Below are 56142 nucleotides of genomic sequence, written 5' to 3'. Positions count from 1 at the left end.
CTGCATGTCGGCGATTGCGAGGAGCACGGTGTCGATGCGCCCGAACGCCACCTCGTCGCGTAGCTCGCTGACGGAAAGGAACCCGGTGCTCGATCGCTCGCTCACTCTATCCCTGCTCCGATCTGGCCAGAAGCGCTTTCCCGTTGATTGGGCTAGTCTTAGACCATTGATGTGTATGGCGGGATCGGTTGTCAAGACCTGAGGACACGTTGGACGAGTCGGCGCGTTTGATGACGGTGTTGCGCCCGGTGCGGGCCGGCAACGCCTTCGAGGAGACCGTGGAACGGCTGCTCCAGGCGATCAAGCTCGGGGTGGTCCCGCCCGGCGACAAGCTTCCGCCGGAGCGGGAGCTGGCCGTGCAGCTCGGCATCAGCCGGGTCACCCTGCGCGAGGCGATCCGCGCGCTCTCGGACGCGGGCTACCTCGACGTGCGCAGGGGCCGCTATGGGGGGGCTTTCGTCACGTACGTCCCTCCCGAACCGGGTGCGGGTGACCTGCGGCAGGTCGTCGCGGAGATGGGCAGCGACGACCTGTCGGACGCGCTCACGTTCCGTCTGGCGGTGGAGTGCGGGGCGGCCCAGGTGCTGGCCGCGTCCGGCCTCGCGGAGGAGAGGCGGGCGGTGCTCCTGCGCCGGCTGTCGGAGCTGAACGAGGCCCCGCTGGAGGACTACCGCCGCCTCGACACGGCCTTCCACCTGTCCATCGCCGAGCTGACCGGCTCGCCCCTGCTCGCCACGGCGTGCGCGGACGCCCGCTCGCGGGTGAGCGACCTGCTGAACGCGATCCCCATGCTCCAGGTCAACCTGGACCACGCCGCCGTCCAGCACCGGGCCATCGTGGACGCCATCCTGTCCGGCGACCCCGACGGGGCCCGCCGGGCGGTCGCCGAGCACCTGGAGGGCACGGCCGCCCTTTTGCGGGCCTTCCTCGCCTGACGGCGTAGAAGGTGCATGAGCCCTCGTACCATCTCTTTCTAGAGTCATGGGGAACTGGTTCGAGCACAACATCGTCGCCACAGGACGGCTGCCGCTGTTCTGCTATTTCGTCACGCTCATCGTGGCCTTCATCGCCACACGCATCAACGTCCGCCTGATCAGGGCGAAGGTCGGCTGGTTCCGCAACCTGAACGTGGGCGAGATGCACATCCACCACGTCGTGTTCGGCGTGGTGCTGATGCTGGTCGGCGGGGTCAGCGGGCTCATCGTCTCCTCCGCCTCGCAGGTCGGCTACGCCGTCGCGGCCTGCGTCTTCGGCATCGGGTCGGCGCTCGTGCTGGACGAGTTCGCGCTGATCCTGCACCTGCACGACGTGTACTGGGAGGAGGAGGGGCGCACCTCGGTGGACGCGGTCTTCATCGCGATCGCCGTCACCGGCCTGCTCCTGATCGGCCTGCGCCCCCTGACCTGGGACTACGGCACCCCGGTCAACCCCGCCGCGCTCATCGTGGCCAACCTGGCGCTCGCCGTCGTCACCCTGCTCAAAGGCAAGATCTGGACGGGGATGGCGGGCCTGTTCGTGCCGCCGATGCTGGTGGTGGGCGCGGTACGGCTGGCCCGCCCCGGCTCCCCGTGGGCCCGCTGGTTCTTCGCCAAGCGGTCGCCGCGCAAGATGGCCCGGGCCATCCACCGGGAGGAACGGTGGCGGCGGCCGGCGATCAGGGCCAAGATCGCCTTCCAGGAGTTCCTCTCAGGGCGTCACGATCTCCCTTCCACGCGGCGCGGACGTCGGCATACTTGAGCCATGGCACTTCCTTCGATCCATGAGGGGCTCGAAGAGAAGGTCCCAGACTCCCTGGCCGACCTTCACGGGCCGGTCGACGGCGTGGCCGCCCTGCCGCCGCATCTGGCGTGGTCGGGGCTGACGGAGTTCGATCTGTCCAATGTCAAGCTGCGGCGGGTCGATGACGGCGACGCCGACTATGACGACCCGGATCTGCCGGACATCGACTGATTGCCGTCGATCACCGGCGTGAGCAGCGGGCGTTTGGCGGTGCGGCCGTCGCCGGAGGAGCGGCCGCGGAGGCGGCGGCCGATCCACGGGCCGGCGAAGCTGGCCAGCCAGCGCATCTCCGCCGAAGCCGCGCGCCAGGCGCCCGGGGCGGGCAGCGGCGGCAGGGGCGCCGTCCACGTGTCGTCGCTGCCGGGCAGCTCCAGGGCGTGGGCGACGCCGGCGGCGAAGCGGGCGTGCCCGGCAGGGCTCGCGTGCAGCCGGTCGGCGCTCCACATCCGGGCGTCGGTGAAGTCGAGCGGAAACGTGTCCACCAGCGTGACCCCCGGGCGAGCGGCGGCCACGCGGACGCGGGCGTTGAAGTCGATCAGCCTGGGCCGGAGCGGGCGGGCCATCGGCGCGATCATGGCGATGTCGGGGAAGGTCATGGTGACCACGTGCACGCCGGCGGCGGTCAGCCGGACGATCATGTCCTCCACAGCGCCCGCCACCGTGGCGGCGTCGAAGCCGGGGCGGATGATGTCGTTCATGCCCGCCATGACCGTGACCAGGTCGGGGCGCAGCGCCAGGGCGGCGGGCAGTTGCTCGGCCTGGATCTGGGCCGCCTGCCGGCCGCGGACCGCGAGGTTGGCGTAGAGCAGGTCCGGGTTGGCGGCGGCCAGGTGCTCGGCGAGGCGGTCGGCCCAGCCGCGGTGGCCGGTGACGTCGTCGCCGTCTCCGAGCCCCTCGGTCTGGCTGTCGCCGATCGCGACGTAACGCGCGTAGGTCATGAGGCGGTCCTTCCGGCTGGGACGCGGCGCGTGCGGGTGAGGGTTTCGTCCTCTCCGCGGGGGTGGCGTGCGCGGGTCATGGCTTTGTCGCCTCCGCGTGGGTGGCGCGTGCGGGTCACCGTTCAGTCCTCTTCGCGTGGGCGGTACGTGCGGCCAGCGTGCGGGCGGTCTCCCTGCACCAGTCGCGCATCTCGCGTTCCAGGCGGCAGCCGGCCAGGCAGGAGAGGTAGGGGCCGACGTGCTCACCCTGGCGCAGGAACGTCTCCTCGTCCAGGTCGCCGCGCATGCGCACGAGGGTCTGCTCGAAGAAGGCGAGCTTGACCGCGGCTTCCTCGGCGCGTTCGAGGAGCTGCTCGATCACCGGTGCCGGGTCGACCCGGTCCACGGCGTGCACCTTGACGGCCAGGTCGTCGCGGATGAGCAGGGGCTTGGACGGGGCCGCCGCGAAGGACGCCAGCTCGGCGGCGCCTGACTCGGTGACCGTGAACACCCGCTTGTTGGGGCGGCCCCGCTGGACGACCTCCCGGCCCGCGATCAGCCCGTCGGCCTCCAGCCTGGTCAGCTCGGCGTAGAGCTGCTGGGGGGCGGCGTACCAGAAGTTGGAGACGCCGACGTCGAAGATCTTGGTGAGCTGGTAGCCGCTGTACTCGCCGCCGAGCAGCGCCGCCAGCACGGCGTGTTTCAGGGCCACGAATAGTCATGTCCATGAGTAGTCATGGACATGACTATAGGGGGGTGGGCGTACCGGTGCTAGAGGGTGGCCACCGACCGGAGGGCCAGGCCCGCGCCGAGCAGCACCACCATCGCGGCCGTGCCGACCGGGGCCAGGCCCGAGAGCCTGGCGGCCAGGCGGCGGCCCGCCGAGGCGCGCTGTTCCAGCCGGTCCACCAGCTTGACCAGCAGGAGGCCGGTGATGGTGAGGGTGGCGGCCATGCCGATGCCGTACGCGGTCACCAGCGCCACGCCGAACCAGGTGCGGCCGAGCGCGATGGCGCCGAGGAGGACGACGAGGGCCGAGGGGCTGGGCACGAGCCCGCCCGCGATGCCGAGGCCCACCAGCCCCGTCCGTTTCGTCGCCCGCTCGCCGCCTTGCCCCTTATCGTGGCCCTTCTCGTGCTCTTGGTCGTCGCCGTGGTCGTCGCCGTGTCCATGCCCGTGCCCGTGCCCATGCCCGTGTCCGTGTCCATGTCCGTGTCCGTGTCCGTGGCCGTGTCCATGCCCGTGGCCGTGCAGGGAGGTGCCGCGGCGGGCGTTCATGAGGAGGCGGAGGCCGATGACGGCGATCATCGCGCCGCTGGCCACCCCCAGCCACGCCAGCACGGACTCGCCCGCCAGCGCCGTGAACGCGCTCAGCAGCAGCCCCACCACCAGCACCCCGACCGTGTGCGTGGCCGTCACGGTCGCGCCCACCACGAGCGCGTCGCGTGGGCGGCCGCGCCGCCCGGCCAGGTACGCGGCCATGATGGTCTTGCCGTGCCCGGGGATCAGCGCGTGCCCGGCGCCCAGCACCACGGCCAGCCCGACCGCCAGCAGCCCGAGCGGGAGCGTCAGCGAGTCCGAGCCGATCAGCGTGGTGAACGTCCGGTCCAGGGCGGCCAGCGCGTCCCCGATCGGCCCGCCGATGCCGATCCCGCCGGGCAGGGTGCCGCCGGGAGCGCCGGAGCCGCCCTGGCCGGGCAGGCCCGCGCCGGGCGTGACGGTCATCGTCGCCGTGCGCTGGTCGAGCGGATTGGCCAGCAGGTCCTCGGGGTACGCGTGCAGTTCCTTGCTCACGCTCACCGTCGGCACCGACGAGCGGACCAGGCGCACCCCGTCGCCCACCGCGGTGATCTCCCGCCAGCCGATCCTGTCCTGCTCGAACCTGTCGGTGAACTCCACGGCCCCCGAGGCACGGACTTCGGCGACGAGCCGGCAGGTCAGGCGGCTGGTCTGGAGGCCGCCTTGGCCGGGGGCGTAGGCGAAGGCGGAGGACGCCACCCGCCACGGCACCGCCCTGCCCGCCACCGTGAGCCGCTGGGCGGCGGCCAGCTCGCCGCAGCGGCGGCCCGCGTACGAGGCGTTCACCTGCGGCTTGGCCTGCAGCGTGGGCAGTTCGGCCGCGTCCACGACGGCGAGGTTGCGCACGTCGGAGGGCGAGATCCGCAGTCCGTTGTAGTGGTTGACGGTGAAGTTGCCCAGCGGGTGCATCACCACGGGCGCCGCGTAGGCCGCGGCGACCAGGACGACGCTCAGGCACAGCGACAGCACCAGGCCCATCGCGACGGACAGCAGGCCGAGCCGGACGACTCTCATGAGAACCTCGCCAATGCGGACAGTGTCGGGTCGAAGCCGGCGTCCACCTTGACGGACCGGCCCAGCGCCTGCTCGATCTTGGCGCGGTGATACTTCAGCAGCGGGTTCTGCCAGCCGGTCGCCGTGGCCTTCTTCGCGTACGGCAGCGCCTCGGCCGGTTTGCCCGCCTTGAACAGGGCCCAGGCGAGGGCGTCGGCGGCGACGAGGTTCGGGTTGCGGGCGTACTCGGCCCTGGCGTACTTGACCGCCAGCGCCGGGTCCCCGTGGTCGGCCTCGAACTCGGCCCAGGTCAGGTCGTCGCGCACGCCCGCGGCCTGGAACAGCTTGCGCTGCGCCTTCAGCAGGGTCCAGTCGGCGGGCCGGCCCGCCTTGAGCTGCGTCTCGCCCTGCTCGATCAGGTACTGGGGGAGCGGGAGGCGTTCGACGACGGTCCGGTAGAGGTCGAGGGCCTCGGTCAGCCGGCCGCTCAGCGCGGCGGTCCTGGCCTGGCCCGCGAGCGCCGGGGTGTAGCCGGGGTAGGCCTGCAGGGCCTTGGCGTACCAGTCGGCTGCCGTGGCCAGGTCGCCGGAGTGGAGGGCCAGCTCGCCCAGGTAGTAGCGGGCGTAGGCGAGGTCGGCCGGCTGCCACGCATCGTTCTGCGCCATTTCGAGGTACTTACGGGCTCCGGCCCTGTCGCCGCGCAGCTCGGCCGCGTACGAGGCGCGGGCGAAGGCCGCCACCCCCGGGCGCAGGTCCAGCATCTCGTCCACCGCCCGCCGCGCCCCGCTCAGGTCGCCGAGCTGCGTCTTGGCGTCGGCCAGCACGCCGTAGGCCGGGGCGCCGTACGGGTTGGCGTCGATGGCGCGCTCGGCCAGCCGCACCGCGTCGGCGAACTCGTGGCGGCCGGCGGCCAGCGCCGCCTGACCGGTGAGCACCGTGTCGTCCTCGGACTTCAGCTTGGCGGCCGTGGCGATGGCGCCCTCCGCCTTCGTGTAGTACGACGGGTCGCCGGTGACCCTGGCCTGGTCGACGTACTGGGAGGCGAGCTGGGCCCAGCCGCGGTAGTCGCCCGGCAGGCGCTTGAGCCGCTCCTGCAGCGTCTCGGTGAGCGGCTTGTCCGCCACCGGCTGCGACGCGGGCGGCGCCGAGAACGAGAAGATCGTGAAGGACATGGCCCCGAGGAGGGCAAGCCCGGCGAGGATCACGAAGGCACGCATTTCCAAAGCTCCAGGTGCTGGGAGTTGGCCGGCCGGCCGTGACGGGGGCACGGCCGGCCGGCCTCATATCGGCGGCAGACGGTGGGAGACGGGTAGTCTGCCGCCGGGGGCGGACCGGCCCGCTTGGAGAGGGGGCGGGCCGGTCAGGGAGTTATCGCTGGTTCACCGCGACGTTGCTGGGCAGCGGGATGTACGGGAACGACTGGAGCATCGGCTTGTCGTTCTTGTCCACCTTGTCCGTCAGCCCGGGCACGAGCTTGCCGGTCACCGCGGCGCCGGCCACGGCCTGCAGCTCGATGTCCACGACGTCGTCGACCAGGCGGCGGCCGTTCGGGAAGCCTTGCAGGTCACCGGCCAGCACGCCGAGGCGGTTCGGGTCCTTCGCGGGCGGGATCGACATGTTCAGCCGCAGCATCTCGGCGGGGCGCAGCTTGCCCGCGTCCTTGTTGAGCACCTGCGAGTTCAGGTCGGCCTTGATGGGGCCGTTCTGCTTGGCGATGCCGGTCAGGAAGATCTCGACCAGGTCGCCGCGCGGGGTCGCGGGGGCCTTGATGCCGTAGATGGCCTCCAGCAGCCTGGCCACCTCGGGGTCGGTGACCCGCTTGACCAGCGGGGCCACGTCCGCGTCCTTCTCCGGCGGCAGGGCGTTGAAGGCGTCCTTGAGCCCGGCGGGCGAGACGACCTCGTTGACCAGCGGGTTGCACAGGCGCGAGACCTGCACGTACCTGCTGCCGTTGAACTTGTCGGTGGTCGAGCAGATGCCGATCACGGGGTTGCGCTTGACGTCGCCCTTGAGCGCCAGCTCGGAGGAGGGCACCTGGATGGCCACGCTGTTCACGTTGTAGCCCCTGGTGGTGTCCTGGCCGACCTCGGACAGGTTGCCGCCGTAGAGCAGGTCGAACACGCGCAGGTCCAGGAAGAACGCCTCGTCCGCCTGGCCGGCGAACGTCTTGCCGCCGCCCGGCAGGCTCTTGATGGACTGGGTGCGCAGCGTGCCGTAGTCGGGCATCGAGGCCGGGCCGACGTTGCTCGGGGCGACGATGCCGTCGCTGACCAGCGTCCGGGTGCCGCTGGGAGTGATCTTCCTGAGCGTGTAGCGCTGGCGGAAGAGCAGGTTGGGGTCGTCGAGCGAGGTGACGGGGCCGTTGTTGTACAGGAACGTGGTGTTGCCGCGCTTGTCCTCGTTGCGGAACGTCCACTCGTACGTGATGTCGGGCCTGGCGTCCCCGTTGTTGTCGATCTTTATGTTGTAGCGGGACTTCGTGGCGAACGGGTAGAAGTTCGGGCCGCCGTTGGGCTCCTCGAACGGGATCCAGTTGGCCAGCAAGGTCACCGTGTCGGCCTTGTCAGGGCTCACGAACGCGTACACGTCCGTGTTGTCGTGCTGGGGGTCACCCGCGATCGTGGGAGCCTCGCGGTGCGAGGAAGCGATGCCGGAGTCGGTGCGGAGCACGGCCAACGACGACGCGGCGACTGCTGCGGCGAGGCCAAGTCCGACAAGAGCGCGCCGGTTGATCCGGAGCTCCATTTTCGGTCCTTTCGAAGGGCTGATCGTTTACTTCGAGGTTCCGGCCGGGTTCCTCGACGCCCTATTCGTCCGCCGGGCGGCTCCGGATGTCGTCTCCTCCTCAAGAATGAGGGTCAACGAAAGTTGACATACTTAAGTCGTCAATTTAGGTTGACCATGTCGAAGCGGTGTGGATCGCGCGGTCCCGTTCGTTGAGCACGTCGAGACATATCGAGACATGTCGTGGAAGGAGATGCGGTGGTCAAGGAGTTGCTCGCCTACGTCCGCCCGCACCGGAAGATTCTGCTTCTGGGCGGGCTGCTGGGCTTGATCGGCTCGGTGGCGGGCCTCGCGATGCCGTTGCTGGCCAAGTACGTCGTCGATGCGTTCGGCCAGGCAGGCTCGATGGCCGGGCCCTTGTTAGGACTCGCCGTGGCGGTGCTCGTCGGCGCGGTCGTGTCGGCCGCCGGAAGCTATCTGATGGAGCGGACGGGCGAAGGCATCGTGCTCGGCGCCCGGCGCAAGCTCGTCGACCGGATGCTGCGGCTCAAGGTCGCCGACGTGGACCGGCTCAAGCCCGGCGACCTGCTGTCGCGGGTGACCGGTGACACGACGCTGCTGCGGGCGGTGCTGACCAACGGGATCGTCGAGTCCGTCAGCGCCGCGTTCATGCTGGTCGGGGCCATCGTCATGATGGCGACCATGGATGGCGTGCTGCTGCTGGTCACGCTGCTCGTGGTGGTGGTGATCGGCGGGCTCGTCGCGCTGATCATGCCGAAGATCCAGCGCGCGCAGACCCATGCCCAGGAGGCCGTGGGCGAGATGGGGGCCGTGCTGGACCGGGCGCTGCAGGCGTACCGGACCGTCAAGGCCAGCGGCGCGGAGGAGCGCGAGATCGCCGTGGTGGGCGACGCGGCGGTGCGCGCCCGCGACCGGGGGCTGCAGGTCGCCGGGTGGACGTCGCTCGCGGGAGTGGCGACGTGGATGGCGGTGCAGATCGCGTTCCTCGCCGTGCTGGCCGTCGGCGGGGCCAGGGTCGCGTCGGGCACGCTCGAGGTGTCGTCGCTGATCGCGTTCCTGCTCTATCTGTTCTACCTGGTGCCGCCGATCGGGCAGCTCGTCCAGGGCGGCGTCCAGCTCCAGCAGGGGCTCGCCGCGATGAAGCGGATCAAGGAGATCGAGAACCTGCCCGCCGAGCCGGTCGGCCCCACCGAGCCGGTCGGCCTCGCCGTCGCGGGGGCCGCCGAGCCGGTCGGGGTGACGTTCCAGGACGTGGTCTTCCGGTACGGCGACGACCGGCCGATCGTGCACGACGGGGTCGGCTTCGAGGTGCCGCCCGGCGGGCTGACCGCGCTGGTGGGGCCGTCGGGCGCGGGCAAGTCGACGGTGTTCGCGCTGATCGAACGCTTCTACGACCACCAGAGGGGGCTGATCACCATCGGCGGGCGCGACATCCGCGACTGGCCGCTGGGCGAGTTGCGGGCCGCCCTCGGATACGTCGAGCAGGACGCGCCCGTGCTGGCCGGGACCCTCCGGGAGAACCTGCTCTTCGCCGCCCAGGACGCCACCGAGGACGAGTTGCGCCGGGCCGTCGCCCGTACCCGGCTCGACGACCTGGTGGACAGGCTGCCCGAAGGGCTGGAGACGCCGGTCGGGCACCGCGGCGTGCTGCTGTCGGGCGGCGAGCGCCAGCGCGTCGCCATCGCCAGAGCGCTGCTGCGCAAGCCCCGGCTGCTGCTGCTCGACGAGGCCACCTCCCAGCTCGACGCGGTCAACGAGCTGCGGCTGCGCGAGGTCATCGCCGAGGTGGCCACGGAGACGACCGTGCTGGTGATCGCCCACCGGCTGTCCACCGTCACGAACGCGGACCGGATCGTGGTCATGGAGGGAGGCGGCGTACGGGCGGTCGGGACGCACGACTCGCTGATCGGGGAGGACGAGCTCTACCGGGAACTGGCAGCCACCCAGTTCCTCGTCAGCTGACCTTCGTAGGTGCATATGCTGTAGTCCGTTGTACCCTGCGGGTGACAAAAGTGAATGTTTTCATTCAGGAGGGTCACGATGAGCCGCAGCGTGCGCGCGCCGAGAGGTACGACGATCACCGCCAAGGGGTGGCCGCAGGAGGCGGCGCTCCGCATGCTCCAGAACAACCTGGACCCGGAAGTCGCCGAGCACCCCGAGCAACTGGTCGTCTACGGCGGCTCGGGCAAGGCCGCGCGTGACTGGCCGTCGTTCGACGCGATGGTCAGGACGCTGACGACGCTCGAAGGCGACGAGACCCTCCTGGTCCAGTCGGGGCGCCCGGTGGGTGTGTTCCGCACCCACGAGTGGGCGCCCCGAGTGCTCATCGCCAACTCCAACCTCGTGCCCGACTGGGCCAACTGGGAGGAGTTCCGGCGGCTGGAGGCGGCCGGGCTCACCATGTACGGGCAGATGACCGCCGGGTCGTGGATCTACATCGGCACGCAGGGCATCCTGCAGGGGACGTACGAGACGTTCGCGGCCGTGGCCGCCAAGCGCTTCGGTGGGTCGCTGGCCGGGACGATCACGCTGACGGCCGGGCTCGGCGGGATGGGCGGCGCCCAGCCCCTGGCCGTCACCATGAACGGTGGGGTGGCCATCTGCATCGACTGCGACCCGCGCTCGGTCACCCGGCGGATCGAGCACCGCTACCTCGACGTGGAGGCGTCGTCGCTGGACGAGGCGCTGCGGCTGGCGTACGCGGCGCGGGACGAGCGCCGTCCCCTGTCCATCGGGGTCGTCGCGAACGCGGCGGAGGCCGTGCCCGCGCTGCTCGCCCGCGGGGCCGAGATCGACATCGTGACCGACCAGACCTCGGCGCACGATCCGCTGATGTACCTGCCGGTGGGGGTCGCGTTCGAGGACATGGCCTCGGAGCGGGACAAGGACCCGGCCGGCTTCACCGAGCGGGCCCGGACCTCGATGGCGCGGCACGTGGAGGCCATGGTCGGGTTCAAGGACGCCGGGGCGGAGGTGTTCGACTACGGCAACTCCATCCGGGGCGAGGCGCAGCTGGCCGGCTACGGGCGGGCCTTCGACTTCCCGGGGTTCGTGCCCGCGTACATCAGGCCGCTGTTCTGCGAGGGTAAGGGCCCGTTCCGGTGGGCGGCGCTGAGCGGGGACCCCGCCGACATCGCCGCGACCGACCGGGCCATCCTGGAGCTCTTCCCCGAGAACGAGCCACTCGCCCGCTGGATCAGGAAGGCCGGGGAGAAGGTCCACTTCCAGGGGCTGCCCGCGCGGATCTGCTGGCTCGGGTACGGCGAGCGCAACGTCGCGGGGGAGCGGTTCAACGACATGGTGGCGTCGGGCGAGCTGCGGGCGCCCATCGTCATCGGGCGCGACCACCTCGACAGCGGCTCCGTGGCCTCGCCCTATCGCGAGACGGAGGCCATGGCGGACGGGTCGGACGCGATCGCGGACTGGCCGCTGCTGAACGCCATGCTCAACACGGCCTCGGGGGCCGCCTGGGTGTCCATCCACCACGGGGGCGGGGTCGGGATCGGGCGGTCCATCCACGCGGGGCAGGTGACGGTGGCGGACGGGACGGCGCTGGCGGGGGAGAAGCTGAACCGCGTGCTGACCAACGACCCGGGGACGGGGGTGATGCGGCACGTGGACGCCGGCTACGAGGAGGCCGCCGAGGTGGCCGCCACCCGCGGGGTCCGCATCCCGATGCGCGAGTCCTGACCCTGCGCCGCACCTGCGCCTGCGCTTGCCCGTGCGCCTGCGTCGCGCGGGGCGTCGTCGGCTGGGCGCCGCGCGGTGCGCCGGGCTCCGCCGTACGTCGTCTCGCCGATGCGGCGGTGGAGGTGTGAGCGCGGCGGGGTGGTCGTGGGATGAGAATGCGGGGTGGGAAGCGTTGGAGGTGAAGTGGCGGACGGATATCACGGTGGGCTGAGTGTGCTGCTGGATGGCCGGAGGCTGTCGCCCGTGCAGCGGAGGATCGCGCTCTATCTCACCGAGCATCTCGATGAGGCGATCTTCCTGTCCAGCGTGGAGCTGGCCGAGCGGGCCGGGGTGAGTCAGCCGTCCGTGACCAGGTTCGCCATGGTGCTGGGGTTCGCCGGATACCCCGAGCTGCGGCAGGCGCTGCGTCCGCTCGTGCTGGGTGGCGCGGTGGTGGAGCAGCCGCAGGAGAGCCTGCTGCGCGGGGCCATCGACTGTGAGATCCGCAACCTCGCGATCGTCAGGGAGCGGCTGGCGGCCTTCCCGCTCAAGGAGCTCGGCGAGCAGTTGGCCGCCACCGAGCCGCTGCCCGTGGTGGGGTTGCGGGTCTCGTGCGGGCTGGCCACGACGTTCGCCTACTACGCCCGCCGCATCCACCCCGACGTGCGGTTGCTCACGCACGGCGGGTCGGAGCTGGTCGACGGGCTGCACGCGGCGCGCCGGGCGGGCGCGGAGTGGGTGGTGGCCGTGGTCCTGCCGAGGTATCCGGCGGAGGCCGTGCAGGCGCTGGAGTACGCGGAGAAGCTGGGGCTCCGGGTGGCGGCGATAACGGATAAGTCGGATTTCCCGGCGGAGATCGTGCTGGACGCCCCCGTCGGCGACCGGCTCGTGTTCGACTCGCACGCGGCGCCGCTGGCCCTGGCCATGGCCCTGGTCGAGGCCATGGCCGACGCGGCGCCGCTGCGCACCCAGGCCCGGCTGGAGGAGTACGAGCGGATGACCGACGAGACCGGTACGTTCCTACCCGGCGATCCTGCGTAGCGAGCGCATCGACCAGATCGTGGTCAGCACCGCCAGCACGATGAACACCGCGAACGCGATCGGGATCGACGAGTCCGACAACCGGCCGGCGAACAGCGCCCGTCCCGCCTCGACCGCGTGGTAGAGCGGGTTGATCGGGGCGAGCGTCTGCATCCAGCCGGGCGCGAACGAGATCGGGATGAACAGCCCGGCCAGCAGCATGATCGGCAGCAGGAAGAGGTTGAGCGTCTGCGACATGCCGTTCTCGTCGCGCACGGTCAGCGCCAGCCCCTGGGACAGCCCCGAGGCGAACAGCCCGGTGGCGGCCATGAGCAGCAGCACCAGCAGCAGCTCGACGGCCCCGATGCGCACGCCCATCGCGATGGCCACGACCAGCACGAGGACCGCCTGGCACACCAGCACGACCATGTCCTTGGCCACGCGCCCGAGCACGATGGCGGGCCGCCAGGCGAGGCTGACGGCGTACCGTTCGAGCGAGCCGTTACGCAGGTCGGCGATCATCCCGAACCCCGAGAACAGCGACCCGAAGACCGCGATCATCATCATCGACGCCGGGGTGAACATCCGCAGCGCGTCCACCGTCGAGCCGCCCGGCGTCAGCGATTTCAGCAGCGGCGCGAACATGAGCAGGTAGAGCACCGGCTGCATGATGCCGAACAGCGGCCAGACGGGGTTGCTGAACGACTTCTTCAGCTCGTATCCGGCGAACAGGACAGTATGGCGGATCATGAGGCGGCTCCGGCGTCGCGGAGGGAACGGCCGGTCTTGGCCAGGAAGACGTCGTCGAGGGTGGACCGGTCGAGCGCGATCGAGCTCAACCTCAGGCCCTGCTCCTCAAGGGCCCGCAGCAGCGCGGGCAGCATGTGCTCGCCGTCGTCGACGTAGACGCGCAGCAGGTCCTCGTCGACGCGGGTCTCGCGGGCGTACGGCTTGAGCGTGTCCGCGGCCCGCTCCGGGTCGTCGACCCTGAGCGAGATCACGTCGCCGGAGACCTCCCGTTTGAGCTCGCCGGGAGTGCCCTCGGCCACGACCTGGCCGTGGTCGACGATCATGAGGCGGTCGCACAGCGCGTCGGCCTCGTCGAGGTAGTGGGTGCTGAGCAGCACGCTCGTGCCGGCCTCGCGCAGCTGCCTGATGCGGTCCCAGAGGTTCGCGCGGTTCTGCGGGTCGAGGCCGGTGGTGGGTTCGTCGAGGAAGAGCAGCGGCGGGTTGTGCACCAGCCCGATCGCGATGGCCACGCGCCGCTTCTGCCCGCCCGACAGGGTACGGCCGGGGCGGTCGGCCATCTCGGTCAGGTCGAAGCGCTCCAGCACCTCGGCGGTGGCCTCCTTCGGGTCGGCCATGGCGTGGATCCTGGCGGCCATCATGATCTGGGCCCTGGCGCTCGTGGTGTCCTCCACGCCGCCGGCCTGGCTCACGTACCCGAGCTTGCGCCGGATGGCGGCGGGCTCCTTGAGCAGGTCGTGGCCGGCGATGGTGGCGGTGCCCGCGTCGGGGGCGATCAGCGTGGAGAGCATCCTGATCGTGGTGGTCTTGCCCGCGCCGTTGGGGCCGAGCACGCCGAAGATCTCGCCCTGCGCGACCTCGAGGTCCACGCCGCGGACGGCCTCGACCGTCTGCGTGCCCTTCCTGCTCCTGGTGGTGAACGTCTTTCGCAGGCGCTGCGCCTGAATGATCATTGAGGGGTTCAGCTCCTTAGGGCAATTCATCGGCCTCAACCCGTTCGATGGCTTTCTCGACGGCTCTGTTGAGACGGAGGTTCTCGTCCACGTGCTGGGGAGCGCCGAAGCGCCGAGGGCATGTCCAAGGATCTCGACGCTCAGTCTGAGCCGCTGCATCCTGTCATACAGAGCCCGCAGAATCTCCTGCTTTTCCGGCCGGTGCACGAACGCCGGCGCCACCGGGAACGGGCCGGCGACGGCCAGGAGTCCTTCGTCTTTGACCAGCCGTCAACGTCAATAAGCTGATCGCCATGAACGAACGACCGACGGCGCTGGTCACAGGCGCTTCGCGCGGGATCGGCGCGGCCGTGGCCAGGGTCCTGGGCCCCACGCATCACGTGATACTCAACGGCCGCGACGAGGACGCGCTGGACGCCGTGGCGGCCGGCCTGCCCGACGCGCGGGTCTGGCCGGCGGAGCTGACGGCTGTCACGGAGGCGGAGATCGCCGGGATCGAGCGGCTCGACGTGCTCGTGCACTCCGCCGGGATCAACCGGATGGGCCGGATCGCCGACCTGCCCGCCGCCGCGTGGCGCGAGACGCTGGAGGTGAACGTCGTCGCCGTCGCCGAGCTGACCAGGCTGCTGCTGCCCGCCCTGCGCGCGGCCGGAGGGCACGTGGTCTGCGTCAACTCGGGTTCGGGGCAGCGGGCCAACCCCGAGTGGGGCGCCTACGCGGCCAGCAAGTTCGCGCTGAAGGCGTTCGCCGACGCGCTGCGGCTGGAGGAGCCCCGGCTCAGGGTGACGACGGTCTACCCGGGCCGGACAGCCACCGACATGCAGCGCGAGCTGCGCCGCTACGAGGGCGGCGAGTTCGAGCCCGAGAAGTACCTCACGCCGGAGAGCGTGGCGCGGGCCGTGCTGGCCGCCGTCACCGCCGGCTCCGACGCCCACCTCACCGAGCTGACCCTCCGTCCCAGGGGCGGGCCTGTCAACTGAATGGATCCATTCACTACAGTGGGGACATGCTTGAACCACTCGCGCACATAGGACGGGATCCATCGACCGGAGGCTACGTCAGGGACTCCTGGTCGAACGCTGACATGGAGCTACGCGAGTGGTTCGCGGGCGAGGCCGGGCGCAGGGGGCTCGACCTGCGCGAAGACCGCAACGGCAACCTCTGGGCGTGGTGGGGCGACCCCTCGGGCCGCTCCGGCGTGGTGACCGGGAGCCACCTCGACTCCGTACGGCAGGGCGGCGCGTACGACGGGCCGCTCGGGGTCGTGTCGGCCTTCGCCGCCCTGGACCTGCTGAAGGAGCGCGGGATCACACCGGCCAGGCCGGTCGGCGTGGTCTGCTTCACCGACGAGGAGGGCGCCAGGTTCGGGGTGCCGTGCATGGGGTCGAGGCTGCTCACCGGCGCGCTGGAGCCCGGCAGGGCCCTAGCGCTCACCGACGACGCCGGCGACACGCTGGCCGACGTCGTGACGAAGGCAGGGCGGGCGCCGGCCACGATGGGGCGGGACGACGAGACGCTCGCCACGGTCGGCACGTTCGTGGAGCTCCATGTCGAGCAGGGCCAGGCGCTCGTCCACGAGGGGAGGCCGGTGGGCGTGGCCGCGGCGATCTGGCCGCACGGGCGCTGGCGCTTCGACTTCCACGGCCGGGCCGACCACGCGGGCACCACCCGGCTGGCCGACCGGGACGACCCGATGCTGCCGTTCGCCCGCATGGTGCTGGCCGCCCGCGCGGCCGCCGCGCGCCGCGACGTGGTGGCCACGGTCGGCAAGGTACGCGTCTCGCCGGGCAACGCGAACGCGATCCCCGGCCTGGTCTCGGCCTGGCTCGACGCCCGCGGAGCGGAGGAGGCCGCCGTCCGCGACCTCGTGGCCGAACTGACGGAAGAGGCGGGGGCCACGGTGCGGGAGGAGTCGTGGACCCCGATCGTCGACTTCGACGTGCCGCTCAGGGAGCGGCTGGCCCGGGTCGCGGGAGGCGGCACACCGGCGCCCGTCCTGCCCACGGGGGCGGGCCACGACGCGGGGATCCTGGCCACGGCGGGCGTTCCGAGCGCGATGTTGTTCGTCAGGAACCCCACCGGCGTGTCCCATTCCCCCGCCGAGCACGCCGAACGGGCAGACTGCGAGGCGGGAGTCGTCGCACTCGCGGACGTGCTGGAGGACCTGTGTCGCTGACCTACTGGTGCGAGCAGGCCTGGCTGCCCGACGGGCTCGCCGAGGGCGTGCTCATCGAGGTCGAGGGCACCAGGATCGCGAGCGTCGGCCAGGGCCCGCCGGGCTCGGCCGAGCGGCTGCCGGGCATCACCGTCCCCGGCCTGGCCAACGCCCACTCCCACGCCTTTCACCGCGCGCTGCGCGGCACCGTCCAGGAGGGCAAGGGCGACTTCTGGACCTGGCGCGAGCGGATGTACGAGGTGGCGGCGGCGCTGGAGCCCGACTCGTACCTCCGGCTGGCCAGGGCCGTCTACGCCGAGATGGCGCTGGCCGGGGTGACCTGCGTGGGCGAGTTCCACTACCTGCACCACGGGCCCGACGGCCGCCCGTACGGCGACGCCAACGAGATGGGCCACGCCCTCGTCCGCGCGGCCCGCGAGGCGGGCCTGCGCATCGCGCTGCTCGACACCTGCTACCTGACCGGCGGCATCGGCGCCCCGCTCACCGGCGCGCAGCTGCGCTTCACCGACGGTGACGCCGCGCGCTGGGCGGCCAGGGCCGACGAGCTGGCGGCGGCCTACGAGGGGCAGCCCGACGTGGAGATCGGCGCGGCCATCCACTCGGTACGCGCGGTGCCGCCGGAGCAGATGCCGATCGTGGCCGAGTTCTCCCACCGGCACGCGGCCCCCCTCCACATGCACGTGTCCGAGCAGCCGGCCGAGAACGCCGCCTGCGTGGAGATGTACGCGGCCACGCCGGTCCAGGTGCTGCACGAGCGGGGCGCCCTGGGGCCGCGCTCGACCGCCGTGCACGCCACCCACCTGACCGACGTGGACATCGAGCTGATCGCCCAGTCCGGCACCCACATCTGCATGTGCCCCACCACCGAACGCGACCTCGCCGACGGCATCGGCCCGGCCAGGGCGGCGGCCGACCGGGGCGCGCGGATCACGCTCGGCTCCGACAGCCACGCCGTGATCGACCTGTTCGAGGAGGCGCGGGCGGTCGAGCTGGACGAACGGCTGAGCAGCGGCAGGCGCGGCAACTGGAGCGCCGCCGACCTGTTCGCCGCCGCGACGGTCGCCGGCCACGCCTCGCTCGGCTTCCCCGACGCGGGCCTGCTGGTGCCCGGCGCGTGGGCCGACCTGGTCTCGGTACGGCTCGACTCCGTACGCACGGCGGGCGCCGGCGGTCTGGAGGCCGTCGTGTTCGCGGCCACGGCGGCGGACGTGCACTCGGTGGTCTCCGGCGGCCGCCGCGTGGTCACGGACGGGCGGCACCGGCTCGGCGACGTCGGATCCCTGCTGGCCGAGGCGATACGGAGGGTGAGATGAGCACGACGCTGATCGACGGGATCGGATCGCTGTACACCGGCGACCCCGAGCGCGAGGAGATCCCGGACGCGGCGCTGGTCCTGGAGGACGGCCTGGTCGCCTGGGCCGGGCCCGCCGACCGGGCGCCCGACGCCGACGAGCGGGTGGACGTCGGGGGCCGCGCCGTCATCCCCGGTTTCGTGGACAGCCACGCCCACCTGATCTTCGCCGGCGACCGGACGGCGGAGTTCCAGGCCCGCATGTCCGGCGAGCCGTACACCGGAGGCGGCATCAGGACCACGGTCGCCGCCACCCGGCGGGCCGGCGACGCCGAGCTGGCCGCCCACGCGCGTGCCCTGGTGAACGAGATGCTCGCCCAGGGCACCACGACCGTCGAGATCAAGAGCGGGTACGGCCTGACCGTCGAGGACGAGCGGCGCTCGCTGGAGATCGCCGCCGGGCTGACCGGCGAGACCACGTTCCTGGGGGCGCACGTCGTGCCCGCCGGCATGGACGCCGACTCCTACGTGCGGCTCGTCGCGGGGGAGATGCTCGACGCGTGCGCCCCGTACGCCAGGTGGGTCGACGTGTTCTGCGAGCGCGGGGCCTTCGACGGCGATCAGACGCGCGAGATCCTGGGCGCCGGGCTCAAGGCGGGGCTGGGGGTGCGGGTGCACGCCAACCAGCTCGGGGAGGGGCCGGGCGTACGCATCGCCTGCGAGCTGGGCGCCGCCTCGGCCGACCACTGCACCCACCTGACGCCGGCCGACGTGGACGCGCTGGCGTCGTCGGACACGGTGGCGACGCTGCTGCCGGGGGCCGAGTTCTCGACGCGGTCGCCGTACCCGGACGCCCGGAGGCTGATCGACGCGGGCGCGACCGTGGCGCTGGCGACCGACTGCAACCCGGGGTCGTCGTTCACGTCGTCGATGGCATTCTGCGTGGCGCTGGCCGTGCGCGAGATGCGGATGACGCCGCTGGAGGCGATCAGGGCGGCGACGTACGGCGGGGCACGCGCGCTACGCCGTGCGGACGTAGGCTGGCTGCGGCGCGGGGCCCGCGCGGACCTCGTCGTGCTCGATGCCCCCTCCTATGTACACCTTGCCTACCGGCCCGGCGTCCCCCTCGTTCACCAGGTATTTCATGGCGGTCTCCTCCTTTAGGAGGACATCCAGAACCATCCCAGCGACGTACTGCTTTAGGGAATCTTTGCATCTGGTCGGACGTTGGCCGGGTATAGAACGCAGCTGCGGAACGAGGTGCCTGGGGATGGCAAGGCCTACGGGGAGTCGCACGCAGGAGCAGCACATCGCGGAGCGCGATCTGCTGGGAACCTACCTGGCTGAGATCGGCCGGGTCCCGCTGCTCACGGCGGAGGAGGAGGTGGAGCTCGCCAAGCGGATAGAGGCGGGTCTCTTCGCCGAGCAGCTGCTCGACAGCGGGGGCTCGGAGCCGCGGATCGGGGACGCGGCCGACGAGGAGCTGGAGCGGCTGGCCGTCTCCGGTCAGCGTGCGAAGGACGAGTTCATCCAGGCCAACCTGCGCCTGGTGGTGGCGGTGGCCAGGAAATACTCGGGGCGCGGGATGCCCCTGATCGACCTGGTGCAGGAGGGGAACCTGGGGCTGGTCAGGGCGGTGGAGAAGTTCGACTACCGGCGGGGGTACAAGTTCTCCACGTACGCGACGTGGTGGATCCGGCAGTCGGTGGGGCGTGCCATCCACGAGCAGGCCCGCCCGGTGCGCCTGCCCACGCACGCGGGGGAGCAGATGACGCGGCTGATGCGGGTCCGCCGCGACCTGCTGGCGGAGTTCGACGCCGAGCCCACGGACGACGATCTCGCCGAGATCCTCGACCTGCCGATCGAGCGCGTACGCGAGCTGCGGCGCTGGGCCTCCGATCCGGTCTCGCTCCAGCTCGGGGTGGGCGACGAGGACGAGACGGAGCTCGGCGACATGATCGCCGACGAGACGTGGGCCGATCCCGAGCAGCAGGCCATCGACATCCTGGAGCGCGAGCGCCTGGACCAGTGGCTGACGGGGCTCGAAGGTGACACCAGCGAGATGCTGCGGTGGCGGTACGGCCTGGTGGACGGGCGCGAGCACACCCTGACGGAGGTCGGCGAACGCTACGGTATCGGCCGCGACCGCGCCCGCCGCATCGAACGCGACGCCCTGGCCCGCCTGCGCAAGATGGCCACAGCGGCCGCCTGACCCGGCCACCCCGGGCCGCGCTTCCCGCGCCGCCCGCGACAAGCGCCGCCCGCGACAAGCGCCGCGTCCCGCCGACGCGGCGCTTCGGCGTGTCGGGCTACGCCTGGAGGATGCGGCTGAGGAAGTCTTCGACGGCGGTTACGGCTGCGGCGTGGTCGCCGCCGCGCGCCACCATGAGGGCACTCTCGTTGATGGCCGCCAGCAGCATGTGCGCGTGCAGGTCCAGGAACTCCTCGGGCACCGCCCCCGTGGCCCCCAGCGCCGCCTTCAGCATCCCGAACGAGTAGCGCTCCTCCATGGCCCGCCACCGCTCCCAGCCCAGCACCGAAGGCGCGTCGATGAGGACGATGCGCTGGATGACCGGGTCCCCGGCGAGTGAGATCCAGGCCAGGACGCCGGTGCGGAGGGCCGCCGCCGGGTCGGTGATGCCTTGGACGGCCTCGACGATCTTGTCGCCGATGGCGGACTCCGTGGCCTCCAGGACCGCCTCGAAGAGGGCGTCCTTCCCGGCGTAATGGTGGTACAGCGCCCCCCGGCTCAGCCCCGACTCCTGCAGCACCGCCTCGATCGAGGTGTCGTCGTAGCCCCGGTCGGCGAACAGCCGCGTGGCGATCGTCAGGACCCTGTCGCGGGTTGCCGCGCCGCGTTCCGCCTTGAGGTTCATGCGACCACCATAGACAAACCGACCACCAGTCGGTAATTTTATAGACCGACAGTCGGTTTGTAATCCGCCAAGGAGGAAGCCCATGGAGGGCATCAGCTACGTCGACGTGGGGGAAGGGCCGGTCAGCCTGTTCGTGCACGGCGTCGGCACCAGCTCGCACCTGTGGCGCGAGGTCATCGCCGCGTTCCGCGACGAGCGTCGCTGCGTGGCCATCGACCTGCCGCTGCACGGCGGCAGCGCTCCGCGCGACGACCTGTCGATCCCCGCGCTCGCCGAGGCCGTCGAGGAGCTGTGCGAGGGGCTCGGGCTGACCGACGTGGATCTCGTCGCCAACGACACCGGCGGCGCCGTGGCCCAGGTCTTCGCCGTACGCCACCGCAAGCGCCTGCGTACGCTCACCCTCACCAACTGCGACGTCCACACCAACACCCCGCCCGAGGCGTTCAAGCCCACGGTCGACCTGGCCGCCAGGGGCGAGCTGGCCGCGCTCACGGCGCTCGTCCTGGACCAGCCGGAGCTCCTGACCCAGACCGCGTTCGGGGAGGGCTACGAGCGGATCGACGACCCGGCGGCGGTGGTGGACGCGTACCTGCGGCCGATCTTCACCAAGCCCGGCGGCGGGCGGGCCTTCGAGCGCCTGCTGACCTCGATCGACGCCAAGGACATGATCGCCATCGAGCCGCAGCTCACCGTGCTGACCGTGCCGACGCTCGTGGTCTGGGGCACGGGAGACGTGTTCTTCGACGTGAGCTGGGCCCGGTGGCTGCGGGACACGATCCCCGGCGTCAAGGAGATCGTCGAGATCGAGGGCGGGCGGCTGTTCTTCCCCGAGGAGCGGGCGGACGAGCTGGTGCCGCACCTGCGCCGCTTCTGGGCCCGTCGCTAGGCTCGGGCGCCGGCCGTAGGATCGCCCCCATGTACCTGGAGACGCTGCGGCGCTACCCCGTCAAGTCGATGCTGGGGGAGGAGCTCTCCGAGAGCGAGGTCACCGACCGGGGGCTGGCCGGGGACCGGGTGCGCGCGGTGCTCGACGTCGCGACCGGGAAGATCGCCAGCGCCAAGAACCCCCGCCTCTGGCGCGGCCTGCTGGCGATCGAGGGCACCGGGGTCCCCGGCGACGAAGAGCTGTCGACGCTGCTCGGGCGTGAGGTCCGGTTGATCGACGTGCCCCCGGAGGGCGCCGAGTTCGAGCGCTCGGTGCCGGAGCAGGTGCTGGCCGAGGGCGTCGAGGCGGAGGTGTCCCACACCGTCGGCACGCTCGGCGGCGCCTCACCCGGCGGGACGTTCTTCGACTTCGCCCCGATCCACCTCATCACGACCTCGTCGGTCGCGAGGATCGGCGCGCTCGGCCCGCGCGGCACCGTCGAGGCCCTCCGCTACCGGCCCAACCTGGTGATCGGGACGGAGGCGGAGGGGTTCGTGGAGAACGACTGGGTGGGGCGCGAGCTGCGCATCGGTGACGAGGTGGCGCTGTCGGTGATCGTGGCCAGCCCGCGCTGCGCGGTGCCGACGCTCGGGCACGGGAGCCTCGGGCGCGATCCGGACGCGCTCCGCACGGTGGCCAGGCACAACCGGGTGCCGGTGTTCGACATGGGGCCGCAGCCCTGCGCGGGGGTGTACGCGCGAGTGGTGCGGCCCGGTCGGATCAGGAAGGGCGACCGGGTACGCGTAGCCTGAGGCGGCAGGTCCGCGTGCCCGTCAGCGCGGCTTACGAGGCCAGCGGCGTGAGGTACTTGTCCAGGTCGTCGAGGATCTTGCCGGCGGCCGTGACGCCGATGCCGGTCATCCAGACCTCGTCGTCCACGCTGTGGGCGTTGCCCGACGTGACCGCCTTCAGGTTCTTCCACAGCGGACCGCCGGTCACCGCCGCCTGCGACTTGGCGGCCGCCGCGCCGTACGCCGTGTAGAAGATCGCGTTGGCGTCGGCCTTGGCGATGTTCTCCTGGCTCAGCTTGCCGAAGCGCTTGTCCGCCTGGTCGGCCAGTTGCTGCGCCTCGGGCCGCTGGATGCCCGCGTCACCCACCACGATGCCGCTGAAGGACTCGGGCCCGTACATGCGGATCTCGGTGGGCATGAACCGCACGATGCTCACCTGGAGCTTCGAGAACTTGGCCCCGACCTCCTTGGCCCGCTGCTCGTACGCCGACAACAGCTGCTGGGCCTGGTCCTTCTTGCCCAGCGCCTCGGCGTCGAGCAGGAAGTTCTCCTTCCAGGTGATGCCCACCTTCTCGGTGAACACGGTCGGCGCGATCTTGCTGAGCTTGTCGTAGAACGCCGCCTGCCGGAACTTGGTGCCCAGGATGAGGTCCGGCTTGAGCGCCATGATGGCCTCGATGTTGGGGGCCTGCAGGGTGCCGACCGCCTTGGTGGCCGACAGGGCCGAGCCGAGGTACGCGGGCCACTTCTGGTTCTCCTGGGCCTGCGCCGCGCCGACGGGCGCCAGGCCGAGCGAGACCATCGTGTCGAGCTTGTCCGTGTCGAGCACCACGACCCGCTTGGGGGTCATCGGCACCTTCGTCTCTCCCATGGCGTGCTTGACGGTCCGGGTCGGGCCCGCCTCCTGCGAGGAGGTGGAAGTGCCGCAGGCGGCGAGGGCGAGGACGGGGAGCATGGCGGCGACGGCCAGGCGAAGACGCATCGGCATTCCTTGATCGTAGGTTAGGCAAACCTAAGTGTCTCATGCCTGATATGGCTGAGCCCAAAAGGGAGGTGTGAGGACCCCGAAACCCGCTCGAAACACCAGTGTGGCGAGATTCACGAATGTGAAACATGCCTGGTCGAGTCATGAAACTCCGGCCGAACACGCTGTGGCCACACGTCACATGTAAGGAGGGTCGCGTCGTGAAGATCGATAGCGGCACCACAGCCTGGATGCTCGCGGCCACCGCGCTGGTGTTGCTGATGACTCCGGGTCTCGCTTTCTTCTATGGGGGCATGACCAGGGCCAAGAGCGTCCTGAACATGATGATGATGTCGTTCGGCGCCATCATCACGGTGACCATAGCCTGGGTGCTGTTCGGGCACTCCCTGGCGTTCACCGACAACCCCAGCTCGGCGATCAACAACGTGGTCGGCGGCTTCGACGCACTCGGCCTGCAGAGCCTGGTGGACACGGCCACCAAGGACGACGGCACCGGCATGCCGAGCCTGGTCTTCTCCGCCTTCCAGCTGACCTTCGCCATCATCACCGTCGCTCTGATCAGCGGCGCGATCGCGGACCGGGCGAAGTTCGGGGCGTGGCTCCTCTTCAGCGTCATCTGGGCGACGATCGTCTACTTCCCGGTCGCACACTGGGTGTGGGGCACCGGCTGGCTCAACACGATGGGCATCGAGGACTTCGCGGGCGGCACGGTCGTCCACATCAACGCCGGCGCCGCGGGCCTGGCACTGTGTCTCGTGCTCGGCAAGCGCCAGGGCTGGCGCAAGGAGCCGATGCGGCCGCACAACCTCCCGTTCGTCCTGCTCGGCGCGGGCCTGCTGTGGTTCGGCTGGTTCGGCTTCAACGCCGGCTCCGAGCTGGCCGTCGACGGCACGGCCGGCCTGGCGTTCATGAACACCCAGATCGCCACCGCGGTCGCCGCGGGCGCCTGGCTCGTCGTGGAGAAGCTGCGTGACGGGCACGCCACCAGCCTCGGCGTCGCCTCCGGCGCGGTCGCCGGTCTGGTCGCCATCACCCCCGCCTGTGGTTTCGTGGACCCGTGGGCGGCGATCCTCATCGGCCTGATCGCCGGCGCCGTCTGCGCCTACGCCGTGGGCCTGAAGTACAAGCTCAACTACGACGACTCCCTCGACGTGGTCGGCGTGCACCTGGTGGGTGGCGTCATCGGCGCCGTCTCGCTCGGCTTCCTGGCCGCCTACCCCTTCCTGGAGCAGCAGAGCAAGGGCCTGTTCTACGGCGGCGGCTTCGGCCAGCTGGGTCTGCAGGTGCTCGGCCCGGTCGCGGTCGGCGGCTACTCCTTCGTCGTCACCTGGGTCCTCGGGAAGATCATCGACAAGACGATGGGCTTCCGGATCACCACCGAGGAAGAAGTCACCGGCATCGACGTGACCACGCACGCCGAGACCGGGTACGACCTCGGCACGGTCTACGCCTCCGGCGTGACCTCCTCCAACGGGCCCTCCGCCCCGGCCGCTAAGAAGGTGGACGCATGAGGCTCATCACGGCGATCATCAAGCCCTTCAAGCTCGATGACGTGAAGGCCGCACTGGAGCAGTTCGGCATCAAGGGAATGACGGTCAGCGAGGCGAGCGGCTACGGCCGTCAGCGCGGCCACACCGAGGTCTACCGCGGCGCCGAGTACCAGGTCGACCTGGTGCCCAAGGTCCGCCTGGAGGTCCTCGCGGACGAGGATGACACCGAGGACGTGATCGACGTCATCGTCAAGGCGGCGCACACCGGCAAGATCGGCGACGGCAAGGTCTGGTCCGTCCCGGTGGACACCATCGTCCGTGTCCGCACGGGAGAACGGGGCCCAGAAGCCCTGTGACCTGCGACAGGGATTCCATGACGGATCCACGGCGACGCCCGGACGACGATGTCCGGGCGGAGCTCGGCAAGGGGGCACAGCATTGAGGGGAGAGGCCCGTTCGTACGCCGCGGCCCGCAAGGAGCGGGCCGCGGACACCGACCGCTGGCTCAAGGATCTCTTCCGCACGGCGAGCGACGGCGACCAGGTCTCACTGGTCGCCGTCGGTAGCCTCGGGAGGGGCGAACTGGCACCCGGCAGCGACCTCGACCTGGTCCTGCTGCACAACGGCCGGGCCGACGTGGCCAGGATCGCGGACCGGATCTGGTATCCGATCTGGGACTCCGCGGTCAACCTCGACCACTCCGTGCGGACGGTCGAGGAGGCGGTGACCGTCGCCAGGCAGGACCTGAAGGCGGTGCTCGGCCTCATCCAGGCCCGGCACGTGGCCGGCGACCCCGAGCTGACCAAGAAGGCCAGGGAGGCGGTGCTGGCCGAGTGGCGGGCCGACTCCCGGCGCAGGCTCAGCGAGCTGCGTGAGGCGGCCGACAAGCGCGCCCAGGTGAGCGGCGAGCTGTCCTTCCTGCTCGAACCCGATCTCAAGGACGGGCGCGGCGGGCTCCGCGACGTCCAGGCCATGCAGGCGGTGGCCGCCGCCTGGGTCGCCTCGGCGCCCGGTCCCAGGGCCCGCGAGGCGTACGAGTTCATCCTCGACGTGCGGCACGCGCTGCACGTCGTGACCGCCCGCGGCACCGACCGGCTGGTGCTGCAGGAGCAGGACGCCGTGGCGGGGCTGCTCGGCCTGCTCGACGCCGAGGCGCTCATGCGCCGGCTCGCCGAGGCGGGCCGGACCATCTCCCACGCCTTCGACGGCACCTGGCGCACCGTTGACAGACTCCTGTCAGGTCCCGCTCCCCGAGGCCGCCGCCCGCTGGCGGACGGCGTGGTCGAGCACGCCGGCGAAGTGGTGCTCGCGAGGGGGGTGGACCCCCGTAAGGACCCCGTGCTGGTGCTGCGCGCCGCCGCCGCGGCGGCCGACTCCGGGCTGCCGCTCGCTCCCGCGACGGTGTCCGTGCTCGCAGCTCAGTCGCCTCCCATGCCGGTGCCGTGGCCCGAGGAGGCACGCGACTCGCTGGTGTCGATCCTCGGCGCGGGCCGCGCCGCCGTGCCCGTGTGGGAGGAGCTCGACCAGGCGGGCATCCTTGTCAAGCTGCTTCCTGACTGGGAACGCGTACGCCACCGTCCCCAGCGCAACCCGATCCACCGCTTCACGGTCGACCGGCACCTGATCGAGGCCGCGGCGAACGCCGCCAGCCACACCCGCGAGGTCTCCCGCCCCGACCTCCTGCTGATCGGGGCGCTGCTGCACGACATCGGCAAGGGCTGGCCCGGGGACCACTCGGCCACCGGCGAGGTCGTGGTCCGCGACATCGCCACCCGCATCGGCCTGTCCGCGCAGGACGTCGAGACCCTCGCCACCGTCGTACGCCACCACCTGCTGCTGCCCGAGACCGCCACCCGCCGGGACCTCGACGACCCCGTCACGATCGAGAAAGTCGCCGCCACCGTCGGCACGCGGGAGGTCCTCGACCTGCTGGCCGCGCTCGCGGTCGCCGACGGCAACGCGACCGGGCCGGCCGCCTGGAACGGCTGGAAGGCAGGGCTCGTCGCCGACCTCGTGCGCCGCGTCAGGTCCGTGCTGGCCGGCTCGCCGCCGCCCAAGCCGCCGACCCTGTCGGCCGACCAGACCGCGCTCGCCAGGCACGGCGGCGGGGCCGTCCGCGTCAACGGGGGAGCCGTCACGGTCGTCGCCCCCGACCGGGTGGGGCTGCTCTGGAGCGCCGCCGGCGTGCTGTCCGCGCACCGGCTCATCGTCCGCTCCGCCTCGTCCGCCTCCGCGGGCTCCACCGCGGTGATCGAGTTCTCCGTCATCCCCGAGTACGGCTCCCCGCCCGACCCTGCGACACTGGAGTCCGATCTCCGTCTCGTCCTTGCTGGCCGTCTTGACATCGAGCAGCGGCTGGCCCGCCGCACCCGGGCCATGAGGCCGCCTCGGGTACCTGTGGCCCCACCTCGGGTAACACTGGTCGACGACGCCTCCGCGACCGCCACGGTGGTGGAAGTCAGGGCCCATGACAGGCCGGGGCTACTGTGGCGTATCGGACGGGCGTTCGGCGAGTGCGGTCTTGACGTGAGGGCCGCTCGCGTGGAGACTCTCGGCGCGGAGGCGGTGGACGTCTTCTATGTCGTGGATCGCGCCGGTCGCCCCCTCGGCGACGCCGGGCAGAGGGCACAAGTCCGCGATCAAGTCCTGGCCGCACTGCGATAACCAACTGCACACGGCTACCGGTCACATGTGTAACGATTGTGTCCGAAATGCCCGGTAAGTCAGAACCTGCGGATACCTTGTGGACGGCTTGAAGGCCCGTCGGTGACGGGACGATTGAGGGGTAGCGGAAGCAGTGACTACGGGGAACTCCGACAGCGGCCCAGCCGTGAAGCGGGACCGCGGAAGGCGGCCACTGCCACGCCTGGGCCTGAGAAACTGGCGTGTGCGGTGGCGGCTCACCGCCCTCATCCTGGTGCCCACGATGGCCGGCGTCGTGCTCGGGGGAGCACGAGTCGTCGGGTCGGTCCAGAGCATCGCCGCCTACGACCGCACGGCTGCCGGGGCGGAGCAGGCGGGGCGGATCCGCGACCTGCTGCAGGCGATCGGGCTGGAGCGTGACACGGGCGGCTGGATCGGCGCCAACCGCGCCATGCGCAAGAAGCTCGCCCAGCCGCTCGCGCAGCGTAAGGCCGCGGTGGACGCGTTGGTCAAGACCGTGAGCGCCGACCTCGACACGATGGACGACTCGTACGGCCCCCGCATCGTCAAGGCCGCCCAGCAGGCGAAGTACGACCTGGGCCGGCTGCCGAGGATCCGGGCCGAGGGCCAGACCGAGACCATCCGCTACGACTTCCTCACCGACACGCTGCTCAAGTTGCACGACGAGCTGAGCCTGCTGTCCGACGACTCGCAGATCATCGGCCAGTTCCGCGCCCTGAGCGCGCTCGCCGCGGCCAAGGAGGAGATCTCCCGGCAGCGCGTCCAGCTGCTCCAGGCCTCCTACGACTCCCAGCGCGTGGACGCCAAGGAGGTCGAGCAGTTCATCGCCTCCAACGCCCGCGAGCAGAGCGACATCACCGCCGTCGGCGCGGAGGCCGGCGCCGAGGTCGGGCTCAAGCTGTCCAAGGCGCTCACCTCCCAGCCCGAGTACGTCAACGTCCAGCTCACCAAGTCGCGCGCGGTCACGCTGGCCAGCGGCCGGGCGCCGGGCGCGCGGATCAGCGACAACCTGATCTCCGCCAACGGCAGCCGCGAGCAGTGGTTCAACGAGAACTCCGTGGCCATCGACGTGCTGCACGGCATCGAGCAGGAGCTGGCCGGCGAGGTGAGCCTGCGCAGCAAGGAGCTGCGCGAGTCCGAGATCCGCAGCGCGATCATCGCGGGGATCCTGATCCTGGCGCTGTTGCTGCTGGTCCTGCTGCTCACCGTGGCCATCGCCCGCTCCATGGTCACCCCGCTGCGCCGGCTGCGGACCGAGGCCCTGGAGGTGGCCGGCTTCCGGCTGCCCGACGTGGTGCACCGGCTGCGGGCCGGCGGCGACGCGTCCGCGGGCGAGGTACGGCCCATCGAGGTCGAGGGCAACGACGAGATCGGCGAGGTCGCCAGGGCCTTCGACCAGGTGCACCAGCAGGCTGTGCGGCTGGCGGGCGAGGAGGCCGACCTGCGCAGCAACATCAGCTCGATGTTCGTCAACCTCTCGCGCCGCACCCAGACGCTGGTCGAGCGGCAGATCTCGCTGATCGACGGTCTGGAGAAGGGCGAGCAGGACGGCACCCGGCTGGCCGACCTGTTCAAGCTCGACCACCTGGCCACCCGCATGCGCCGCAACTCCGAGAACCTCCTGGTCCTGGCCGGCCACGAGGCCACCCGCCGGCGCAGCCAGCCGGCCAAGCTGGTCGACGTCGTACGCGCCGCGCTGTCGGAGGTCGAGGGCTACGAGCGCGTCCAGGTCAAGGTGCACCGGGGCACCTCCGTGCTCGGCAGCGCCGCGAACGACCTGGTTCACCTGGTCGCCGAGCTGGTCGAGAACGCCATCCAGTTCTCCCCGAGCAACTCCCCGGTCGTCGTCACCAGCAGCCTCATCGAGGGCGGCGGCGCGCTGCTGTCGGTGAGCGACACCGGCATCAGCATGACCGAGGACGAGCTGGCCGAGGCCAACCGCCGCCTGGCCGAGCCGCCCGTCGTGGACGTGTCGGTCTCCCGGCGCATGGGCCTGTTCGTGGTCGGCCGCCTGGCGCTGCGCCACGGAATCCGGGTCCAGCTCAGGAGGGGCGAGGGCGCCGGTCTGATCGCCATGGTGCTGCTGCCGCCCACGCTGATCGCCGACGGCACGCAGCAGCAGCCGCTGCCGCAGCGGCCCGCGTTCGGCGGCGGAACCGTGCCGACCCCGGCGGGCCCGCCCGTGCAGAACGGGGCGCAGAACGGGACGTTCAGGTCGTTCGGCAGCTTCGACTCCTTCGACGGCGGACGGCGCCCCAACGGGCCCGCCCCCAGGCACGGTTTCCCGGCTCCAGAGAGCACCCCGGGACCGCGCTCGTACGACAGCACCTCCGGACCGCGCTCGTACGACAGCTCGCCGTTCCACTCGGACCCCGGCAGGGCGGGTGTGAACGGATTCACCGCCGACACCGACGGTGGCTCCTACCGCAGGCAGGCGCCGTCGTTCGACTCGGGCGTCTTCCCGTCGCTCCCGAACACGGGCTCCTACCCATCCGGAAATGGCGCGTTCCAGACGCCCCCGCCGCCTCCGCCGCTCCCGTCGTATCCCACGAACGACGTGCGCAGACCTGACCCGACGCCCTCGGTCGAGATGTCGCCCATGGAGCAGGAGCAGGAGGAGTTCCTGCCGATCTTCGCGGCCGTGGAGTCCGCCTGGTTCCGCAGGCCGCCGGAGGAGACGGCGGCGCAGGTGCCCGGAGATGGTGAGGACAAGCCCTCGCAAGCCGTACCCTCTGGGGAGGAAGCGTGGCGAACGGCGGCCGACGCCGGTTGGCGCGCGGCGGCCGCTGCCGCCGAGCCCAGCCTCGGCGGCATCACCGCCGCCGGGCTCCCGAAGCGCACCCCCAAGGCCAACCTGGTTCCCGGTACGGCGAGCCAGCAGGCGCAGCCGCAGCAGCCGCAGCGGCCCGCTCCGATGCCGCCCGTTTCGGCGGATCGGATGCGCAGCCGGATGGCCAGTTACCAGCAGGGTGTGCGACGGGGCCGCCAGGAAGTACGTGGACAGGAGGAACAGAGTGAGTGAGCGTCCCGCCGGGGAGGATGCGTGACAACCCTTAGCCACGAGGCGAACAGGTTCGACTGGCTGATCACGGATTTCGTGCGTAACACGCCCGGAGTCGCGCATGCAGTCGTCGTGTCGGCCGACGGCCTGTGCCTGGCCGCCTCTGAAGGCTTCCCGCCGGACCGGGCCGACCAGCTCGCCGCGGTCTCCGCGGGCCTGCTGAGCCTGACCGTGGGGGCGTCCAGGGTGTTCGAGGGCGGGTCTGTGACGCAGACCGTCGTCGAGATGCAGCGCGGGCTGCTGATCGTCATGGCGATCAGCGACGGCTCCGTCCTGACGGTGCTGGCAGGCCCCGACTGCGACATGGGCCTGGTGGCGTACCAGATGACGTTGCTGGTGGACAGGGCCGGACAGGCGCTCACGCCGGCTCTGCGTGCCGAACTCCAGGCCGCCAGGACCCGGTGATGTGATGGAACTGATGGGAGAGGGCCGTGTACGGCGTTGACGGAGCCGGGGACGAAGAGCCCCTGTTCCGTCCTTACGCGGTGACAGGTGGCCGGTCCGAGCCGCGCTACCACCTCGCGATGGAGACGTTGATCTCGTCGATGTCGATCCCGGACGACGAGATGGCCCTGCTCACCCCCGAGCAAGAGGCCATCATGCAGTTGTGCAGGTCGTTCCGGTCGGTCGCCGAGATCTCGGCCCTGCTCCGTGTCCCGCTGGGCGTGGCCAGGGTGCTTGTGGCGGACATGTCCGACGAAGGGCTTGTCCGCCTGCACCAGCCACACCTCAGCCAGGGACAGCCAGACCTCAACATGCTCGAAAGGGTGCTCAGTGGACTACGCAGGCTCTAGCCCCGGGCTGACGTCGACGAAGATCGTCGTCGCCGGTGGGTTCGGCGTCGGTAAGACGACGTTCGTGGGGGCGGTGTCCGAGATCCTTCCGCTCACCACAGAAGCGGTGATGACCGACGCGTCCGCGGGCATCGACGACCTCGGTCTCACCCCCAACAAGCAGACCACGACCGTGGCCATGGACTTCGGCCGTCTCTCGCTCGACCGCGACCTGATCCTCTACCTGTTCGGGACGCCCGGGCAGCACCGGTTCTGGTTCATGTGGGACGACCTCGTGCGTGGCGCCATCGGCGCGGTCGTGCTGCTCGACACCCGCCGGCTGGCCGACAGCTTCCCCGCGATCGACTACTTCGAAGAGGCGAAGCTGCCGTTCGTCATCGGCGTCAACGGCTGGGACGGGCAGTTCCCGCACGCCGAACAGGAGGTCAGGGAGGCGCTCGCGCTGTCGCCGCACGTGCCGATCGTCCGTACGGACGCCCGCAACCGCGAGTCGGTCAAGGCGACGCTGATCTCGCTGGTCGAGCACGTCGTGCGGCTGCGTGCCGCGCCCGTGCGCTAACCCCAGGGGACGCTCTCCAGCGAGTTGAGCACCGGCACCAACTGCTCCTCCTCGTAGGCGAAGTGGGCCTCCATCTCGCCGGCGATGCGCTCCAGCGTCGCCGGCTCGGTGGCCTCCCGCAGCTCCGCGACCAGCCCGGCGATCACCGCGTGCTCGGCGCGCAGTCGGTCGAGGGGCTCCTTCAGCTCGGGGAAGAGCTTCTCCAGATGCGGGAACGCCACCCGGTCCTCGCCGTTGTGGTGGAAGGTCATCGCGTCGCAGAAGGCCAGGCAGCGCGCCCGCAGGTCGAGGTGAGGAGCGGCCGCTCCTTGACGGACCTTGGCCAGCTCGCCCCTCAGGTGGTCGTGGATCCTGGCCAGCTCGTCCCCGAACGCCGCCAGCCGTTCGAGCTCGGGGTAGAGCGCGACGACCGGGATGGCCCGCTCGGTGTTCGCCTGGTAGGCGGCGAAGGCCGGGTCGATCGCGGCCTGCCGGGCGTACAGGCGGTCGCGCTCCTCGCCTTCGAGCGGCACGGCCCTGGCCGCGAACCTCTCGGTGCCCAGCTCGACGATCACCCTCGGGTTGGCGAGCACGTTGTGGTACCAGGCCGGGTTGGCGGCGCCGCCCGCGTTGGAGGCGAACACCAGGACCCGGTCGCCGTCCCGCAGGTAGACGGCCGGGTTGGTGCGCCGCCGGCCCGTCTTGGCGCCCGTGGTGGTGAGCAGCACGAGAGGCGCACCCTCGAACATGCCGCCCACCTTGCCGCCGTTCGCCCGGAACTCCTCGATCACCTGCTGATTGAAATCGGTCACGTCATATCCTTGGACGAGGCTTCGTATTTGCTTTGCAAGCAAAGCTAATTTGGACATCAAGGTGTTGGACATGTCAACAGACGGCTTGAGTGTGGACGACGGGATCAGGACGTTGCTGCTGCTGATGCCGCGCATGGTCGGGCGGGCCAAGCGGCTGGGGGTGCCCTCCGAGCTGCAGTCGCTCTCCCTGGCCCCCAGGCATCTGTCGCTGCTGGCCTACCTGCTGTTCGACGGGCCGATGACGGTGAACGAGCTGGCGGCCCGGCTGGAGGTGGCGCCCGCGACGGTCAGCCTGATGGTGGGGGATCTGAGCAGGAAGGGCGTCCTGGACCGGCGCGAGGACGACGCCGACCGGCGCCGCACGATCGTGAGCATCGCCGACCGGCACCACGAGTCGATCAACGAGTGGCTCGGCTACGGCGCCAAGGCCTGGCGCGAGGCTCTGGGGCCGCTCACGCCGGAGCAGCGGCGGATGTTCGTGGACACCCTCATGGCCTACGAGCGGGCCCTGTCAGGATGAACTGCCGGGCTGGACCGTCTCAGGCTGAGCGGCGGTTCACCAGGGCCTCGATGCCGTCGAGGACGCGCTGCAGGCCGAACTCGAAGGCGTGCTCCGGGCTGTAGGCGGCGTTGAGGGCCTCGCCCGCCGCCTGGCCCACGCGCGAGGCCGTGGGGTAGCGGGCGGCGTCGGAGATCCGGCTGAGGAAGGGCGCGTGCGCGGCCCACCACTGCTCGTCGGTCATGCCCGTCTGGCTCTCGGCCTGCGCCGCCTCCACCGCGCCGCGCGCGGTCCCGTGCACGAACCCGGCGACCAGTGTGATCACCGAGTCCATCTCCAGGTCCGTGAGCCCGATGCCGTCCACGGCACGCAGCTCGTAGTCGTACTTGGCCGTGACGTTCGGGCCGAGCACCGGGCGGCTGGCCGCCACTTGCAGCAGCCACGGATGGCGCAGGTAGAGGGCCCAGTTCTCCCTGGCGATCTGCTCCAGCCGGCCCCGCCAGCCCCCGGGCACGTCCTGCGGCCTGGCCGTCTCGCCGTAGACGGTGTCGAGCATGACGTCGAACAGCTCGGGTTTGCCCGGCACGTACGTGTAGAGCGACATCGTCCCGACGCCCAGCCGCTCGGCCACGCGGCGCATGGACAGCGCCTGCAGCCCCTCGGCGTCGGCCACCTCGATGGCGGCGCGCACGATGCGGTCGACGCCCAGCTCGGGCTTGCCCTTGCGGCTGGCGCGCTCGCTGGTGCGCCAGAGCAGCGCGAGGCTGCGCGCGGGGTCGCCCTTTCCCGAGTACTCAACGCTCACAAACGTACGGTACACCGTACGGTTGCCTGCATCGAACCGTATGGTGTACGGTACGCCGTACGGAACAAGGGAGGGGGCACGCATGCCAGCGGTGCTCGCGCAGGACCTGCGCAAGAAGTACGGCGAGAAGGCGGCGCTCGACGGGATCGACCTCGACGTGGGCCGGGGCACGGTCTGCGGACTGCTCGGCCCCAACGGCGCGGGCAAGACCACGGCCGTCCGCATCCTCACCACCCTCCTGCGCGCCTCGGGCGGGCGCGCGGAGGTGGCGGGGTTCGACGTGGCGGCCCAGCCCCGGCAGGTACGCCGCAGCATCGGCCTCGTCGGCCAGCACGCCGCCGTGGACGAGATCCTGACCGGGCGGCAGAACCTGGAGCTGTTCGGCCGCCTCTACCACCTCGGCCCGTCGAAGGCCCGCGCCAGGGCGGAGGAGCTGCTGGAGCGGTTCGGGCTGGACCACAAGGGGCCGGCCAAGGAGTATTCGGGCGGCATGCGGCGCAGGCTCGACCTCGCGGCCAGCCTGATCCTGGCGCCGCCGGTGCTGTTCCTCGACGAGCCGACGACGGGGCTGGACCCGCGCAGCCGCGCGGAGATCTGGCGCGCGGTGCGCGACCTCGTCGCGGACGGGACCACCGTGCTGCTGACCACGCAGTACCTGGAGGAGGCCGACCAGCTCGCGGACCGGATCTCGGTGATCGACGGCGGGCGCGTGGTGGCCGAGGGCACGCCGGACGAGCTCAAGTCCAAGCTCGGCGGCGACCGGCTCGACGTGGTGATCCACGACCCGGCCCGGGTCGACGAGGCCGCCGCGATCGTCGGCGGGGTGGCGTCGGGGCCGGCCGAGGTCGACCGGGACACCAGGCACGTGAGCGCGCCGGTGGGCGAGCGGGTGCGGGCGCTCACGCAGGCGCTCGCGGCCCTGGCGGCGGCCGGGATCGAGGCCGAGGACGTCGCGCTGCGCCGCCCCACGCTCGACGAAGTCTTCCTGAACCTCACCGACGCCGGAGGAGGCACGAGATGAGATGGGCTCTGGCCGACGGCTGGACCGTCGCCCGCCGCGACCTGATCCACTGGGCGAACCAGCCGATGACGGTGGTGTTCGGGGTGCTCTTCCCCGTGATCATCACGCTGGCCTTCGGCTACCTGTTCGGCGGCGCGGTCGAGGTGCCCGCGGGGGCCGACTACTTCGAGTTCCTCATGCCCGGCATGTACGGCATGACGATGCTCTTCGGTCTCAGCTCCACCATGATCGCCGTCGCCACCGACGTCTCCAAGGGCGTCACCGACCGCTTCCGCTCGATGCCCATGGCGCCCTCGGCCGTGCTGGTCGGCCGGGCCGTCGCGGATCTGCTCAACTCGGTCCTGATCCTGGCCGGGCTGCTGGCCTGCGGGCTGGCGGTGGGCTGGCGGCCGGCGTCCCTCCCGGGCGCGCTGGGCGCCGTGGGCCTGCTGCTCCTGCTGCGCTTCTCGCTGCTCTGGGCCGGCATGTACCTGGGGCTGCTGACCAGGGATCCGGGCGGGGTGGTGGCGATCCAGACGCTGGAGTTCCCGGTCGGCTTCCTGTCGAACGCCTTCGTCGCCCCCGGCTCGATGCCGGGCTGGCTGGGGGCGATCTCGGAGTGGAACCCGCTGTCGTCCACGGTCGCGGCGGCCAGGGAGCTCTTCGGGAACCCCGGCTGGGGCGGCGACTCGTGGGTGGCCCAGCACGCCGTCCTGATGGCGGTGGTCTGGCCGGTGGTGATCACCGTCGTCTTCTTCGCCCTGTCGGTACGCCTCTACCAGCGGCTCGACCGGTAGGCGTCACAGCACCCGCTCGGTGAGGAGGGCGACGGAGCGCCGGGCGCGTTCCTCGTCCTCCCCGCCCGGCCTCATCGCGGGATCCAGTCCTTCCACACGATCTTGTTGTCCCGCACCCACCGCTCGGCGGCCTGCTCGGCGCTCATCTTCTCGTTGATCATGTCGCTGGCCACGGCGTTCTGGTCGTCGTTGGTCCAGGTGAAGTTGCGGACCAGCTCGTACGCCTTGCCGCCGGTCTGCGCGAACCTCCTGCTGACGATCTTGTCGAGCAGGTACGGCGGGTAGTCGCAGGCGACCCTCTTGGCGTCGTCGTCGCAGCCGAGGGCGTAGGGCGGCAGTGCCACTTTGACCAGTTTGACCTTGGTGAACAGCCATTGCGGTTCGTAGAAATACATCAGCAGCGGCGTCCGGTTCTTGGTGGCGAACTCGGCCGCTTTGATCAGCGCCGCCTCGCTGCCCGAGTAGACGACCTTGTAATTGAGTCCGAGGTTCTTGATCAGAACCTCGTCATTCGTCACGAAGGTCGGATCTCCATCCAGAACCTGTCCGGCATTTCCGGTTTTGTCGGTACGGAATAGATGTGCGTACTTGTTGAGGTTTCGGTAGTCCGTAATGTCGGGGTATTTTTTGACCATCCACTCGGGGACATACCACCCGATGATGCCCTGGTTCCCGGTGAGCCCGGCCGACAGGGCCACCTGCTTCTGCTCGATGAACTTCTTTTTCAGGTCGTTGTGTCCCCAGTTCTCGACGATCACATCGACCTTGCCCTCCTCGAAATCCTCCCAGGAATCGCCCTCCTTCATGGGCCGCTTGCGCACCGTGTAGCCCAGCTCGTGTTCGAGCAGGTACGCCAGCACGGCGGCCTGGGCCTCGTACCCGACCCAGCCGTGGATGTCGATGTTGACGGTCCCCTTCGACCCCGCGGCGGAGCCGGGCTCCTCGCCGGAGCAGGCGGTCGTCAGCAGCAGGGCCGCGACCAGCGGCCCGACGAGCTTGTTCGTTCGCAACATGAGGTCTCCCGGCGACCGCGGCCCCCGCGCGGGGGCCGCGGTCAAGAGGGCGTCACTTGGGGATCCAGGCCTGCCACTTGGCGGTGTTGGCCTCGATCCACTTCTTCGCGGCCTGCTCGCCGGTCATGCCGTTGTTGGTCATGTCGTTGGCGACGGCGTTCTGGTCCTCGTTCGTCCAGCTGAAGTTCTTGACCAGCTCGTACGCCTTGCCGCCGGTGTCCGCGAACTTCTTGCTGACGATCTTGTCGAGGTCCATCTCCGGGTAGTCGCAGGCCACCTTCTTGGGGTCGGCGTCGCAGCCCTCGGTCCAGGCCGGCAGGTTGACGCGGACCAGGTCCACCTTGTCGAAGAGCCAGTGCGGCGTCCAGAAGTAGAACAGCAGCGCCTTCTGCTGCTCCTGCGCCTGCGTGGCGGACTTGAGCAGGGCCGCCTCGCTGCCGCCGGTCACGACCTTGTAGTCCAGCTTCAGGTTCTTGACCAGGGCCTCGTCATTGGTGACGTAGCTGGGGTCGCCGTCGAGGAGCTGGCCCTTGCCGCTGGACTCCGAGGTCTTGAACAGGGAGGCGTACTTGTTGAGGTTCTTGTAGTCGGTGATGTCCGGGTACTTGTCGGCCATCCACTTCGGCACGTACCAGCCGATGATGCCCTTGTTGCCGGTGGAGCCGGCCTCGGCCGCGACCTTCTTCTCCTCGATGAACTTCTTCTTCAGGTCCGGGTGGCCCCAGTTCTCGATGATGACGTCGACGTCACCGGTCTCGAAGCCCTCCCACGCGAGCTGCTCCTTGATCTCGGGCATCTCGACGGTGTACTGGAGCTCGTTCTTGAGCAGGTACGCGACGACGTTCGCGCTGGCCTCGTAGCCCACCCACGGGTTGATGGCGATCTTCACGGTCCCGGCGGGGGCGCTTGGGCCGGAGGCCTGCGGGGCGGCGGCGGTGGAGCTGGGAGAGGTCTCGACCTTGGCCCCGCCGCAACCGACAGCGGCGAGCCCGAGGGCGAGGAGGCCTGCGAGCAGGCGAATCTTCATGTGGATGTCCTTTTTCGGGGGGAGGGGCGCCTGTCGGCGCCCTGCGTGATGCGGTCGAGCATGACTCCGAGCAGCACGGTCGCGATGCCGGCCACGAAGCCCATGCCGAAATCGGGTCGCTGGGAGAATCCGACGACCACGTCGTAGCCGAGGGCCCCCGCCCCGACCAGACCGCCGACGACCACCATGGCCAGCGTCATCACGATGCCCTGGTTGGCCGCGAGCAGGATCGCCTGCCTGGCCATGGGCAGCTGCACCTTCCACAGGAGCTGGCCCGAGGTCGAGCCCGCCGAGGCGGCCGCCTCGACGACCGTGGCGGGCACGCCCTTGATGCCGTCCTCGACCAGCCGCACCACCGGCGGCACCGCGTAGATGACCGAGGCGAAGATCGCCGTGAAGCGGGTGGTCTCGAACAGGGCCAGCGCCGGCAGCAGGTAGACGAACGCCGGCATGGTCTGCGCGGCGTCGAGTATGGGCCGCTGCACGGCCGAATATCGCGGCGAGCGGGCCGCGGCCACGCCGAGCAGCAGGCCGGCGACCAGCGTGACGAACACCGCCACGACGACCGTGGTCAGCGTCTGCATGGTGTGCTCCCAGACGCCGAGCAGCGCGATGGCCAGCAGGCAGCCCAGCGCCGTCAGCGCCGGGCGTACCCCGCTCACCCGCCAGGCCACGGCCAGCACCGCCAGGGCGACCAGCCACCACGGGGCCGAGGTGAGCATCGTCTCCAGCGGGTTGAGCAGGGCGCTGGTCGTGAGGTCCTTGATGAGCGTGGTCACCCCGTACCAGCTGGTCTCGGCCCAGCGGACGGCGTCGTTCACCTCGGCCACGAAGTTGACCGTGAGGCTGTCCGGCCAGGTCTTGGGCAGCACGGGGATGAGCGCGAGCCCGGCCACGGCCAGCACGCCCGCGGCGACGAGATCGAGCCTGCGCGACCTGGCATGGGGCTCGCGGTGGGCGAGGGCCATCATGGTGCGGTCGAGCAGCACCGCCATGATGACGATGGCCACGCCCGCCGGGAGCATGATGCCGACCTGCGCCCGCGACAGGCCGCGGATGATGTCGCCGCCCAGGCCGGGGGCGGAGATCAGGTTCGCGATGACGACCATGGACAGGGCCATCATGATCGTCTGGTTGACGGCCAGCGCCATCGTGGACCTGGCCAGCGGCAGGTAGACCTTGAACAGCGTCTGCCGGCGCGTCGCGCCCAGCGAGCTGGACGCCTCGACGGCCGTGGGGGAGACCTCAGAGACGGCCAGCGCGGTGATGCGGATGGCCGGCGGGATCGAGTAGATCATCGTCGCGATGGCCCCGGCCGGGGCGCCGATGTGGAAGAACAGCGCGAGCGGCGCCAGGTACGCGAACGTCGGCATGATCTGCATGACGTCCAGCACCGGTGTGATCACCCGCCGGACGCGGCCCGAGAGCCCGGCCCAGACGCCCATCGGGACCCCGATGACCAGCGACAGCAGCACTGAGACCGCGACCAGGGCCAGCGTGTCGACGCTCGACTGCCAGAGCCCGAGGAAGCCGAACGCGCTCACGCCCGCCACCGCGGCCAGTCCGATCCGCCGGCCGCCCGCCAGCCAGGCCAGCGCGCCCATGACGCCGGTGATGCCGGGCCAGCCGAGCGCGTACAGGACGGACTGGAACAGGCCGTACAGCCAGCCCACGAAGAGCCGGATGTAGTTGAGGAAGTACAGGAAGAGCGGGTTGTCGTTGCGGTGGTCGTCGATCCACTCGCGCAGGTCGGTGACGGCCAGGAACTGCGGCGCCTCCTTGTCGTGCGGCAGCGTCGCGGTGCCGCGGAAGACCAGGTACGCCACCACGAAGAGGGCCGCGACCCCGGCGGGGACCACCCACTTCGGCAACCTCAGGCGGGAAGCGGTGCTGACAGCGGTGCTGCTCATGCCCCTGCCTTCATGGCGAGGTCCGCGCCGGAGAGGAAGGTCAGCAGGTCCACGCGGTCCACGACTCCCACGAGGTCGTCGCCGTCCACGACCCTGATGGGGCGGGAGGAGGCGGACGAGGCGCCGATGGCGTCCATGACGAGCGTGGTGACCGGCAGGACGGGCCCGTCCAGCGGCTCGCCGGGCTCGGGCTCGCGGCAGATCCAGCGCAGCGTCAGCACGTGGCTCCTGGGCACGTCGCGCACGAAGTCGGCCACGTAGTCGTCGGCGGGCGCGCCCACCAGCTCCTCCGCGGTGCCGAGCTGCACGATCGAGCCCGCCCGCATGATCGCGATCCGCTCGCCGAGCTTCAGCGCCTCGGACAGGTCGTGCGTGATGAACACCATGGTCTTGCCGACTTCCCGGTGCAGGCGGATCACCTCGGCCTGCATGTCGCGCCTGATCAGCGGGTCGAGCGCGCTGAACGGCTCGTCGAACAGCATCACCTGCGGGTCCACGGCCAGCGCGCGGGCCAGGCCGACGCGCTGCTGCATCCCGCCGGAGAGCTGGTCGGGGTAGGCGTCGGCGTACCCGTCGAGGCCGACGAGGGAGAGGATCTCCGCGGCCCGCGCGTGCCTGGCGGCCTTGGCGGTGCCCTGGATCTCCAGCCCGTACGCCACGTTGTCGATCACCTTGCGGTGCGGCAGCAGGCCGAAATGCTGGAAGACCATGCTGACCTGGTGGCGGCGGATCTCGCGGAGTCTGGCGGGGGAGGCCCGGCCGATGTCCTCGCCGCCGATCCTGATCTCGCCGGCGCTGGGCTCGATCAACCGGGTGAGGCAGCGTACGAGGGTGGACTTGCCGCTGCCGGACAGGCCCATGACCACGAAGACCTCGCCGGGGCGCACCTCGAAGCTCACGTCCCTGACGGCGGCGGTGCAGCCGGTCTTCTCTCTCAGCGCTGCCTGGTCGAGATGCCTGTCCTCGCTGTCCAGGACTTTCTGTGCCCTGGAGCCGAAGATCTTCCAAAGGCCCTCAACGGTGATGGCCGCGCTGTCGGGAGAAACCCCCACGCTCGCCTCCTTCTTTGACCGCCACAACATATGGCGCGAATAACGGAAATCTCAACGTGTTGTGACCCTCCAGAGACCTCTGTGGTCCTGGCGTGTTATGCGTTTGGAACGCACAAAAGCCCCACAACTGGACATATAACGTGTTAAAGGTTTATTTCCCGCTTTGCGATCATGAATCATGGAGCTCCAGGTTTTGCCACTTGAGTCACACGAGTCAATTTTTGTAGCGTTATGTTCGGGTGGGCCACACTACTGTGGGATGTGTTCTAATTAGCCGGCACTTGCTGATTTCCCCACGGGACACAGCCCCCTCAAATACGCCGATTCGGGCGAGGTGCGTTCGGTGACTACAGCGTTGGGTGAGAGGAAGGCCAGTAACGGCAACTGGCGGCTGAGCAATTGGCGCGTACGAGCGCGCCTTGTCGCCCTCATCCTGATCCCGACGGCCGCCGCCGTGCTGCTCGGCGGCATCCAGGTGTACGCCAGGACGTCCGCCGCCGGCGACTACGCGCGTACCAACCAGTTCGCCCGGCTCTCCGCCGAGCTGGGCGGGCTCACCCACCAGGTGGCCGCCGAGCGGGCCACGACCGCCTGGTACGTCGCGCGCAACCGGCCGGCGGGGATGCTCTCCACGGTGCAGGCCCAGATAGACCAGGCGGACCTGGCCGTCAGGCAGGTACGCGGCACCGCCGGGCAACTGCTGACCGAGGCGAGCGGCCGTAGCGCCGACCAGCTCGAGAACCTGCTCAGCCGGCTGGACGACCTGACCGCCCTGCGCAAGCAGGCGCTGGAGGCCAACCTGCTGCCGGGCCCCGCCGTCGAGCTCTACACGACCGTGATCGGCGACCTGCTCTCCGCCCACACCGAGCTGATCAAGGACAGCGTGGACGACGAGCTGTTCCGCCGGACGCGCATGCTGAACGCCCTGGCCAGGGCGAAGGAGAGCGTGTCCTACCAGCAGGCCCTGGTCACCGCCGTGCTCGTCGAGGGCGCGTTCGACGAGGAGCAGCTCAAGCGCTTCCTCGGCGAGCAGTCCAAGGAGACGAACGAGCGCAAGGCGTACTCCGCCGAGGCCACCGCCGACGAGCGCCGCTTCTTCGACGAGACCGTCAACGGCAGGTCCGCCGACCGCATGCTGTTCCTGCGCGAGCTGGTGCTCATCAGGAGCACGAAGGGGCTGCCGCTGCGTGGCCTCGACCTGAGCAAGCGTGATGACGCCAAGGAGTGGTTCGACGCGGCCAACGTGGTCGTCGACTCCATGCGCGAGGTCGAGGAGCGCCAGACCGAGGGCATCGTGGCGCGCAGCGAGGCGCTCAGCGCGGACGAGCGGCAGCAGGCCCTCGTGACCGCAGGGGCCGTGCTCGCCCTGCTCGTGGCCGTCCTGCTGATCACCACCGGGGTGGCCAGGTCGCTCGTGCGCCCGCTGCGCCGCCTGCGCGGCGAGGCTCTGGAGATCGCGGGCCGGCGGCTGCCGGACTTCGTCCAGCACCTGCGCGAGTCCCGCGACGGCGTCGTCCAGGCCGAGGTCCCGCCCATCGGGGTCTTCTCCAGGGACGAGGTCGGCGAGGTCGCCCGCGCGTTCGACGAGGTGCACCGCGAGGCCGTACGGCTGGCGGGCGACGAGGCCAAGCTGCGGGCGAACGTCAACGCCATGTTCGTCAACCTGTCCAGGCGCAGCCAGACGCTGGTCGAGCGGCAGCTCACGCTGATCGAGCGGCTGGAGCGTGGCGAGCGCGACGACACCCGGCTCGGCGACCTGTTCAAGCTCGACCACCTGGCCACCCGCATGCGCCGCAACAGCGAGAACCTCCTGGTCCTCGCCGGCCAGGAGGCGGCACGCAAGTGGAGCGAGCCGGTCGAGCTGATGGACATCGTGCGGGCCGCGCTCGGCGAGGTCGAGAGCTACGACCGGGTCAGCATCCAGGTCCAGTCGGACGTCGCCATCGCCGGCCAGGCCGTCACCGACGTCGTGCACCTGCTCGCCGAGCTGGTCGAGAACGCGGTCTCGTTCTCCTCGCGGGACACCAAGGTCATCATCTCCAGCAGCCGCATCGACGGCGGCTCGCTGATGTTGTCGGTCACCGACCACGGCATCGGCATGAGCGCCGAGGAGCTGGCCGAGGCCAACTGGCGGCTGGCGAACCCGCCCGTCGTGGACGTGTCGGTGTCGCGGCGCATGGGCCTGTTCGTGGTCGGCCGGCTGGCCCTGCGGCACAGCATCCGGGTCCAGTTGCGCATGCAGGACATCGGCGGGCTGACCGCCATGGTGCTGATCCCGCCCGCGCTGCTCACGGAGGTGTCGGGCGCGGTGCCCGTGCCGGCGCGCATCCCGGTGCCCAGGCAGGCCCACCCGCCGACACCCGCCGCGCCCTTCCCCGGGCATCCCTCCTTCGGGACCCTGCCACCGGCAGAGCCTTTTCCCGGGCCCTTCCCCGGGCCCCTGTTCGGGCACCCGTCGCTGGACGCCGTCCCTCCGGCGCCCGAGCCCTCGTCCTGGTTCCGCTCCTCGCCCGCGCACTCGGTCGAGCAGCTGCCACCGGACCTGGGCGACTCGTACCCGTCGTTCGCCACCCCGCCGGCGCCGTCCAGGGACGACGAGATCCTGCCCATCTACTCCGCCGTCGAGGAGGGGAGCAGCTGGTTCACCAAGACCACGCCCACGGCCGACCACCGCGACCCCGGCTGGTCCTCGGCCGTCGATCAGGGCTGGCGGGCCGCCGGCGCGGCCGCGGAGCCCGCGCAGAGCGGCACGACCAACTCCGGCTTGCCGAAGCGGACCCCGAGAGCGAATCTGGTACCGGGCACCGCGAGTCCGAAACCCCCGCCCGCTTCCGCTCCTCCGGTGTCGCCTGACCGGCTGCGCAACAGGCTGGCCAGCTACCAGCAAGGTGTGCGCAAGGGGCGCGCCGAGCTTGAGGAGGACTCATGAAGGAGCTCAGCCAGGCGGCCAGGGACATGAACTGGCTGGTCAGCAGCTTCGTCGAAGAGGTCCCCGGTGTGGCGCACGCCGTGGTCGTGTCCGCCGACGGCCTGCCGATGGCGTACTCCAGAGACTTTCCGAAAGACCGTGCCGACCAGCTCGCCGCCATCGCGGCCGGGCTCGTCAGCCTCACGCAGGGGTCGGCGCGGGTGTTCGAAGGCGGCGGGGTCACCCAGACGCTCGTCGAGATGGCACGCGGCCTGCTGCTGGTCATGTCGATCAGCGACGGATCCTGCCTGGCGGTGCTGGCCGCGCCCGACTGTGACATGGGCCTGGTGGCCTACCAGATGACGATCCTGGTCGAGCGCGCCGGGCAGGTGCTCACGCCTGCCGTGCGGGCGGAGCTGTCGGCGGCGCGTCCCTGATGGATCCCGCGGCGGCCGGACAGACAGGGTGATGGGAGTAGACGTTGGCACCGTGGCACCACGATGAGCCGGAGCCCGAGCGCAGCTCGCTCGTCCGGATGTACGCCGTCACCGGAGGCAGGACGACTCCTCGCACGGAGCTCGCCATGGAAGCCCTGGTATCGTCGGCCACCTCGGCACGACTCGGCATGACGTACACCCGTGAATATCGCGCGATCAGCGAGTTGTGCCGGCAGGTGCGCTCCGTGGCGGAGATCTCCGCGCTGCTGAGCGTTCCTCTCGGGGTGGCGAGGGTGCTGGTGGCCGACATGGAAGCGGACGGGCTGGTCAGGGTGTACCAGCCCCAGCTTGACGCGGGCCTCCCCAACAGGGGCCTGCTCGAAAGGGTATTGAGTGGACTTCGCAGGCTCTAGCCGGCTCACCTCCACGAAGATCGTCGTGGCGGGCGGGTTCGGCGTAGGGAAGACCACGTTCGTGGGCTCCGTGTCCGAGATCATGCCGTTGACCACGGAGGCGGTGATGACGGACGCGTCCGAGGGCATCGACGACCTCGGGCTCACTCCGGGCAAGACCACCACCACCGTGGCCATGGACTTCGGGCGGCTCTCGCTGGACCAGGATCTGATCCTCTATCTGTTCGGCACGCCGGGGCAGCACCGGTTCTGGTTCATGTGGGACGACCTCGTGCGCGGCGCCATCGGGGCCGTGGTGCTGGTGGACTCGCGGCGGCTGGCCGACAGCTTTCCGGCCATCGACTACTTCGAGGAGTCCGGCATCCCGTTCATCATCGGGCTGAACGGCTGGGACGGGGTGTTCTCGCACACCGAGAGCGAGGTGCGGGAGGCGCTGACGCTCTCCCCGCACATACCGATCGTCCGCACCGACGCGCGGGCGCGGCCCGCGGTCAAGCACGCCCTCATCTCGCTCGTCGAGCACGCGCTCGCCGCACGGGCGCGTTAGACCCTACTGGCCTGCCCACCACTCCCCGGCGACCAGCTCGGCCACCAGCGTCTCGGTGAGCAGTGCGACGTCCGGGTCGTCGTCGTGCGCGTACCTGACGGCGGCCGTGGCGTCCTTGACCTCCCCGCCGACGGTGACCACCGTGGAGCCGCGTTCGCGTACCCAGTCCATGGCCTGGGCGGTGTAGCGGGAGCCGGGGTAGAGCAGCGCGCGGTAGTCGAGGGTCTTGGTGAGGTAGACGTCCACGTGTGACCAGTCGCCCGTCTCGCACGCGTCGGCGGGGCGGCGCGGACCCTCGCGGAACATCAGCGCCGACTGCTCGGCCGACGACAGCCGCTCGGCGGGGGCGATGGTGTAGACGCCGCGGTCGCCGTCCAGCAGCTCCATGGTCAGGGGGAGCCATTCGTCCCTCCTGTCCAGGAGGTCGGCCGTGGCCTCGGCGGAGCGCTCCAGCAGCCCCGGCAGGTCGCGGTCCGTCCCGGTGAGGTGGGCCTCCAGGGCCAGGAGGAGGGCCAGGGTGTGCTGGAACGTGCGGCAGGCGACGCCGCCGCGCTCCTCGCCCGCGCGCATGTCGATCACCAGGTCGGCCCGCTCGGCGAGGGGGGAGCCCTGGGTGTTGGTGAGCGCCGCCAGGTAGGACGGGCCGCCCGTGTACCGTTCCACGGCGTCGAGGGTCTCCGTGCTCGAACCGGTGGCCGAGATCGGGACGACCAGGGTGTCCGCGGCGGCCGGGTAGGTGGCCGCCGCCGAGGCGTAGTCGGCGTACGCGTCCACGCCCGCCCTGCGCAGGCGCAGCGCGACCACGCCCGCGGCGTACCTGGAGCTGCCCATGCCCAGGAAGAGCACCCTGGTGAGGCCCTGGGGGAGGGCCGCGAACGGGTTCTCCTCCCGCAGCGCGGCGGCCAGCCCCCTGAGCGCCGCCGGTTTGGCCTCCAGGTCGGACAGGTAGAGCTCGGAATTCACGTGATGTTCTCCTCTTGGTACCAGGTACGCAGGACGCCCATGGGGGCGTAACGCCAGCGGGGGAGGTGGCGGGCGGCATAGATGAGCTCGCGGCACTCCTGCTCCACCTCGAACGGTCGCAGCAGCCGCTCGTCGAGCAGGTCCGGCCGGTTCCTCTCGGCCAGGCGGGCCCGGTACGCGGCCAGCAGCTCGGCGCGGGCCTTCGCGGCCCACGCGGCGGCCGCGTCGGGGTCGGCGTCCCTGCGCTTGATCGCGACCTGGGCCACGTGCTCGATGCTCGTGGTGAGCTGGGCCACGTCCCTGGCGGCCGGCTGGCATGGGTCGGCGTCGGTGACGGTGGGGTTGCCGTCGAAGTCGATCACCGCGTAGCCGTCGCGCCATTTGAGGATCTGGCCCACGTGCAGGTCGCCGTGGATCCTGATGCGGGGGCCCGCGACGGGCTCCTGGAGGGCGGCCAGCTCGCGCCGGATCGCCGGGGTCCTCGTGGCCAGCCACGCCCCGTCCGCGCCGTCCGTGAGTTCGAGCGCCTCCGCGAGCGCGGCCTCCGCCCTGGCCGCCGTACCCGCGGCTCCTGGCTCCGCCGCCGGGGTGGGGAGCGTGGCGAGGGCGAGGTGGAGGTCGGCGGCCAGGCGGCCGAGCACGGGGGCGAAGCGCGTGGTGCCGGCCTCGGCCTCGTCGACGCACCATTCCCAGCCGTCGCGGGCCTGCGGAAGGTAGCCCGTCACCAGGGCCAGGAGCTGCTCCTTCCCGTCCACCGCGCGGGTCAGGGCCGCGTAAGGAGGGGCTGTGTCGTTGAATCCCGCCTCAACGAGGTGAGCGAAGACCTCCGGGGCGGGGTGGGGCAGTGGGACGGGTGGGGTGAGCCACTTGACGACCACCTTCTCGTCCACCACGACGGAGTAGTTCGTCTGGTCCACGTGCGGGCCGAAGTCCCGCTCAGCTGGGGCCCCAGTGTGGAGATCCCCAAGGCTGTACGAGAGGCTGGGCAGCCGGAGGAAACGCCGTACCGCGAACGGCGGCGGCACCTCACCCGCAAGCAGTGGGAGGAGTGCGGCGCTGACCCCCCGGTCTCGGGCCGTGAGGGGGTTCTCACCGAGAGAGAGCAGCCGATCGGCTATTGAATCCCAATTCAAACTTTGTGGACCAAACTTCCGGAGCTCGCAGGTAGCAATGTCATCACAAGTCTTGCTCATGTTGATTTGCCCTGCAACACTCCTGTCTCTGGTCTGCCGTGTCCGGTAAGGTCGCGCGACCCCACAACAAGGCAAACTTCAGAAGGAGTAGCGGCCGTGTCCCGTATCCGGTTCACCCGTCGTCTCCCGGCCGCCCTCACGGCGGCCGGCCTCGCGCTCGCCGTCGCGGCGTGCGGCGGTGAGTCGTCGACCAGCTCAGAAGGCACGACCGCGGCGCCGGCCGACCAGCTCAAGCCGAACGCGGACCTGTCGCAGCAGTCGCTCCAGATCACCGTATGGGCGGACTACACGCCCAAGGAGCTGCCCGAGAAGGTCAAGGCGAAGCTCAAGGTCAAGGACGTCAAGGTCGCCCTGCACGACACCAACGAGGTCGCGATGACCAAGCTCACCGCCCCCGGTGACAGCGGCATCGACGTGGCGTTCGTGTCGGGCCAGTACGCACAGGCGCTCAACGCCGCGGGCCTGCTGGAGCCGATCCACCCCGAGCTGATCCCCAACCTGGCCAACCTCTACCCGGAGGCCACCCAGCTCTCCTACGACAAGGGCAACAAGTACTCGGTGCCCTACACCTGGGGCACGACGGGCATCTGCTACCGATCCGACCTGGTGAAGTCCGAGCCGACGAGTTGGAACGATCTGCTCAAGCCGCCGGCCTGGGCCGACAAGAAGGTCACCATGATGACCACCGAGCGCTGGCTCGCCCTGCCCGCGCTCAAGTCGCTCGGCTACTCGGTCAACACCGACAAGGACGACGAGATCGCCAAGGTCAAGGACCTTCTCGTCGCGCAGAAGCCCCACCTGCTCACCTACGACGACGTCACGTTCGGCGACAAGCTGAAGTCCGGCGAGGCCGTCATGGTCGAGGCGTGGGACGGCTGGTGCCCGACCACGGACCCGAAGGGCAACATCAAGTTCGTGGTGCCGAAGGAGGGCAGCGACCTCTGGGTGGACACCATGGTGATCATGAAGTCCTCCAAGAACAAGGAGGCCGCGCACGCCCTGATCAACTACATCCTCGACCCCGAGATCCACAGCTGGGCCGCCGAGAACATCAACTACAAGGTCCCGAACAAGGCCGCCATGGAGCGGGTGCAGGTCCCCAAGGGCTCGCTGCTCGGCATCAAGCCGGCCGAGCTGCTCGACGGTGAGTCGATCATCGACCTGGGCCAGGCGTCGACCAAGTACACGCGCCTGTCGACCGAAATCACGGCACAGCAGTAACAGCGGTGAAGTCTGAGGTCAAAACCCGGCCGGTGGCCCCCTCGGGGGGACACCGGCTGGGCGCGTCGTTGTCGCGTGGGCTGAAACGCCGGCTGGGCGCGTTCGTTTTCCTGTCGCCCGGTGTGACCTACTTGATCGTGCTGCTGCTGGTGCCGCTGGCGCTGGTGCTCAGCAACACGGTGTTCCAGCGCGGGCGCTTCGGCGGCGTCGTCTACGAGTTCACCACCGAGAACTTCGGGCGCCTGGTCGACCCGCTCTACCTCGGCGTGGTGGCCACCTCGCTGAAGATCGCGACGCTGACGACGCTGATCGCGCTGCTGGTCGGCTATCCGACGGCGTACCTGATCGCCCAGCTCCCGCCGAAGTGGAAGACGGTGGCGCTGGTCGCCATCGTGCTGCCGTTCTGGACGAACTTCATCATCCGCGTGTACGCCTGGATCATCCTGCTGAGCGGCCCCGGCGTGGTCAACTCGCTGCTGGGCACGGACATGGAGCTGCTCTACAAGCAGGGCACGATCGTCACCGGGCTGCTCTACTCGTACCTGCCGCTGATGGTGCTGCCGCTGTACTCCGCCATCGAGCGGCTCGACCCGCAGCTTCGGGAGGCCTCGGCCAACCTGGGCGCCTCGGCGTTCACCACCTTCAGGAAGGTCACGCTGCCGCTGACGGTCCCGGGCGTGATGACCGGGTGCCTGTTCGTGTTCGTGCCGAGCTTCGGCAACTTCGTCATCCCCGAGATCCTCGGCGGCAGCAAGTCGATCATGGTGGGCAATCTGATCCGCGACCAGTTCCTGAAGGCCCGCGACTGGCCGTTCGGCTCGACGCTCGCGCTGGCGCTCATCGCGGTGCTGATCGTGCTGCTCCTCGTGCAGGCCAGGGTGGCGCGCCGTGCGTAGGTCAAAGCTCCTGTACGTCCCGTTCTGGGCCACGTACGTCTTCCTGTACCTGCCGATCGTCGTGCTCGTCGTCATGTCGTTCAACTCCGGCAGGTCGGCGTACACGTACGAGGGCTTCAGCTTCAAGTGGTACGGCGAGCTGGTCAACGACGAGCGGGTCAGGGACGGCCTGGTCAACACGCTGATCGTGGCCACGGGCGCCACGGCGATCGCCACCGTGCTCGGCACGCTGCTGGCCGTCGGGCTGGCCCGGCACACCAGGTCCAAGACGCTGGACGCCATCGCGCTCATGCCGGCGGTGCTGCCCGACCTGGTGCTCGCGATCGGGCTGCTGCTGTTCTACGGCCTGATCCAGCTCACGCTGGGCCTGTACTCGGTGATCCTCGCCCACGGCCTGTTCGCGATGGCGTTCGTGGCCGCGGTGGTGCGCACCAGGCTGACCAACTCCGACACCTCGCTGGAGGAGGCCTCGCGGGATCTGGGCGCGGGGCCGGTCACGACGTTCTTGAAGATCACGCTTCCGCAGCTGACGCCGGGCATCGTCGCCGGCGCGCTGCTGGCGTTCACGCTGTCGCTGGACGAGTTCGTGATCGCGTTCTTCACGATCGGCAACAGCGACCAGACGCTGCCGATCGTGATCTATTCGATGATCCGGTTCGGGGTCACCCCGAAGATCAACGCGCTGGCCGCGATCCTGCTCCTCGTGAGCTTCACGGCGGTGATCGCCGGCCAGCGTATGACGAAGATCGGGGAGAGGCGTGCTCAGGATTGACGGGATCACCCGCAGGTTCGGGGAGGTCACGGCACTCGACGACGTGTCGCTGGAGATCGGCCAGGGCGAGTTCTTCGCCCTGCTCGGGCCCTCGGGCTGCGGCAAGACCACGTTGCTGCGCATCATCGCCGGGTTCGAGACGCCCGACCGGGGCACGGTCACGCTGGACGGCCAGGACCTGCTGTCCAAGCAGCCGAACCGGCGGCCGATCAGCCTCATGTTCCAGTCGTACGCGCTGTTCCCCCACATGACCGTGGCCAAGAACGTGGCCTACGGCCTGGAGCGCGAGCGGCTGCCCCGCCAGGAGGTGCGCCAGCGCGTCGGCGAGGTGCTGGAGACCGTCGGGCTGTCGGCGCATGCCGGCCGCAAGCCCGCCCAGCTCTCCGGCGGCCAGCGGCAGCGGGTCGCGCTGGCGCGTTCCATCGTCAAGCGGCCCCGCCTGCTGCTGCTCGACGAGCCGCTGTCGGCCCTGGACAAGAAGGTCCGCGCCGACATGCAGCTGGAGCTCAAGCGCCTGCAGCACGAGGTGGGCATCACGTTCGTGGTGGTCACGCACGACCAGGAGGAGGCCATGTCGCTGGCCGACCGCATCGCGGTCTTCGACAGCGGCAAGGTGCGGCAGGTGGACGAGCCGATCGCGCTCTACGAGCGGCCCCGCACGCCGTTCGTGGCCGACTTCGTCGGCGCCAACAACCTCTTCCTGGGCACGGCCGGCGGGCTCGACGGCATCAAGACCGCCGACTTCGGCATGCTGGCCGGCACCCCCCTCGAAGAGCTGGAGGCGGGCGCCGAGGCGCTGCTGGCGGTCCGGCCGGAGAGCGTCGAGCTGGCCGACGAGAACGCCACCCGCGGGCTCAAGGGCAGCGTCCTGGACGTCAGCTTCTACGGGGGCGTGTCGCACATCTCCGTGGAGGTGCCGGGCCACGCCAAGCCGCTGCTGGTCGCCGTGCAGGGGGCGAGCACGGTCAAGGCGGGCGCGAAGGTCAAGGTGCGCTGGAAGGCCGAGGACGCGGTCATCATGGCGGTCGACCGGTGAGCTCAATGGGCCAGGTCGTTGCCCGTGGCAGCGCGGGCGTAGGAAAGGATCAGCTCGGCCGCCTCGGCCGGGCCGATCACCGGGTGCCTGGCCGTGATGCGGTAGCCGTACGCGTCCTCCAGCGCCACCAGGTTGCGCGCGATCGTCAGCGAGTCGGCGCTCAGCCTGAACACCCCCAGTGCGGCCCCGGTGTCCAGGATCGCCTGGTACATCGAGACCTGGCGATCGTAGAGCGAGGTGAGCAGCACGCCGTAGACCCGATTGCGGCCCGCGGCCCCGCCCAGCTCGTTGAGCAGGCGGACGTCGGGGTCGAGCGGCCCGGTCGGCAGCCCGGACCTGATCGTGAGCACCAGCTTCTCGACCGGGTCGGTGAGGGTCGCCAGCTGCCGCACGCGCTGCTCGTAGAAGCGCTCCATGCCCGCGTGCTGCGCCTCGACCAGCAGCTCGCTGAGGTCGGGGTAGTGGTAGAGCACAGCGCCGGAGGTCAGACCGGCCTCCTCGGCGACGTGCGAGAGCTGCACACCGTCGATGCCGTGACGGATGATGGCCCTGCGCGCGGCCTCGATCAAGTCGATGCGCCGGTCGTTACGGCTCTTACGCTGAGCCACCCCCACCGCCTTCACTCGTTTTGCTGCTGTTCAGTTAGCCGTGACCATAGTGCCTGTTACTTGACCTTCACGCTAGATCAGTTCTTGAATTCCTCTTCAAAATGATGAGTTCGACCGGAGTCTCGATGTCTCTCACCATCCTGTTCATGCCTGAAAGCGCCTACGGGCCCACCAACAACTCGATCGGCATCGGCGACATCCTCCGCCGCCGCGGCCACCGCGTCGTCTTCGCCGCGGAGGCGTCGTGGAAGGGCAAGCTCGAAGCACTCGGCTTCGAGGAGGACCTCGTCGACCTCGCCCCGCCGCCCGAGGACGCCGACGAGCAGGACCCGGGGCAGTTCTGGAAGGACTTCATCCGCGAGACCGCCCCCGAGTACCGCAAGAGCACCCTGGAACAGCTCGACACCGTCACCAAGCCGATCTGGGCCGAGCTGATCGACGGCGTGAAGTACTGCGAGCCGCAGCTCAAGGCGATCATCGAGCGCGTCGACCCCGACGTGATCGTCGAGGATAACGTGATCACGTTCCCGGCGCTGCTCACCGCGGGCAAGAAGTTCGTCCGCATTGTCTCCTGCAACCCGCTTGAGGTGCGCGGCGAGAACATCGCGCCGGTCTTCTCCGGCCTGCCCGCCGACGACCGCTCGGAGTGGGCGGCCTTCCGCGCCGAGTACGACCGCACGCACCGCGAGCTCTGGACCGCCTTCAACGAGTGGTGCGTCGAGCAGGGCACCGAGCCGCTGCCCGACCTCGACTTCATCCACGAGGGCGACCTGAACCTCTACGTCTACCCCGAGCTCCTCGACTACGTGGGCGACCGCCCGCTCGGCGACTCCTGGCACCGGCTCGACTCGTCGGTGCGGGAGACGGACGAGGCCTTCACGCTGCCCTTCGAGCGTCGCGACGAGGGTTCGCTGGTCTACTTCTCGCTCGGCTCGCTCGGCTCCTCCGACGTGGAGCTGATGCAGCGCGTCATCGACGTGCTGGCCACTACGCCGCATCAGTACATCGTCTCCAAGGGTCCGCTGCACGAGGAGATCAAGCTCGCCGACAACATGTGGGGCGCGGAGTTCCTCCCGCAGACCAAGATCATCCCGCTGTGTGATCTGATCATCACGCACGGCGGCAACAACACGACCACGGAAGCGCTGCACTTCGGTAAGCCGATGATCCTGCTGCCGCTCTTCTGGGACCAGTACGACAACGCCCAGCGGGCCGACGAACTGGGCTATGGTGTGAGGCTTTCCACCTACACCTTCACGGACGAAGAGCTGAAGGGGGCGGTCGAGCGGCTGCTCGGGGACACCGAGCTGCGTGCCCGGATCGCCGCCGAGGGCGAGGAGATCAGGCGTCGCGACGGCCTGCGCAAGGCCGCCGACCTGATCGAGCAGCTCGGCCAGTGAGGACATGAATTCCCATGCGTGAACTGATCAACCCCGCCACCGGGCTGCCGTGCGCCGAGATCCCGGACACGCCGGTGGAGGGCGTGGCGGCGGCCGTGGACCGTGCCCGCGCGGCCTTCGAGGAGTGGTCGCAGACCACCCCGGCCGACCGGGCGCGGCTGCTGCTGCGGGTGGCCGACCTGGTGGAGGCCGACGCCGAGGAGCTGACCAGGCTGGAGGTGGAGGAGACGGGCAAGCCCGCGACGGTGTTCAGGGACGGCGAGCTGCCGTTCGCCGTCGACAACCTGCGCTTCTTCGCCGGGGCCGCCCGTTCCCTCGAAGGCTCGGGCGCCGGTGTCTTCAGCCCCGGCTACACCTCGGTCATGCTGCGCCGTCCCGTCGGGGTGGTGGGGTCGATCGCACCGTGGAACTTCCCGTTCGTCATGGCGATCTGGAAGGTCGGCCCGGCGGTGGCCGCGGGCAACGCTGTGGTGATCAAGCCGGCGCCGCAGACCCCGCGTACGACGTTGCGGCTGGCCGAGCTGTTCGCCAAGGCGGGCGCGCCCGACGGCCTCGTCCAGGCGGTCACCGGGGACGCCGAGGCCGGTCAGGCGCTGGTCACCCACCCGGGTGTGGACATGGTCAGCGTCACCGGCTCCACGGAGACGGGCCGGGCGGTCATGACCGGGGCCGCGGCCACGCTCAAGCGGGTGCACCTCGAACTCGGCGGCAAGGCGCCGGCGCTGGTCTTCGAGGACGCCGACCTCGCGGAGATGGCCCGCGGGGTGGCGATGGGGGCGACATACAACACCGGGCAGGACTGCACGGCCGCGACCCGCGTCTACGTCGCCCGCGAGGTGTACGCGGACGCGATCGAGGCACTACGGGCAACTCTTGCCAGAATTTCCGTCGGTGACCCCTGGGACCCGGCCACGGACATCGGCCCGCTGATCTCGGCCGCTCACCGGGATCGGGTGCACGGGTTCGTCTCCAGGGCCGGCGGGCGCGTGCTCCACGGCGGCGCCCCGATCGAGGGCGCCGGCTTCTTCTACCCGCCCACACTCGTGACCGACGTCGCCCAGGACAGTGAGATCGTGCAAGGGGAGCTTTTCGGACCCGTGCTCGTGGCGCTACCGTTCGACGGCGAGGACGAGGCGGTCCGGCTGGCCAACGACACGCGGTACGGTCTGGCCTCGTCGGTGTGGTCGCGTGACGTCTCCAGGGCGATGCGCGTGTCACACCGGCTCGATGTGGGTGTGACCTGGGTGAACGACCATCTGCCCATCGCCAGCGAGGCGCCGCACGGCGGGGTGAAGGGCAGTGGGTTCGGCAAGGACATGAGCCAGGAGGCGGTGCAGGAGTACTCGGTGACGCGGCACCTGATGGTGAAGCACGCGGCACCCGCAGAGCGGGATTCGTTCCGGCCCGCTTAAAGACGTGTACGGCGATATGTTGCCCAAAGTGACCCTTTGGGCACGTGTGATGGGATATGTTCGGTTGGCCGATCTGGTACGGGTTGTGTTCCAATTACCCAGCCGGAACGAATCCCATGCGCCACACGCGTGTCTGATTTCTTTCGAGCACGTACCGGCGAGAGGTTGCGAGAGTCAGTGAGGACGAAAGACCCCAGGCACACGAGGTCAGGGGAGTACACAGGCGGACGTTTCCGGCTGGGGAACTGGCGTGTGCGCTCCAGGCTGGTCGCGCTGATCCTCATCCCCACGGTGGTGGGCGTGCTGCTCGCCGGCGTGCAGCTGGCCAACGCCATCGGCACCAGCGCCGAGTACCGCCGGCTCACCCAGGTCGCCGAGTTGGTGCAGCGCATCGGCGCGCTCAACCACGAGCTCGGCAAGGAGCGGACGCTCACCGCTTGGTACGTCTCCGACCGCAGCAGGGGCCAGCGCCTCGTGCAGCTCAAGACGCAGCGGCAGGCGACGGACACGGCCAAGAAGCAGGTGCTGAGCGCGGCCAACGCCATCGACGCCGCGCACTCCGCCCGTGTCCGCGAGGGCGTCGACAACATGCGCCGGTGGCTCGGCGGTCTCGACAGCCTCCGCGAGTCGATGGTCTCGAACGTGCCGCCGCGCGCCGCCATCAGCACGTACACGACCATGATCGGCGTCTTCTCCGCGATCGAGGGCGACCTGGGCGACGGCGTCAACGACGACACCCTCCAGGGTGACGTGGCCGCGCTCGGCTCGCTGCAGCGGGTCAAGGAGGAGATCTCGCGCCAGCAGATCATCCTGATCGTGGCGCTCGTCCAGCGGAAGCTGGACAACGACGACCTGTCGGATTTCCTGGGCTCCTGGGACAAGCAGCAGGCCGAGCTGGCCGCCTTCGAGCAGGAGGCCGACCCCAAGGACCTGGCCGCGTACCAGAAGGGCGTCAAGAGCCTGCAGATCGACCTCGGGGACGCCATGCGCCAGCGGGCGCTCGCCCAGGTGCGTGAGTACAACGAGATCCGGGACCTCGACGTCACCACTCGCCGTGACCTGGGCAACTGGTACGAGTCGACCACGCTGTCCGGGAACGCCATGCGCAAGGTCGAGGACGGCCTGGCCACCACGATCGTGGCCAGGACCCGGGACCTGAGCGACACCGAGCAGCGCAACGCGATCATCTCCGGTGCGATGATCCTCGTCCTGCTGCTCCTCGTCCTGATCTTCACCACCCGCGTGGCCGGTTCGCTGGTCCGCCCGCTGCGCCGGCTGCGCGCCGAGGCGCTTCAGGTCGCCACGACCCGGCTGCCCGAGACCGTCCGCGTGCTGCGCGAGTCCGGCGACGGCGCGCACGTGCCCGAGACGCCCTCGGTCGGCATCAACACCCGCGACGAGATCGGCGAGGTCGCGCAGGCCTTCGACGAGGTCCACCGCGAGGCGATCCGGCTGGCCGGCGACGAGGCCAAGCTGCGCGCGAACGTCAACTCCATGTTCGTCAACCTCTCCCGCCGCAGCCAGACGCTGGTCGAGCGGCAGCTGCAGCTCATCGAGGGCCTGGAGCAGGGCGAGGAGGACGAGCAGCGGCTCGCGAACCTGTTCAGGCTCGACCACCTGGCCACCCGCATGCGCCGCAACAGCGAGAACCTCCTGGTCCTCGCCGGCCAGGAGGCCGCGCGCAAGTGGAGCGAGCCGGTGCCGCTGGTCGACATCGCCCGCGCCTCGCTGTCCGAGGTCGAGAACTACGAGCGGGTCCAGATCCAGA

53 protein-coding genes (2 of these 53 cut by a window edge) are annotated in these 56142 nt (G+C 70.3%); 34 read left to right on the top strand and 19 right to left on the bottom strand.

All coding sequences use genetic code 11. From position 1 onward, the window contains the following. Nucleotides 1–105, bottom strand: partial view of a glutamine synthetase family protein gene (locus ACIBQ1_RS12595; RefSeq protein ID WP_397276937.1) — the 5' end (the start) only. Its footprint begins 1266 nt before the window's first position; 105 of the gene's 1371 nt are visible here — the first part of the coding sequence; the start codon lies at nt 103–105; its stop codon lies off the left edge, out of view. A gap of 125 nt (nt 106–230) precedes the next feature. Between ACIBQ1_RS12595 and ACIBQ1_RS12590 the strand changes: the two genes are divergently transcribed. From ACIBQ1_RS12590 to ACIBQ1_RS12580, 3 genes are read left to right on the top strand one after another with little or no spacing between them, the layout of a single operon-like run. Then, nucleotides 231–935, top strand: coding sequence for a FadR/GntR family transcriptional regulator (locus tag ACIBQ1_RS12590; RefSeq protein WP_397276935.1), 705 nt, complete (start codon nt 231–233; stop codon nt 933–935). Between the two features lie 46 nt (nt 936–981). Then, a complete protein-coding gene (locus tag ACIBQ1_RS12585; protein ID WP_397276933.1) occupies nt 982–1737 on the top strand; it encodes a hypothetical protein in 756 nt (251 codons plus the stop codon). Between the two features lie 3 nt (nt 1738–1740). Beyond that, entirely contained in the window at nt 1741–1950 is a 210-nt protein-coding gene (locus ACIBQ1_RS12580; protein ID WP_397276932.1) for a hypothetical protein, read from the top strand. Here ACIBQ1_RS12580 and ACIBQ1_RS12575 read toward each other — a convergent pair. The 5 genes from ACIBQ1_RS12575 to ACIBQ1_RS12555 all read right to left on the bottom strand — a co-directional run bounded on the left by ACIBQ1_RS12575 (nt 1917) and on the right by ACIBQ1_RS12555 (nt 7733). Then, complete coding sequence (locus tag ACIBQ1_RS12575; protein WP_397276930.1) at nt 1917–2717, bottom strand: SGNH/GDSL hydrolase family protein; 801 nt, start codon at nt 2715–2717, stop codon at nt 1917–1919. The genes ACIBQ1_RS12580 and ACIBQ1_RS12575 overlap by 34 nt on opposite strands. A 115-nt stretch (nt 2718–2832) precedes the next feature. After that, on the bottom strand, nt 2833–3408 hold the full coding sequence (locus tag ACIBQ1_RS12570) for a PadR family transcriptional regulator (RefSeq protein WP_397276928.1): 576 nt from the start codon (nt 3406–3408) through the stop codon (nt 2833–2835). 59 nt (nt 3409–3467) lie between these two features. After that, nucleotides 3468–5009 carry a nickel/cobalt transporter gene (locus ACIBQ1_RS12565; RefSeq protein ID WP_397276926.1) on the bottom strand — a complete coding sequence of 514 codons (1542 nt, stop codon included), beginning with the start codon at nt 5007–5009 and terminating at the stop codon, nt 3468–3470. Further along, complete coding sequence (locus tag ACIBQ1_RS12560) at nt 5006–6205, bottom strand: tetratricopeptide repeat protein (protein ID WP_397276924.1); 1200 nt, start codon at nt 6203–6205, stop codon at nt 5006–5008. The genes ACIBQ1_RS12565 and ACIBQ1_RS12560 overlap by 4 nt, the downstream gene beginning before the upstream one ends. A gap of 151 nt (nt 6206–6356) precedes the next feature. Beyond that, a complete protein-coding gene (locus tag ACIBQ1_RS12555; protein ID WP_397276922.1) occupies nt 6357–7733 on the bottom strand; it encodes a DUF4331 domain-containing protein in 1377 nt (458 codons plus the stop codon). A 237-nt stretch (nt 7734–7970) separates the two neighbouring features. On the opposite strand from ACIBQ1_RS12555, the gene ACIBQ1_RS12550 reads away from it, so the two are divergent. From ACIBQ1_RS12550 to ACIBQ1_RS12540, 3 genes are all read left to right on the top strand, one after another. Then, a complete protein-coding gene (locus ACIBQ1_RS12550) occupies nt 7971–9695 on the top strand; it encodes an ABC transporter ATP-binding protein (protein WP_397276920.1) in 1725 nt (574 codons plus the stop codon). A 78-nt stretch (nt 9696–9773) separates the two neighbouring features. Beyond that, nucleotides 9774–11423 (top strand): urocanate hydratase, encoded by a 1650-nt coding sequence (hutU, locus tag ACIBQ1_RS12545; RefSeq protein ID WP_397276918.1) that lies wholly within the window; start codon nt 9774–9776, stop codon nt 11421–11423. Between the two features lie 243 nt (nt 11424–11666). Next, complete coding sequence (locus tag ACIBQ1_RS12540; RefSeq protein ID WP_397276917.1) at nt 11667–12443, top strand: MurR/RpiR family transcriptional regulator; 777 nt, start codon at nt 11667–11669, stop codon at nt 12441–12443. Here ACIBQ1_RS12540 and ACIBQ1_RS12535 read toward each other — a convergent pair. Together ACIBQ1_RS12535 and ACIBQ1_RS12530 are read right to left on the bottom strand one after the other, a co-directional pair. Further along, on the bottom strand, nt 12423–13172 hold the full coding sequence (locus ACIBQ1_RS12535) for an ABC transporter permease (protein ID WP_397276914.1): 750 nt from the start codon (nt 13170–13172) through the stop codon (nt 12423–12425). The genes ACIBQ1_RS12540 and ACIBQ1_RS12535 overlap by 21 nt on opposite strands. Next, nucleotides 13169–14122, bottom strand: a complete 954-nt coding sequence (locus ACIBQ1_RS12530) for an ATP-binding cassette domain-containing protein (RefSeq protein WP_397276912.1) — start codon at nt 14120–14122, stop codon at nt 13169–13171. Before ACIBQ1_RS12530 ends, ACIBQ1_RS12535 begins: the two co-directional genes overlap by 4 nt. A 293-nt stretch (nt 14123–14415) precedes the next feature. On the opposite strand from ACIBQ1_RS12530, the gene ACIBQ1_RS12525 reads away from it, so the two are divergent. From ACIBQ1_RS12525 to ACIBQ1_RS12505, 5 genes are all read left to right on the top strand, one after another. Beyond that, entirely contained in the window at nt 14416–15102 is a 687-nt protein-coding gene (locus ACIBQ1_RS12525) for an SDR family oxidoreductase (RefSeq protein WP_397276910.1), read from the top strand. Nucleotides 15103–15128: 26 nt separating this feature from the next. Next, nucleotides 15129–16298 carry an allantoate amidohydrolase gene (locus ACIBQ1_RS12520; RefSeq protein WP_397276908.1) on the top strand — a complete coding sequence of 390 codons (1170 nt, stop codon included), beginning with the start codon at nt 15129–15131 and terminating at the stop codon, nt 16296–16298. Beyond that, nucleotides 16289–17611 carry a formimidoylglutamate deiminase gene (locus ACIBQ1_RS12515; RefSeq protein ID WP_397276907.1) on the top strand — a complete coding sequence of 441 codons (1323 nt, stop codon included), beginning with the start codon at nt 16289–16291 and terminating at the stop codon, nt 17609–17611. Before ACIBQ1_RS12520 ends, ACIBQ1_RS12515 begins: the two co-directional genes overlap by 10 nt. Next, nucleotides 17608–18753: an imidazolonepropionase gene (gene hutI / locus ACIBQ1_RS12510; protein WP_397276905.1), complete on the top strand. Its 1146-nt coding sequence runs from the start codon at nt 17608–17610 to the stop codon at nt 18751–18753. The genes ACIBQ1_RS12515 and hutI overlap by 4 nt, the downstream gene beginning before the upstream one ends. A 106-nt stretch (nt 18754–18859) precedes the next feature. Continuing rightward, nucleotides 18860–19801 (top strand): sigma-70 family RNA polymerase sigma factor, encoded by a 942-nt coding sequence (locus ACIBQ1_RS12505; RefSeq protein ID WP_355379096.1) that lies wholly within the window; start codon nt 18860–18862, stop codon nt 19799–19801. Between the two features lie 97 nt (nt 19802–19898). Here the strand turns inward: ACIBQ1_RS12505 and ACIBQ1_RS12500 are convergent, their stop codons facing one another. Then, entirely contained in the window at nt 19899–20465 is a 567-nt protein-coding gene (locus tag ACIBQ1_RS12500; RefSeq protein WP_397276903.1) for a TetR/AcrR family transcriptional regulator, read from the bottom strand. Nucleotides 20466–20547: 82 nt separating this feature from the next. Between ACIBQ1_RS12500 and ACIBQ1_RS12495 the strand changes: the two genes are divergently transcribed. Further along, a complete protein-coding gene (locus ACIBQ1_RS12495; protein WP_397276901.1) occupies nt 20548–21351 on the top strand; it encodes an alpha/beta fold hydrolase in 804 nt (267 codons plus the stop codon). A 29-nt stretch (nt 21352–21380) separates the two neighbouring features. Then, on the top strand, nt 21381–22142 hold the full coding sequence (locus ACIBQ1_RS12490) for an MOSC domain-containing protein (RefSeq protein WP_397276899.1): 762 nt from the start codon (nt 21381–21383) through the stop codon (nt 22140–22142). Between the two features lie 31 nt (nt 22143–22173). Here the strand turns inward: ACIBQ1_RS12490 and ACIBQ1_RS12485 are convergent, their stop codons facing one another. Beyond that, entirely contained in the window at nt 22174–23103 is a 930-nt protein-coding gene (locus tag ACIBQ1_RS12485; RefSeq protein WP_397276897.1) for an ABC transporter substrate-binding protein, read from the bottom strand. Nucleotides 23104–23306: 203 nt separating this feature from the next. Between ACIBQ1_RS12485 and ACIBQ1_RS12480 the strand changes: the two genes are divergently transcribed. From ACIBQ1_RS12480 to ACIBQ1_RS12450, 7 genes are all read left to right on the top strand, one after another. Continuing rightward, nucleotides 23307–24617, top strand: coding sequence for an ammonium transporter (locus tag ACIBQ1_RS12480; protein WP_397276895.1), 1311 nt, complete (start codon nt 23307–23309; stop codon nt 24615–24617). After that, the gene (locus ACIBQ1_RS12475) at nt 24614–24952 is read left to right on the top strand and encodes a P-II family nitrogen regulator (protein WP_355379103.1); all 339 of its coding nucleotides are present in this window, start codon (nt 24614–24616) and stop codon (nt 24950–24952) included. The genes ACIBQ1_RS12480 and ACIBQ1_RS12475 overlap by 4 nt, the downstream gene beginning before the upstream one ends. Before the next feature lie 82 nt (nt 24953–25034). Then, nucleotides 25035–27260: a [protein-PII] uridylyltransferase gene (locus ACIBQ1_RS12470; RefSeq protein WP_397276893.1), complete on the top strand. Its 2226-nt coding sequence runs from the start codon at nt 25035–25037 to the stop codon at nt 27258–27260. A 223-nt stretch (nt 27261–27483) separates the two neighbouring features. After that, nucleotides 27484–30282, top strand: coding sequence for a nitrate- and nitrite sensing domain-containing protein (locus tag ACIBQ1_RS12465; RefSeq protein WP_397276891.1), 2799 nt, complete (start codon nt 27484–27486; stop codon nt 30280–30282). 21 nt (nt 30283–30303) lie between these two features. Then, nucleotides 30304–30726 carry a roadblock/LC7 domain-containing protein gene (locus ACIBQ1_RS12460; RefSeq protein ID WP_185071483.1) on the top strand — a complete coding sequence of 141 codons (423 nt, stop codon included), beginning with the start codon at nt 30304–30306 and terminating at the stop codon, nt 30724–30726. A 26-nt stretch (nt 30727–30752) separates the two neighbouring features. After that, nucleotides 30753–31115 carry a DUF742 domain-containing protein gene (locus ACIBQ1_RS12455; RefSeq protein WP_355379108.1) on the top strand — a complete coding sequence of 121 codons (363 nt, stop codon included), beginning with the start codon at nt 30753–30755 and terminating at the stop codon, nt 31113–31115. Beyond that, on the top strand, nt 31096–31674 hold the full coding sequence (locus ACIBQ1_RS12450) for an ATP/GTP-binding protein (RefSeq protein WP_185071485.1): 579 nt from the start codon (nt 31096–31098) through the stop codon (nt 31672–31674). Before ACIBQ1_RS12455 ends, ACIBQ1_RS12450 begins: the two co-directional genes overlap by 20 nt. Here the strand turns inward: ACIBQ1_RS12450 and ACIBQ1_RS12445 are convergent. Continuing rightward, nucleotides 31671–32465: a nitroreductase/quinone reductase family protein gene (locus ACIBQ1_RS12445; protein WP_397276890.1), complete on the bottom strand. Its 795-nt coding sequence runs from the start codon at nt 32463–32465 to the stop codon at nt 31671–31673. The genes ACIBQ1_RS12450 and ACIBQ1_RS12445 overlap by 4 nt on opposite strands. A gap of 70 nt (nt 32466–32535) precedes the next feature. On the opposite strand from ACIBQ1_RS12445, the gene ACIBQ1_RS12440 reads away from it, so the two are divergent. Next, nucleotides 32536–32985, top strand: a complete 450-nt coding sequence (locus tag ACIBQ1_RS12440; RefSeq protein ID WP_397276888.1) for a MarR family transcriptional regulator — start codon at nt 32536–32538, stop codon at nt 32983–32985. Nucleotides 32986–33004: 19 nt separating this feature from the next. Here ACIBQ1_RS12440 and ACIBQ1_RS12435 read toward each other — a convergent pair whose 3' ends face one another. Further along, nucleotides 33005–33769: a TetR/AcrR family transcriptional regulator gene (locus ACIBQ1_RS12435; RefSeq protein WP_397276887.1), complete on the bottom strand. Its 765-nt coding sequence runs from the start codon at nt 33767–33769 to the stop codon at nt 33005–33007. An 82-nt stretch (nt 33770–33851) separates the two neighbouring features. Here ACIBQ1_RS12435 and ACIBQ1_RS12430 point away from each other — a divergent pair, with 82 nt between their 5' ends. Both ACIBQ1_RS12430 and ACIBQ1_RS12425 read left to right on the top strand, forming a co-directional pair. Beyond that, nucleotides 33852–34790, top strand: a complete 939-nt coding sequence (locus ACIBQ1_RS12430; RefSeq protein ID WP_397276885.1) for an ATP-binding cassette domain-containing protein — start codon at nt 33852–33854, stop codon at nt 34788–34790. Then, the gene (locus ACIBQ1_RS12425; RefSeq protein WP_397276883.1) at nt 34787–35566 is read left to right on the top strand and encodes an ABC transporter permease; all 780 of its coding nucleotides are present in this window, start codon (nt 34787–34789) and stop codon (nt 35564–35566) included. The genes ACIBQ1_RS12430 and ACIBQ1_RS12425 overlap by 4 nt, the downstream gene beginning before the upstream one ends. Before the next feature lie 71 nt (nt 35567–35637). On the opposite strand, the gene ACIBQ1_RS12420 is transcribed toward ACIBQ1_RS12425, so the two are convergent. The 4 genes from ACIBQ1_RS12420 to ACIBQ1_RS12405 are packed head-to-tail and all read right to left on the bottom strand — an operon-like array spanning nt 35638 to nt 40598. Beyond that, on the bottom strand, nt 35638–36579 hold the full coding sequence (locus ACIBQ1_RS12420) for an ABC transporter substrate-binding protein (protein WP_397276881.1): 942 nt from the start codon (nt 36577–36579) through the stop codon (nt 35638–35640). A 52-nt stretch (nt 36580–36631) separates the two neighbouring features. Continuing rightward, nucleotides 36632–37606, bottom strand: coding sequence for an ABC transporter substrate-binding protein (locus ACIBQ1_RS12415; RefSeq protein WP_397276879.1), 975 nt, complete (start codon nt 37604–37606; stop codon nt 36632–36634). Beyond that, a complete protein-coding gene (locus tag ACIBQ1_RS12410; protein ID WP_397276877.1) occupies nt 37603–39516 on the bottom strand; it encodes an ABC transporter permease in 1914 nt (637 codons plus the stop codon). The genes ACIBQ1_RS12415 and ACIBQ1_RS12410 overlap by 4 nt, the downstream gene beginning before the upstream one ends. Then, nucleotides 39513–40598, bottom strand: a complete 1086-nt coding sequence (locus ACIBQ1_RS12405; RefSeq protein WP_397276875.1) for a glycine betaine/L-proline ABC transporter ATP-binding protein — start codon at nt 40596–40598, stop codon at nt 39513–39515. The genes ACIBQ1_RS12410 and ACIBQ1_RS12405 overlap by 4 nt, the downstream gene beginning before the upstream one ends. A gap of 313 nt (nt 40599–40911) precedes the next feature. Here ACIBQ1_RS12405 and ACIBQ1_RS12400 point away from each other — a divergent pair, with 313 nt between their 5' ends. The 4 genes from ACIBQ1_RS12400 (at nt 40912) to ACIBQ1_RS12385 (ending at nt 44873) form a co-directional block, all read left to right on the top strand. Continuing rightward, on the top strand, nt 40912–43497 hold the full coding sequence (locus tag ACIBQ1_RS12400) for a nitrate- and nitrite sensing domain-containing protein (protein WP_397276873.1): 2586 nt from the start codon (nt 40912–40914) through the stop codon (nt 43495–43497). After that, nucleotides 43494–43913 carry a roadblock/LC7 domain-containing protein gene (locus ACIBQ1_RS12395; protein WP_397276871.1) on the top strand — a complete coding sequence of 140 codons (420 nt, stop codon included), beginning with the start codon at nt 43494–43496 and terminating at the stop codon, nt 43911–43913. The genes ACIBQ1_RS12400 and ACIBQ1_RS12395 overlap by 4 nt, the downstream gene beginning before the upstream one ends. A gap of 98 nt (nt 43914–44011) precedes the next feature. Continuing rightward, nucleotides 44012–44326 carry a DUF742 domain-containing protein gene (locus tag ACIBQ1_RS12390; protein ID WP_397277659.1) on the top strand — a complete coding sequence of 105 codons (315 nt, stop codon included), beginning with the start codon at nt 44012–44014 and terminating at the stop codon, nt 44324–44326. Then, complete coding sequence (locus ACIBQ1_RS12385; RefSeq protein ID WP_397276869.1) at nt 44307–44873, top strand: GTP-binding protein; 567 nt, start codon at nt 44307–44309, stop codon at nt 44871–44873. The genes ACIBQ1_RS12390 and ACIBQ1_RS12385 overlap by 20 nt, the downstream gene beginning before the upstream one ends. 3 nt (nt 44874–44876) lie before the next feature. On the opposite strand, the gene ACIBQ1_RS12380 is transcribed toward ACIBQ1_RS12385, so the two are convergent. Both ACIBQ1_RS12380 and ACIBQ1_RS12375 read right to left on the bottom strand, forming a co-directional pair. Further along, complete coding sequence (locus ACIBQ1_RS12380; RefSeq protein ID WP_397276868.1) at nt 44877–45836, bottom strand: SIS domain-containing protein; 960 nt, start codon at nt 45834–45836, stop codon at nt 44877–44879. Then, nucleotides 45833–46753 carry a hypothetical protein gene (locus ACIBQ1_RS12375; RefSeq protein WP_397276866.1) on the bottom strand — a complete coding sequence of 307 codons (921 nt, stop codon included), beginning with the start codon at nt 46751–46753 and terminating at the stop codon, nt 45833–45835. Before ACIBQ1_RS12375 ends, ACIBQ1_RS12380 begins: the two co-directional genes overlap by 4 nt. A 372-nt stretch (nt 46754–47125) precedes the next feature. Between ACIBQ1_RS12375 and ACIBQ1_RS12370 the strand changes: the two genes are divergently transcribed. The 4 genes from ACIBQ1_RS12370 to ACIBQ1_RS12355 all read left to right on the top strand — a co-directional run bounded on the left by ACIBQ1_RS12370 (nt 47126) and on the right by ACIBQ1_RS12355 (nt 50954). Next, nucleotides 47126–48250 carry a spermidine/putrescine ABC transporter substrate-binding protein gene (locus ACIBQ1_RS12370; RefSeq protein WP_397276864.1) on the top strand — a complete coding sequence of 375 codons (1125 nt, stop codon included), beginning with the start codon at nt 47126–47128 and terminating at the stop codon, nt 48248–48250. Nucleotides 48251–48372: 122 nt separating this feature from the next. Further along, complete coding sequence (locus tag ACIBQ1_RS12365) at nt 48373–49146, top strand: ABC transporter permease (RefSeq protein WP_397276862.1); 774 nt, start codon at nt 48373–48375, stop codon at nt 49144–49146. Next, the gene (locus ACIBQ1_RS12360; RefSeq protein ID WP_397276861.1) at nt 49139–49918 is read left to right on the top strand and encodes an ABC transporter permease; all 780 of its coding nucleotides are present in this window, start codon (nt 49139–49141) and stop codon (nt 49916–49918) included. The genes ACIBQ1_RS12365 and ACIBQ1_RS12360 overlap by 8 nt, the downstream gene beginning before the upstream one ends. Then, on the top strand, nt 49905–50954 hold the full coding sequence (locus tag ACIBQ1_RS12355) for an ABC transporter ATP-binding protein (protein WP_397276859.1): 1050 nt from the start codon (nt 49905–49907) through the stop codon (nt 50952–50954). Before ACIBQ1_RS12360 ends, ACIBQ1_RS12355 begins: the two co-directional genes overlap by 14 nt. Nucleotides 50955–50956: 2 nt before the next feature. Here ACIBQ1_RS12355 and ACIBQ1_RS12350 read toward each other — a convergent pair whose 3' ends face one another. Next, nucleotides 50957–51562 carry a TetR/AcrR family transcriptional regulator gene (locus ACIBQ1_RS12350; protein WP_397276857.1) on the bottom strand — a complete coding sequence of 202 codons (606 nt, stop codon included), beginning with the start codon at nt 51560–51562 and terminating at the stop codon, nt 50957–50959. Nucleotides 51563–51708: 146 nt separating this feature from the next. Between ACIBQ1_RS12350 and ACIBQ1_RS12345 the strand changes: the two genes are divergently transcribed. The 3 genes from ACIBQ1_RS12345 to ACIBQ1_RS12335 form a co-directional block, all read left to right on the top strand. Continuing rightward, nucleotides 51709–52962 carry a glycosyltransferase gene (locus ACIBQ1_RS12345; protein ID WP_397276855.1) on the top strand — a complete coding sequence of 418 codons (1254 nt, stop codon included), beginning with the start codon at nt 51709–51711 and terminating at the stop codon, nt 52960–52962. Between the two features lie 14 nt (nt 52963–52976). Further along, nucleotides 52977–54374 carry an aminobutyraldehyde dehydrogenase gene (locus tag ACIBQ1_RS12340; RefSeq protein WP_397276853.1) on the top strand — a complete coding sequence of 466 codons (1398 nt, stop codon included), beginning with the start codon at nt 52977–52979 and terminating at the stop codon, nt 54372–54374. Between the two features lie 252 nt (nt 54375–54626). Next, on the top strand, nt 54627–56142 hold the beginning of the coding sequence (locus tag ACIBQ1_RS12335) for a nitrate- and nitrite sensing domain-containing protein (RefSeq protein ID WP_397276851.1). Its footprint extends 1727 nt past the window's final position; 1516 of the gene's 3243 nt are visible here — the first part of the coding sequence; the start codon lies at nt 54627–54629; its stop codon lies beyond the right edge, outside the window.

It is taken from the genome of Nonomuraea sp. NPDC050153 (genome assembly GCF_044460125.1).
Classification (GTDB): domain Bacteria; phylum Actinomycetota; class Actinomycetes; order Streptosporangiales; family Streptosporangiaceae; genus Nonomuraea.
Note: the sequence above shows the minus strand (reverse complement) of the source record. Positions and strands in the feature narration are given on the sequence as shown.

What these genes read in the sequence shown, in the direction of transcription:
- ACIBQ1_RS12535 (WP_397276914.1), bottom strand. Translation starts at nt 13,172, where the DNA reads ATGATCCGCCATACTGTCCTGTTCGCCGGATACGAGCTGAAGAAGTCG.
- ACIBQ1_RS12345 (WP_397276855.1), top strand. Translation starts at nt 51,709, where the DNA reads ATGCCTGAAAGCGCCTACGGGCCCACCAACAACTCGATCGGCATCGGC.
- ACIBQ1_RS12485 (WP_397276897.1), bottom strand. Translation starts at nt 23,103, where the DNA reads ATGCGTCTTCGCCTGGCCGTCGCCGCCATGCTCCCCGTCCTCGCCCTC.
- ACIBQ1_RS12555 (WP_397276922.1), bottom strand. Translation starts at nt 7,733, where the DNA reads ATGGAGCTCCGGATCAACCGGCGCGCTCTTGTCGGACTTGGCCTCGCC.
- ACIBQ1_RS12585 (WP_397276933.1), top strand. Translation starts at nt 982, where the DNA reads ATGGGGAACTGGTTCGAGCACAACATCGTCGCCACAGGACGGCTGCCG.
- hutU (WP_397276918.1), top strand. Translation starts at nt 9,774, where the DNA reads ATGAGCCGCAGCGTGCGCGCGCCGAGAGGTACGACGATCACCGCCAAG.
- hutI (WP_397276905.1), top strand. Translation starts at nt 17,608, where the DNA reads ATGAGCACGACGCTGATCGACGGGATCGGATCGCTGTACACCGGCGAC.
- ACIBQ1_RS12425 (WP_397276883.1), top strand. Translation starts at nt 34,787, where the DNA reads ATGAGATGGGCTCTGGCCGACGGCTGGACCGTCGCCCGCCGCGACCTG.
- ACIBQ1_RS12415 (WP_397276879.1), bottom strand. Translation starts at nt 37,606, where the DNA reads ATGAAGATTCGCCTGCTCGCAGGCCTCCTCGCCCTCGGGCTCGCCGCT.
- ACIBQ1_RS12390 (WP_397277659.1), top strand. Translation starts at nt 44,012, where the DNA reads ATGTACGCCGTCACCGGAGGCAGGACGACTCCTCGCACGGAGCTCGCC.
- ACIBQ1_RS12520 (WP_397276908.1), top strand. Translation starts at nt 15,129, where the DNA reads ATGCTTGAACCACTCGCGCACATAGGACGGGATCCATCGACCGGAGGC.
- ACIBQ1_RS12575 (WP_397276930.1), bottom strand. Translation starts at nt 2,717, where the DNA reads ATGACCTACGCGCGTTACGTCGCGATCGGCGACAGCCAGACCGAGGGG.
- ACIBQ1_RS12580 (WP_397276932.1), top strand. Translation starts at nt 1,741, where the DNA reads ATGGCACTTCCTTCGATCCATGAGGGGCTCGAAGAGAAGGTCCCAGAC.
- ACIBQ1_RS12440 (WP_397276888.1), top strand. Translation starts at nt 32,536, where the DNA reads ATGTCAACAGACGGCTTGAGTGTGGACGACGGGATCAGGACGTTGCTG.
- ACIBQ1_RS12525 (WP_397276910.1), top strand. Translation starts at nt 14,416, where the DNA reads ATGAACGAACGACCGACGGCGCTGGTCACAGGCGCTTCGCGCGGGATC.
- ACIBQ1_RS12495 (WP_397276901.1), top strand. Translation starts at nt 20,548, where the DNA reads ATGGAGGGCATCAGCTACGTCGACGTGGGGGAAGGGCCGGTCAGCCTG.
- ACIBQ1_RS12410 (WP_397276877.1), bottom strand. Translation starts at nt 39,516, where the DNA reads ATGAGCAGCACCGCTGTCAGCACCGCTTCCCGCCTGAGGTTGCCGAAG.
- ACIBQ1_RS12560 (WP_397276924.1), bottom strand. Translation starts at nt 6,205, where the DNA reads ATGCGTGCCTTCGTGATCCTCGCCGGGCTTGCCCTCCTCGGGGCCATG.
- ACIBQ1_RS12590 (WP_397276935.1), top strand. Translation starts at nt 231, where the DNA reads ATGACGGTGTTGCGCCCGGTGCGGGCCGGCAACGCCTTCGAGGAGACC.
- ACIBQ1_RS12420 (WP_397276881.1), bottom strand. Translation starts at nt 36,579, where the DNA reads ATGTTGCGAACGAACAAGCTCGTCGGGCCGCTGGTCGCGGCCCTGCTG.
- ACIBQ1_RS12430 (WP_397276885.1), top strand. Translation starts at nt 33,852, where the DNA reads ATGCCAGCGGTGCTCGCGCAGGACCTGCGCAAGAAGTACGGCGAGAAG.
- ACIBQ1_RS12340 (WP_397276853.1), top strand. Translation starts at nt 52,977, where the DNA reads ATGCGTGAACTGATCAACCCCGCCACCGGGCTGCCGTGCGCCGAGATC.
- ACIBQ1_RS12505 (WP_355379096.1), top strand. Translation starts at nt 18,860, where the DNA reads ATGGCAAGGCCTACGGGGAGTCGCACGCAGGAGCAGCACATCGCGGAG.
- ACIBQ1_RS12530 (WP_397276912.1), bottom strand. Translation starts at nt 14,122, where the DNA reads ATGATCATTCAGGCGCAGCGCCTGCGAAAGACGTTCACCACCAGGAGC.
- ACIBQ1_RS12395 (WP_397276871.1), top strand. Translation starts at nt 43,494, where the DNA reads ATGAAGGAGCTCAGCCAGGCGGCCAGGGACATGAACTGGCTGGTCAGC.
- ACIBQ1_RS12490 (WP_397276899.1), top strand. Translation starts at nt 21,381, where the DNA reads ATGTACCTGGAGACGCTGCGGCGCTACCCCGTCAAGTCGATGCTGGGG.
- ACIBQ1_RS12475 (WP_355379103.1), top strand. Translation starts at nt 24,614, where the DNA reads ATGAGGCTCATCACGGCGATCATCAAGCCCTTCAAGCTCGATGACGTG.
- ACIBQ1_RS12405 (WP_397276875.1), bottom strand. Translation starts at nt 40,598, where the DNA reads ATGTTGTGGCGGTCAAAGAAGGAGGCGAGCGTGGGGGTTTCTCCCGAC.
- ACIBQ1_RS12565 (WP_397276926.1), bottom strand. Translation starts at nt 5,009, where the DNA reads ATGAGAGTCGTCCGGCTCGGCCTGCTGTCCGTCGCGATGGGCCTGGTG.
- ACIBQ1_RS12500 (WP_397276903.1), bottom strand. Translation starts at nt 20,465, where the DNA reads ATGAACCTCAAGGCGGAACGCGGCGCGGCAACCCGCGACAGGGTCCTG.